This window comes from Actinopolyspora xinjiangensis (genome assembly GCF_900104475.1).
Classification (GTDB): Bacteria; Actinomycetota; Actinomycetes; order Mycobacteriales; family Pseudonocardiaceae; genus Actinopolyspora; species Actinopolyspora xinjiangensis.
This window is the reverse complement of record NZ_FNJR01000008.1, coordinates 170,969-227,731: the sequence shown is the minus strand read 5'-3', so window position 1 is coordinate 227,731 and position 56,763 is coordinate 170,969. Positions and strand designations below refer to the sequence as shown.

The 56,763-nt window shown below is 68.9% G+C and carries 53 protein-coding genes and 2 tRNA genes (2 of these 55 only partly in view); 23 read left to right on the top strand and 32 right to left on the bottom strand.

Annotation, left to right across the window (positions count from 1 at the left end; translation table 11 throughout):
- The 4 genes in view from BLQ75_RS13975 to pknB are tightly spaced (at most 3 nt apart) and all read left to right on the top strand, a layout consistent with a single transcriptional unit that may run on beyond the window.
- On the top strand, positions 1-404 hold the end of the coding sequence (locus BLQ75_RS13975) for an FtsW/RodA/SpoVE family cell cycle protein (RefSeq protein ID WP_092602375.1). 1,060 nt of this gene lie to the left of the window's left edge; the window shows 404 of its 1,464 coding nt (coding positions 1,061-1,464); its start codon lies off the left edge, out of view; it ends in the stop codon at positions 402-404.
- Positions 401-1,864, top strand: coding sequence for a peptidoglycan D,D-transpeptidase FtsI family protein (locus BLQ75_RS13970; protein ID WP_092602373.1), 1,464 nt, complete (start codon positions 401-403; stop codon positions 1,862-1,864). The genes BLQ75_RS13975 and BLQ75_RS13970 overlap by 4 nt, the downstream gene beginning before the upstream one ends.
- Positions 1,865-1,867: 3 nt before the next feature.
- Positions 1,868-3,613, top strand: a complete 1,746-nt coding sequence (locus BLQ75_RS24500) for a serine/threonine-protein kinase (protein ID WP_092602371.1) — start codon at positions 1,868-1,870, stop codon at positions 3,611-3,613.
- Positions 3,610-5,601, top strand: coding sequence for a Stk1 family PASTA domain-containing Ser/Thr kinase (gene pknB, locus BLQ75_RS13960; protein ID WP_092602369.1), 1,992 nt, complete (start codon positions 3,610-3,612; stop codon positions 5,599-5,601). The genes BLQ75_RS24500 and pknB overlap by 4 nt, the downstream gene beginning before the upstream one ends.
- A gap of 246 nt (positions 5,602-5,847) precedes the next feature.
- Here pknB and BLQ75_RS13955 read toward each other — a convergent pair whose 3' ends face one another.
- A complete protein-coding gene (locus BLQ75_RS13955) occupies positions 5,848-6,489 on the bottom strand; it encodes an aminodeoxychorismate/anthranilate synthase component II (protein WP_092602367.1) in 642 nt (213 codons plus the stop codon).
- A 320-nt stretch (positions 6,490-6,809) separates the two neighbouring features.
- Here BLQ75_RS13955 and BLQ75_RS13950 point away from each other — a divergent pair, with 320 nt between their 5' ends.
- Together BLQ75_RS13950 and BLQ75_RS13945 are read left to right on the top strand one after the other, a co-directional pair.
- Complete coding sequence (locus BLQ75_RS13950; RefSeq protein WP_092602481.1) at positions 6,810-8,114, top strand: TrkH family potassium uptake protein; 1,305 nt, start codon at positions 6,810-6,812, stop codon at positions 8,112-8,114.
- Positions 8,107-8,781, top strand: a complete 675-nt coding sequence (locus BLQ75_RS13945) for a potassium channel family protein (protein WP_170837486.1) — start codon at positions 8,107-8,109, stop codon at positions 8,779-8,781. Before BLQ75_RS13950 ends, BLQ75_RS13945 begins: the two co-directional genes overlap by 8 nt.
- 298 nt (positions 8,782-9,079) lie before the next feature.
- Here BLQ75_RS13945 and BLQ75_RS23490 read toward each other — a convergent pair whose 3' ends face one another.
- Positions 9,080-9,235 carry a hypothetical protein gene (locus tag BLQ75_RS23490; protein WP_092602365.1) on the bottom strand — a complete coding sequence of 52 codons (156 nt, stop codon included), beginning with the start codon at positions 9,233-9,235 and terminating at the stop codon, positions 9,080-9,082.
- 29 nt (positions 9,236-9,264) lie between these two features.
- Positions 9,265-10,089, bottom strand: coding sequence for a class E sortase (locus BLQ75_RS13935; RefSeq protein WP_244515527.1), 825 nt, complete (start codon positions 10,087-10,089; stop codon positions 9,265-9,267).
- A 264-nt stretch (positions 10,090-10,353) separates the two neighbouring features.
- On the opposite strand from BLQ75_RS13935, the gene crgA reads away from it, so the two are divergent.
- Complete coding sequence (gene crgA, locus BLQ75_RS13930; protein ID WP_043571091.1) at positions 10,354-10,620, top strand: cell division protein CrgA; 267 nt, start codon at positions 10,354-10,356, stop codon at positions 10,618-10,620.
- 87 nt (positions 10,621-10,707) lie between these two features.
- Positions 10,708-11,160, top strand: a complete 453-nt coding sequence (locus tag BLQ75_RS13925) for a PH domain-containing protein (RefSeq protein WP_170837485.1) — start codon at positions 10,708-10,710, stop codon at positions 11,158-11,160.
- A gap of 117 nt (positions 11,161-11,277) precedes the next feature.
- On the opposite strand, the gene BLQ75_RS13920 is transcribed toward BLQ75_RS13925, so the two are convergent.
- Entirely contained in the window at positions 11,278-12,060 is a 783-nt protein-coding gene (locus BLQ75_RS13920; RefSeq protein WP_342028303.1) for a rhomboid family intramembrane serine protease, read from the bottom strand.
- A gap of 201 nt (positions 12,061-12,261) precedes the next feature.
- Positions 12,262-12,822 carry a peptidylprolyl isomerase gene (locus BLQ75_RS13915; RefSeq protein WP_170837484.1) on the bottom strand — a complete coding sequence of 187 codons (561 nt, stop codon included), beginning with the start codon at positions 12,820-12,822 and terminating at the stop codon, positions 12,262-12,264.
- A gap of 209 nt (positions 12,823-13,031) precedes the next feature.
- Here BLQ75_RS13915 and BLQ75_RS13910 point away from each other — a divergent pair, with 209 nt between their 5' ends.
- The 4 genes from BLQ75_RS13910 (at position 13,032) to BLQ75_RS13895 (ending at position 15,601) form a co-directional block, all read left to right on the top strand.
- The gene (locus BLQ75_RS13910) at positions 13,032-13,592 is read left to right on the top strand and encodes a hypothetical protein (protein ID WP_092602357.1); all 561 of its coding nucleotides are present in this window, start codon (positions 13,032-13,034) and stop codon (positions 13,590-13,592) included.
- A 110-nt stretch (positions 13,593-13,702) separates the two neighbouring features.
- Entirely contained in the window at positions 13,703-14,212 is a 510-nt protein-coding gene (locus BLQ75_RS13905) for an SRPBCC family protein (protein WP_092602355.1), read from the top strand.
- A 206-nt stretch (positions 14,213-14,418) separates the two neighbouring features.
- On the top strand, positions 14,419-14,946 hold the full coding sequence (locus BLQ75_RS13900) for an SRPBCC family protein (RefSeq protein ID WP_092602353.1): 528 nt from the start codon (positions 14,419-14,421) through the stop codon (positions 14,944-14,946).
- A gap of 388 nt (positions 14,947-15,334) precedes the next feature.
- Positions 15,335-15,601 (top strand): hypothetical protein, encoded by a 267-nt coding sequence (locus BLQ75_RS13895; protein ID WP_092602351.1) that lies wholly within the window; start codon positions 15,335-15,337, stop codon positions 15,599-15,601.
- A 49-nt stretch (positions 15,602-15,650) separates the two neighbouring features.
- Here the strand turns inward: BLQ75_RS13895 and BLQ75_RS13890 are convergent, their stop codons facing one another.
- From BLQ75_RS13890 to BLQ75_RS13880, 3 genes are all read right to left on the bottom strand, one after another.
- Positions 15,651-16,616, bottom strand: coding sequence for a redoxin family protein (locus BLQ75_RS13890; RefSeq protein WP_092602349.1), 966 nt, complete (start codon positions 16,614-16,616; stop codon positions 15,651-15,653).
- Positions 16,617-16,722: 106 nt separating this feature from the next.
- The gene (locus tag BLQ75_RS13885; protein WP_092602477.1) at positions 16,723-17,352 is read right to left on the bottom strand and encodes a class I SAM-dependent methyltransferase; all 630 of its coding nucleotides are present in this window, start codon (positions 17,350-17,352) and stop codon (positions 16,723-16,725) included.
- A 162-nt stretch (positions 17,353-17,514) separates the two neighbouring features.
- Entirely contained in the window at positions 17,515-17,904 is a 390-nt protein-coding gene (locus BLQ75_RS13880; RefSeq protein WP_092602347.1) for a VOC family protein, read from the bottom strand.
- Positions 17,905-18,186: 282 nt separating this feature from the next.
- Here BLQ75_RS13880 and BLQ75_RS13875 point away from each other — a divergent pair, with 282 nt between their 5' ends.
- Positions 18,187-18,519 (top strand): hypothetical protein, encoded by a 333-nt coding sequence (locus BLQ75_RS13875; RefSeq protein WP_092602345.1) that lies wholly within the window; start codon positions 18,187-18,189, stop codon positions 18,517-18,519.
- Here BLQ75_RS13875 and BLQ75_RS13870 read toward each other — a convergent pair.
- The 3 genes from BLQ75_RS13870 to BLQ75_RS23895 all read right to left on the bottom strand — a co-directional run bounded on the left by BLQ75_RS13870 (position 18,491) and on the right by BLQ75_RS23895 (position 20,385).
- The gene (locus BLQ75_RS13870) at positions 18,491-19,354 is read right to left on the bottom strand and encodes a methyltransferase domain-containing protein (RefSeq protein WP_280137846.1); all 864 of its coding nucleotides are present in this window, start codon (positions 19,352-19,354) and stop codon (positions 18,491-18,493) included. The two genes, BLQ75_RS13875 and BLQ75_RS13870, sit on opposite strands and share 29 nt — an antisense overlap.
- A 421-nt stretch (positions 19,355-19,775) precedes the next feature.
- Positions 19,776-20,120: a hypothetical protein gene (locus tag BLQ75_RS13865; protein WP_211481364.1), complete on the bottom strand. Its 345-nt coding sequence runs from the start codon at positions 20,118-20,120 to the stop codon at positions 19,776-19,778.
- A 4-nt stretch (positions 20,121-20,124) separates the two neighbouring features.
- Positions 20,125-20,385 carry a hypothetical protein gene (locus BLQ75_RS23895; protein WP_211481363.1) on the bottom strand — a complete coding sequence of 87 codons (261 nt, stop codon included), beginning with the start codon at positions 20,383-20,385 and terminating at the stop codon, positions 20,125-20,127.
- 163 nt (positions 20,386-20,548) lie between these two features.
- Here BLQ75_RS23895 and BLQ75_RS13860 point away from each other — a divergent pair, with 163 nt between their 5' ends.
- Complete coding sequence (locus tag BLQ75_RS13860) at positions 20,549-21,667, top strand: helix-turn-helix domain-containing protein (protein ID WP_092602343.1); 1,119 nt, start codon at positions 20,549-20,551, stop codon at positions 21,665-21,667.
- A 575-nt stretch (positions 21,668-22,242) separates the two neighbouring features.
- Here the strand turns inward: BLQ75_RS13860 and BLQ75_RS13855 are convergent.
- The 11 genes from BLQ75_RS13855 to dnaA form a co-directional block, all read right to left on the bottom strand.
- Positions 22,243-22,318: transfer RNA gene (locus BLQ75_RS13855), tRNA-Ala, on the bottom strand.
- 97 nt (positions 22,319-22,415) lie between these two features.
- Positions 22,416-22,532, bottom strand: coding sequence for a DLW-39 family protein (locus tag BLQ75_RS23890; RefSeq protein WP_211481362.1), 117 nt, complete (start codon positions 22,530-22,532; stop codon positions 22,416-22,418).
- A gap of 66 nt (positions 22,533-22,598) precedes the next feature.
- Positions 22,599-22,672: transfer RNA gene (locus BLQ75_RS13850), tRNA-Ile, on the bottom strand.
- A gap of 134 nt (positions 22,673-22,806) precedes the next feature.
- A complete protein-coding gene (locus BLQ75_RS13845; protein WP_244515526.1) occupies positions 22,807-23,655 on the bottom strand; it encodes a DUF3566 domain-containing protein in 849 nt (282 codons plus the stop codon).
- A 50-nt stretch (positions 23,656-23,705) separates the two neighbouring features.
- Positions 23,706-27,461 carry an intein-containing DNA gyrase subunit A gene (gyrA, locus tag BLQ75_RS13840; protein ID WP_092602341.1) on the bottom strand — a complete coding sequence of 1,252 codons (3,756 nt, stop codon included), beginning with the start codon at positions 27,459-27,461 and terminating at the stop codon, positions 23,706-23,708.
- 109 nt (positions 27,462-27,570) lie between these two features.
- On the bottom strand, positions 27,571-29,544 hold the full coding sequence (gyrB, locus tag BLQ75_RS13835) for a DNA topoisomerase (ATP-hydrolyzing) subunit B (RefSeq protein WP_092602339.1): 1,974 nt from the start codon (positions 29,542-29,544) through the stop codon (positions 27,571-27,573).
- A 375-nt stretch (positions 29,545-29,919) separates the two neighbouring features.
- The gene (locus tag BLQ75_RS13830) at positions 29,920-30,507 is read right to left on the bottom strand and encodes a DciA family protein (protein WP_425286458.1); all 588 of its coding nucleotides are present in this window, start codon (positions 30,505-30,507) and stop codon (positions 29,920-29,922) included.
- 157 nt (positions 30,508-30,664) lie between these two features.
- Positions 30,665-31,840, bottom strand: coding sequence for a DNA replication/repair protein RecF (gene recF / locus BLQ75_RS13825; protein WP_092602335.1), 1,176 nt, complete (start codon positions 31,838-31,840; stop codon positions 30,665-30,667).
- A 76-nt stretch (positions 31,841-31,916) separates the two neighbouring features.
- Positions 31,917-32,774 (bottom strand): phosphogluconate dehydrogenase (NAD(+)-dependent, decarboxylating), encoded by an 858-nt coding sequence (gnd, locus tag BLQ75_RS13820; protein WP_425286457.1) that lies wholly within the window; start codon positions 32,772-32,774, stop codon positions 31,917-31,919.
- Between the two features lie 150 nt (positions 32,775-32,924).
- Positions 32,925-34,046: a DNA polymerase III subunit beta gene (dnaN, locus tag BLQ75_RS13815; RefSeq protein ID WP_043569617.1), complete on the bottom strand. Its 1,122-nt coding sequence runs from the start codon at positions 34,044-34,046 to the stop codon at positions 32,925-32,927.
- 1,153 nt (positions 34,047-35,199) lie between these two features.
- Entirely contained in the window at positions 35,200-37,080 is a 1,881-nt protein-coding gene (dnaA, locus tag BLQ75_RS13805) for a chromosomal replication initiator protein DnaA (protein WP_092602329.1), read from the bottom strand.
- 581 nt (positions 37,081-37,661) lie between these two features.
- Between dnaA and rpmH the strand changes: the two genes are divergently transcribed.
- From rpmH to BLQ75_RS13765, 8 genes are all read left to right on the top strand, one after another.
- On the top strand, positions 37,662-37,805 hold the full coding sequence (gene rpmH, locus BLQ75_RS13800) for a 50S ribosomal protein L34 (protein WP_043569620.1): 144 nt from the start codon (positions 37,662-37,664) through the stop codon (positions 37,803-37,805).
- Between the two features lie 12 nt (positions 37,806-37,817).
- Positions 37,818-38,315 (top strand): ribonuclease P protein component, encoded by a 498-nt coding sequence (rnpA, locus tag BLQ75_RS13795; RefSeq protein ID WP_092602327.1) that lies wholly within the window; start codon positions 37,818-37,820, stop codon positions 38,313-38,315.
- Positions 38,315-38,653 (top strand): membrane protein insertion efficiency factor YidD, encoded by a 339-nt coding sequence (yidD, locus tag BLQ75_RS13790; protein WP_092602325.1) that lies wholly within the window; start codon positions 38,315-38,317, stop codon positions 38,651-38,653. The genes rnpA and yidD overlap by 1 nt, the downstream gene beginning before the upstream one ends.
- A 6-nt stretch (positions 38,654-38,659) precedes the next feature.
- On the top strand, positions 38,660-39,610 hold the full coding sequence (gene yidC / locus BLQ75_RS13785) for a membrane protein insertase YidC (RefSeq protein WP_092602323.1): 951 nt from the start codon (positions 38,660-38,662) through the stop codon (positions 39,608-39,610).
- 32 nt (positions 39,611-39,642) lie between these two features.
- Positions 39,643-40,209, top strand: coding sequence for a Jag family protein (locus tag BLQ75_RS13780; RefSeq protein ID WP_092602321.1), 567 nt, complete (start codon positions 39,643-39,645; stop codon positions 40,207-40,209).
- A 447-nt stretch (positions 40,210-40,656) separates the two neighbouring features.
- Positions 40,657-41,361 (top strand): 16S rRNA (guanine(527)-N(7))-methyltransferase RsmG, encoded by a 705-nt coding sequence (rsmG, locus tag BLQ75_RS13775; protein ID WP_092602319.1) that lies wholly within the window; start codon positions 40,657-40,659, stop codon positions 41,359-41,361.
- Between the two features lie 68 nt (positions 41,362-41,429).
- Positions 41,430-42,365, top strand: a complete 936-nt coding sequence (locus BLQ75_RS13770; RefSeq protein WP_092602471.1) for an AAA family ATPase — start codon at positions 41,430-41,432, stop codon at positions 42,363-42,365.
- Positions 42,362-43,360, top strand: a complete 999-nt coding sequence (locus tag BLQ75_RS13765; RefSeq protein ID WP_092602317.1) for a ParB/RepB/Spo0J family partition protein — start codon at positions 42,362-42,364, stop codon at positions 43,358-43,360. The genes BLQ75_RS13770 and BLQ75_RS13765 overlap by 4 nt, the downstream gene beginning before the upstream one ends.
- A gap of 435 nt (positions 43,361-43,795) precedes the next feature.
- Here the strand turns inward: BLQ75_RS13765 and BLQ75_RS13760 are convergent, their stop codons facing one another.
- Complete coding sequence (locus BLQ75_RS13760; protein WP_092602315.1) at positions 43,796-44,746, bottom strand: D-alanine--D-alanine ligase family protein; 951 nt, start codon at positions 44,744-44,746, stop codon at positions 43,796-43,798.
- Positions 44,747-44,927: 181 nt separating this feature from the next.
- Complete coding sequence (locus tag BLQ75_RS13755) at positions 44,928-46,292, bottom strand: aminotransferase-like domain-containing protein (RefSeq protein WP_092602313.1); 1,365 nt, start codon at positions 46,290-46,292, stop codon at positions 44,928-44,930.
- A gap of 276 nt (positions 46,293-46,568) precedes the next feature.
- On the opposite strand from BLQ75_RS13755, the gene BLQ75_RS13750 reads away from it, so the two are divergent.
- Positions 46,569-47,183, top strand: a complete 615-nt coding sequence (locus BLQ75_RS13750) for a GNAT family N-acetyltransferase (RefSeq protein ID WP_092602311.1) — start codon at positions 46,569-46,571, stop codon at positions 47,181-47,183.
- A 135-nt stretch (positions 47,184-47,318) separates the two neighbouring features.
- On the opposite strand, the gene BLQ75_RS13745 is transcribed toward BLQ75_RS13750, so the two are convergent.
- The 8 genes from BLQ75_RS13745 to BLQ75_RS13710 form a co-directional block, all read right to left on the bottom strand.
- Positions 47,319-48,470, bottom strand: a complete 1,152-nt coding sequence (locus tag BLQ75_RS13745; protein WP_092602309.1) for an N-acetylmuramoyl-L-alanine amidase — start codon at positions 48,468-48,470, stop codon at positions 47,319-47,321.
- 286 nt (positions 48,471-48,756) lie between these two features.
- The gene (trxA, locus tag BLQ75_RS13740; protein ID WP_043569638.1) at positions 48,757-49,083 is read right to left on the bottom strand and encodes a thioredoxin; all 327 of its coding nucleotides are present in this window, start codon (positions 49,081-49,083) and stop codon (positions 48,757-48,759) included.
- A gap of 104 nt (positions 49,084-49,187) precedes the next feature.
- Complete coding sequence (trxB, locus tag BLQ75_RS13735; protein ID WP_092602307.1) at positions 49,188-50,201, bottom strand: thioredoxin-disulfide reductase; 1,014 nt, start codon at positions 50,199-50,201, stop codon at positions 49,188-49,190.
- Positions 50,202-50,471: 270 nt separating this feature from the next.
- Complete coding sequence (locus tag BLQ75_RS13730; protein WP_092602305.1) at positions 50,472-51,410, bottom strand: hypothetical protein; 939 nt, start codon at positions 51,408-51,410, stop codon at positions 50,472-50,474.
- The gene (sigM, locus tag BLQ75_RS13725) at positions 51,407-52,015 is read right to left on the bottom strand and encodes an RNA polymerase sigma factor SigM (protein ID WP_092602303.1); all 609 of its coding nucleotides are present in this window, start codon (positions 52,013-52,015) and stop codon (positions 51,407-51,409) included. Before sigM ends, BLQ75_RS13730 begins: the two co-directional genes overlap by 4 nt.
- A 140-nt stretch (positions 52,016-52,155) precedes the next feature.
- Positions 52,156-53,796 (bottom strand): protein kinase family protein, encoded by a 1,641-nt coding sequence (locus tag BLQ75_RS13720; protein ID WP_092602301.1) that lies wholly within the window; start codon positions 53,794-53,796, stop codon positions 52,156-52,158.
- 136 nt (positions 53,797-53,932) lie between these two features.
- Positions 53,933-55,864: a murein biosynthesis integral membrane protein MurJ gene (gene murJ, locus BLQ75_RS13715; protein WP_092602469.1), complete on the bottom strand. Its 1,932-nt coding sequence runs from the start codon at positions 55,862-55,864 to the stop codon at positions 53,933-53,935.
- 234 nt (positions 55,865-56,098) lie between these two features.
- Positions 56,099-56,763, bottom strand: partial view of a DUF6049 family protein gene (locus BLQ75_RS13710; protein ID WP_092602299.1) — the end only. 1,768 nt of this gene lie beyond the right edge of the window; 665 of the gene's 2,433 nt are visible here — the last part of the coding sequence; the start codon falls outside the window, past its right edge — the gene reads right to left on this strand; the stop codon is at positions 56,099-56,101.

Below are 56,763 nucleotides of genomic sequence, written 5' to 3'. Positions count from 1 at the left end.
ACGCCGAGAACGACTTCATCCTCGCCGCGGCGGCCGAGGAACTGGGGTTGCTCGGCCTCGCGGCGCTGCTGCTGGTGTACCTGCTGCTGACCGCACGGGGCCTGCGTGCGGCGCTGGCCGTGCGTGACTCCTTCGGCAAACTGCTCGCCGGCGGGTTGGCCTTCGCGATGTCACTGCAGGTCTTCGTCGTCGCGGGCGGTGTGACCGGCCTGATCCCGCTGACGGGGCTGACAACGCCGTTCCTCGCCGCGGGCGGCTCCTCACTGGTGGGCAACTACGTGCTGGTGGGGCTGCTGCTGCGAATATCGGACGCCTCCAGACGACCGCAGCAACCGAGCAAACCGCAACCGCGACAACCCCCGATCGCCGAAGCACATACCGAGCTGGTGGAGCGTCCACGATGAACAAGCCACTACGACGAGTGGCCGTAGCCATGATGGCGATGATCGTGCTGCTGCTGGCCAACGCGACGTATGTGCAGGTCATCAGGGCCGATGCGTTGCGCAACCACTCCGGCAACAGCCGGACGCTGTACCAGCAGTACTCCACCCCGCGCGGCCAGATCATCGCCGACGGCAAGCTGCTGGCCAGCTCCGAGCCCACCGGCAACGAACGGTTCAAGTACAAGCGCGAGTACGCCGACGGCCCGGCATTCGCACCGGCCACCGGTTACTTCTCGTTCGTCTACGGGACCGGCGGGGTCGAGAACGCCGAGAACGAGGTGCTCAGCGGCACCTCGGACTCGTTGGCGCTGAATCGCCTGCAGAGCATGCTCACCGGGCAGGAAAAGCAGGGCGGCAACGTGGAGCTGACCCTGAACCCGGCGATGCAGCAGGCCGCCTACGACCAGCTCGCGGGCAGCGGCGTGCGCGGTTCCGTGGTCGCGCTGAACCCGCAGGACGGTTCGATCCTGGCGATGGCCAACTCGCCGTCCTACGACCCCAACCGGTTGGCCGTGCTCTCCTCGGACGAACAGCAGCAGGCGTGGAACGAGCTCCGCGAAGCGCCCGACGACCCCCTGGTCAACCGGGCCACCTCGACGCTGTACCCGCCGGGCTCCACGTTCAAGCTGATCACCGCCGCCGCGGCGCTGGAGAGCGGCGAGTACGACTACGACAGCGAAGTGACCGCGAAGTCCTCCATCAAGCTGCCGAAGGTGGACACCCAGCTGCCGAACTACGGCGGTTCCACGTGCGGGACGCTGCCCACGGCTCCGCTGTGGGAGGCGATGGCGCGTTCCTGCAACACCGCTTTCGCGGAGATCGCCGGTGACGTCGGCGAGAAGAAGCTGCGGGAAACCGCGCGGAGCTTCGGATTCGGGCAGGAACTCGACGTCCCGATGCGCGTGACGCCCTCCTCGGTGGGCGACATCGAGAACCAGGCGCAGCTCTACCAGAGCGGAATCGGGCAGTTCAACGTCCGCATGACCCCGATGCAGAACGCCATGGTGGCCGCCGCGATCGCCAACGACGGCGAGGTGATGAAGCCGCACCTGGTGGACAAGACCCTGGCCCCCGACATGTCGGTGCTCGACAGCACCGACTCCGAGGAGCTGGGCAGGGCGGTCTCGCCCGAGATCGCGCACACCATCAGGGACATGATGGTCAAGGCCGAGCAGTACGCCGGTGACGAGGGCAAGATCAGCGGTGTGCAGATCGCCTCCAAGACCGGCACCGCCGAGCACGGCGAGGGCAAGAATCCGCACGGCTGGTACGTGGCGTTCGCACCCGCCGAGGACCCCCAGATCGCGGTCGCCGCCGTCGTGGAGGACGGCGGCAACGTGGGTGCCAGCGCGACCGGCAGTAAGATCGCCGCACCGGTGGCGCGGGCCGTGATCCGCGCCGGGCTTCAGGGGGGTGGCTGACGGGTGCCCAACTCCGGCCAAACGCTCGCCGAGCGCTACCGGCTCGCCACCCGCATAGCCGTCGGTGGCATGGGCGAGGTGTGGCAGGCCGTGGACGTGCGCCTGGACCGCACGGTCGCGGTCAAGATCCTCAAGCCCGAGCTGTGCGGCGACGCCGAGTTCCTGCACCGCTTCCGCACCGAGGCACGCACCACGGCCTCGTTGAACCACCCCGGAATCGCCGCGGTGCACGACTACGGCGAGACGGCCGCCGTCCCGGACGGGCCGGAGGACACCGCCTACCTGGTGATGGAGCACGTCGAGGGTGAACCCCTCGCCGCCATCCTCGCCAGGGAGGGGCGCATCACCGCCGAGCACACCCTGGAGATGCTCGAACAGGCGGGCAACGCGCTGCACGCCGCCCACGAGCGCGGCCTGGTGCACCGCGACGTCAAACCGGGCAACATCCTGGTCACGCCGAACGGCACCGTCAAGCTGACCGACTTCGGCATCGCCAAGGCGGCCGACGCGGCACCGGTGACCCGTTCGGGGATGGTGATGGGAACCGCGCACTACATCTCGCCCGAGCAGGCGCTGGGGGGCGAGGCCATCCCCGCCAGCGACGTCTACTCGCTGGCGGTGGTCGGGTACGAGTGCCTGCGTGGCCACCGCCCCTTCCTCTCCGACAACGCGGTGACCGTCGCCATGATGCACATCCGCGACATGGCCCAGCCGCTGCCGCCGGACGTTCCGCCGGGAGCGCGGGCACTGATCGAGGCGACGCTGGTGAAGGATCCGCGCAGGCGCTACTCCGACGGCGGGGAGTTCGCGAACGCGGTGGCCAGCGTGCGGGCGGGCAGACCTCTGCCGACCCCGGTGGCGCTGGCGGTGCCCCAGCAGCCACCACCGGGCGCCCCGTCCCACACCGTCACCCACGCTCCGGTGCGGGGACAGCATCCGGCTCCGGGAGCGCACCACACGGGACAGCAGCCCCCCGTCCCGCCGCAGCCGCAGTCACCGCCCCCGCAGCAGCCCCCGACCGGGAACCAGCATCCTCTCGCGGGGCAGCAACACGCCGCACCAGCGACATACTCCGGTGCCCAACCGCCCGGTCCCCCCACCGGTGTCCCGTTGGCCTCGGGCGCGCACCAGCGGGGCAACACCGTGCCGCCCGGTGTCATCCCGCCGCAGTCAGCACCACCCCCCGGCACTGTCGGCGGCGGGACCAACACGCCGGGCCACCCCGCGGCGCGACGCGTCACCGGGCGCTGGATCGCGCTGTGGGTGGTGCTCGGCGTCGTCGTGGTGCTGATACTGATCGCCAGTGGTTTCGCGCTGCTCCGGATGTACGACCTCGCGGCCCCCTCGGAGACGTACGCTCCGGCGACAGCGACCCCCCGGGAATTCACGAGAAGTGCCCGACCGGACACCAGCGGTCGTGTGAGATTGGCCGATTTCGCCTCTCCGGGGGCGTTCAACGACGATTCGGTGCGGCATCCTGAGGGACGGCTCTCATCGGTTCCGCACCCGGTAGCGGAGTCGGCGATCGGTTCACCGGGAACCGACACACCGCGACAGCGTGGGCTGTCGCCGCGAATCGAAGGCGCCGAAGCGATCCTGCCCGGTCCGGACGGACCCCGGGAGGCCGGCAAGCACGAAGTCGGGGGAACCGCGCACCGCGCCCGGAGCCGGTCGGCAACCGCCGTGGCTGAGCTCCGGGAGGACTTGATGGGACGCTCGTGGACACAGATCGGGACGACGCAGCGATGAGCTCACCGCGACTTCTCTCCAACCGCTACGAGATCGAGGACGCCCTCGGTTACGGGGGCATGTCCGAGGTGCACCGTGGCCGTGACGTCCGGCTCGGCCGGGACGTCGCAGTGAAGGTGCTGCGTGCGGACCTCGCGAGGGACCCCACTTTCCAGTTGCGGTTCCGCAGGGAGGCGCAGAACGCGGCGGCGCTGAACCACCCGGCGATCGTCGCCGTCTACGACACCGGTGAGACCGACTCGGAGAACGGGCCGCTGCCGTACATCGTCATGGAGTACGTCAACGGCCGCACGCTGCGCGACATCGTCAAGACCGAGGGACCACTGGCACCGCGCCGGGCGATGGAGGTCATGGCCGACGCCTCCGCCGCGTTGGACTTCAGCCACCGGCACGGCATCGTGCACCGCGACGTGAAACCGGCCAACATCATGATCACCGACTCCGGTGCGGTGAAGGTGATGGACTTCGGCATCGCGCGCGCGGTCGCGGACGGCCAGGCTGCCGTCACGCAGACCGCGGCGGTCATCGGTACGGCGCAGTACCTCTCCCCGGAACAGGCCAGGGGGGAGACGGTGGACGCGCGCAGCGACGTCTACGCGTCGGGCTGCGTGCTCTACGAGCTGTTGTGCGGTGAGCCACCGTTCACCGGCGACTCGCCGGTGGCCGTGGCCTACCAGCACGTCAGGGAACAGCCGAGCAAGCCCTCCGACACCAATCGGCAGGTACCGGCCGAGCTGGACGCGGTGATCCTCAAGGCACTGAGCAAGAACCCCGAGAACCGCTACGAGTCGGCCGCCGAGATGCGCACCGACCTCGTTCGGGTACTTTCCGGCCAGCGCCCCAAGGCCCCGCTGGTGATGTCCGAGGAGGAGCGCACCGAGCTGGCCGCGGGCGAGACCGAGACCACCCGGGTGAACACCGACCACGAGCCCCGCGTGGCCGCCGCCGTGCCGCCGGACTACGACGGCGACGACGAGGATCACGAGCGCAGACGGCGCAAACGGTGGACGATCGGACTGGTCACCGCGGCCTGCGTGGCGGTGTTCGCCGTGCTGGCCGGGTTGGCGGCGGTGATGTTCAACGGCGGTGGGAGTGAGCAACCGGAGCGGATCCAGCTGGAGAAGCTCACCGGCATGAAGGTCGAGAAGGCCAGAAAGAAGCTGGACGAGGCCGGGTTCACGGAATACAAGATCATCAACAAGGAGTCCGATTCCAGCCAAGAGGGCAGGATCACCTATCAGAACCCCGGTCCGGGGAAGTACCCGCCCGACGAGGCGATCGTCCTCCACAAAGGCACCGGCCCCGGCTCGGTGGAGGTCCCCGACCTCGTGGGGATGACGATCCAGGAGGCAAGCACCGCGCTGCGGGAGAAGGAACTGGAGATCGGTTCCCGGCAGCGCGAGGAAGTCAGCGATCCGAACGACGTCGGAAAGATCATCCGTCAGAGCGCCACCGGCGTGGTGTCGAAGGACAAGGTGATCAACGTCGTGATAGGCAAGGCCGTCCCGAAGCAGTCGGTACCCGACGTGACCGGTCTTCGGGCCGAGGGGGCGAAGCAGAACCTGACCTCGGTGGGTTTCCAGGTCTCGACTGAGGAGGTCCCCTCGACCGAACCCGAGGGAACCGTGGTGGGCCAGGACCCCTCCGGGGGGTCGAACGTGCGCGAGGGATCGGAGATCACGCTGTCGGTCTCGGACGGATCGCGCATGAAGATGCCCAGTGTGCTCGGGCTCGACAAGTCCGAGGCCAAGTCCGAACTGCGCGACGCGGGCTTCAAGGGCGACATCACCACCCGGAAGAAGGCGGTGTCGGAGTCGAGCAAGGAGGGCACGGTGGTGTCCACCTCGCCCTCGGCGAAGTCGGAACTGGACCGTGACGGCAAGGTGACGCTGCACATCGGTGTCGAAGAGAGCGATACCACCCCCTCCGGGGAACCAAGTTCTCAACCTGACGAGGACATAGGCGACAACCCCTTCGACGGATTCTGATCATCCGGCCCGCCCCGCCCGCCCCGGAAGCGCCGGGAGGGCGACTCGCTCCGGCGACCGCGCACGACTCGTGAGGCGGTTCACCGGGGCGGACTCTCCCGGCGCCACGTGCTCTCCACGTGCTCTGCCGGGGCCATGTGGCGATACCCGGCGCCGGCCCCGCAAGCCCGTCCGCGGGGCACGCCGCCGGTGAAGGGCGAATCCGGCGGCGCGCTCTGCAGCCTGGATCGGTACGGCGCCTCCGAGTCAGCGCAGCGCGTTCGCGGCGACCTCGCGCATGCCGCGTTCCAGCTCCTCGACGAGACCCCAGTCCGGGGCGTATCCGGCGAGATCCATCCAGTTGGCCAGCATCCGGTGACCGCCCTCGGTCAGCACCGACTCGGGATGGAACTGCACGCCCTCCAGCGGGAGCTCGCGGTGACGCATGCCCATCACCACCCCCTCCGCCGTGCGCGCGGTGACGTCGAGCTCCGGAGGGACGCTGTCCGGCCGCAGGGTCAGCGAGTGGTAGCGCGTCGCGACGAGCGGCCGGGGCAGTCCGTCGAACACACCGACGCCCCGGTGCTCGATCTCGCTGGTCTTGCCGTGCAGCAACTCCGGTGCCCGCTCGACGACGCCGCCCAGGGCCGCCCCCAGCGCCTGGTGCCCCAGGCACACCCCCAGCAACGGCTTCGCCCCGCGCGCGCAGTCCGAGACGAGGTCCAGGGAACAGCCGGCCTCCGCCGGTTTGCCCGGACCCGGGCTGAGCAGCACGCCGTCAGCCCACCGGACGTCCTCGTCGGTCACGACGTCGTTGCGGCGAACCACGCACTCCACCCCGAGCTGGGCGAGGTACTGCACGAGGTTGTAGACGAAGCTGTCGTAGTTGTCGACCACCAGAACCCGCACGCGGTCAGCCTACTTCGCCCGGTCCCCGCTCGACGAGCCCCGCGAGCGGTCCTGCCGGAACGTGTCACCCGAATCACCCGAACCGCTCGAACCTCGCGAATCTCGCCGCTGTACTGCGAATACCCGGCGGGGCGCGCGTACAGTGCGGCGACGATGCGATAGCGTGCGCGTCTCGTGGACACACCCAGCCCGTCGTCCGCGCCGAGAGCGGTGGTGGCGCCGTGACGAGCAGTACGAGACCGAGCCGAGTACCGAGCGCCGTGGTGCGGCACTCGGCGGGGCTGCTGCGCCGGTTCACGCGTGCCAACCACCCCGCCAGGATGGTGGTGGTCGGGTTCGCGTTGACCGTGCTCGTGGGGACCGTGCTGCTGATGCTGCCGGTCTCGGCGCAGCACGGCACCGCCACGAACTGGGTGACCGCGCTGTTCACCTCCACCTCGGCGGTGTGCGTGACCGGCCTGGTGGTGGTGGACACCGCCGGGCACTGGTCCACCTTCGGCGAGGTGGTCATCCTCGGCCTCATCCAGGTGGGCGGTCTCGGCATCATGACCCTGGCCTCGCTGCTGGGCATGCTGGTGGTGCGCAGGCTGGGGCTGCGGATGCGGCGCAGGGCCCAGGCCGAGACGAAGAGCATCGACCTGGGTGCCGTCCGATCGGTGATCGCGGGCGTGATCGCGCTGAGTCTCGTGATCGAGGCACTCACAGCCCTGGCCCTGACCCTCCGGTTCGTGCTCGGCTACGGGCAGTCCTGGGGGCACGGCGCCTACTTCGGGGTGTTCCACGCCGTGTCGGCGTTCAACAACGCCGGGTTCGCGCTCTACCCCGACAGCCTGCAGCGCTACGCCACCGATCCGCTGGTGTGCCTGCCCGTGGTGCTGGCCGTCATCGTGGGCGGCGTGGGCTTCCCGGTGCTGTTCGAGATCGGCCGCAGACTGCGCGGAAAGCGGCGGCACTGGTCGCTGCACGCGCGGGTGACGGTGGGCACCTACACCACCCTGCTGCTGGTCGGCGTGCTGGCGTTCGGCGCCTTCGAGTGGAACAACCCGGACACACTGGGGCCGCTGGGCACCGGGGGCAAACTGCTGGTCGGGCTGTTCCACGGCGTGACCCCGCGCACCGCGGGCTTCACCACCGTGGACATCGGTGGGATCGACCCGACCACGATGCTGGTAAACGACGTGCTCATGTTCGTGGGTGGCGGCAGCGCGGGCACGGCGGGCGGTATCAAGGTCACCACCTTCGCGCTGCTGGCGTTCGTGATACTCGCCGAAGTGCGCGGCGAGTCGCAGGTGCACGTGCTGGGACGCAAACTGCCGGTGGGGGTACAGCGCCAGGCGCTGACCGTGGTGCTGGTGGGCGTGGGCATGGTGTTCACCGCGACGCTGCTGCTGCTCGTGCTCACCCCCTTCAAACTGGACGCGGCCCTGTTCGAGTCGATCTCGGCCTTCGGCACCGTCGGCCTCTCCACCGGCATCACCGAGCAGCTACCGCGTCTGGGTGAGCTGGTGCTGGTGGTGCTGATGTTCACCGGCAGGCTGGGCCCGATCACCATGGCCTCCGCTCTGGCGCTGCGGGAGCGTGGCCGCCGTTACGACTTGCCCGAGGAGAGACCGATCGTTGGCTAGGCAGACCCACAGCTCACGCCCGTCCCGCGTAGTGGTGATCGGACTGGGCCGCTTCGGCGGTTCACTCGCGGTGGAGCTCGTCGAACGCGGCTCCGAGGTGCTGGCGCTGGACAACCGGCCACACCTGGTCCAGCAGTTCTCGGACGCGGTGACCCACGCGGCGGTGGCCGACACCACCGATCCCGAGGTACTGCGGCAGCTCGACGTACCCGACTTCCGGCGCGCCGTGGTGGCGATCGGCGACGACCTGGAGGCCAGCATCCTGACCACCTCCCTGCTCGTCGACTTCGAGATCCCCCACATCTGGGCCAAGGCGGTGAGCAGGCAGCACGGGCGCATCCTCGAACGCGTCGGCGCGCACCGGGTGGTGCTGCCCGAGCACGACATGGGCGAGCGCGTGGCGCACCTGGTGACCGGCCGGATGCTGGACTACATCCAGTTCGAGGACGACTACGCGATCGTCAAGACCCGAGCTCCCGCCGCGGCGGTGGAGCGGCCACTGAGCGAGACCAAGGTGCGCAGCAAGTACGGTGTGACCGTGGTGGGCATCAAGCGCCCCGGCGAGGGGTTCACCTACGCCACCCAGGAAACCGTGCTGCACCACGGCGACATCCTGATCGTGTCCGGCCGGTCCAGGGACGTCGAGCGGTTCGCCGACCTCACTTAGGGTGTTCGCGACAGGGCTTGCCCACGTGGCCGGTAACCGGCACATGAGTCCGCGCCTCGCGGCGTTGGGCCGGCTGGTGAGTAGCGACCTACGCGGCGAGCGGCCCGGCCTCGCGATGCATCCGACTCACGCACCGGGGATAACCGCGCTGCGACCCGCATGGTCCCGTTTCGGCAGCGGTCCCGAAAGTGGCGATTTCGCGAGAAATCGACAGCGGTTCGGGAGTGGTACGGGAGTGAATTCGGCACCGGGAACGCGGGACGGAACGGGTGGCGGGGCCACTGATTCCCGCGAGGGTTCATTCCAGGGTGGGGTCGTCGAACGGCAGCATCGGCTCGACGGCCGGGAAGATCACGAACAGCAGCAGCGCCACCACCACCGCCACCAGCACCAGGGCGGTGACCGCCTTCACCGCCACCGGCCCGGGTAGGTGCCGCCAGATCCACGCGTACATGCCGCGCCCCCGCTCTCGTCCCTCGGTTCTCAACCGCCCAACTCGGGTGGCCGGAGGTCCGGTCGCTCGGCCACCTTCGGATAGCGCTTGGTCAGCACCCCGTGCACGATCATCCGCTTCTCGGCCGAGAAGCGCGGATGGCAGGTGGTCAGCGTGATCAGCCTGCTGCGCCACTGCTCGGGAACGGTGCCGCGCGGCACCCCCGGCACGGGATCGATGACCTCGCGACGTTCGGGCTCGACTATCGTCCTGCCGAAGACGTCGCGGTAGGGGCCACCGATCGGGGCGACTCCGGCGCAGCGCTCCGGGGCCGTTTCCGGGTCCCAGTCGGCCGCCTCGCCCCGCAGCGGGAGCACGCGGTAGACGTACCAGTCGGTGGCCGTTTCGACGACCACCGCGTCGCAGGAGCCGAGCCGGTCGAGGTCGCCGAACGGGGCCATGCGTCCCGAGCGGTGCCCCGCCAGGGCGAAGTTCCCCCGCTGCCCGGGCAGGGCCGTCCCGCCGTAGTGCCCGGGCCCCGCAGCCAGCGTGTCCTGGTCCGTTCCCTCCAGCACGGTGAACGGGAAGTCCGGGCCGAGGCTCGGGATGTGGAGCCGGGCGAACCCGCGCCCCGGCACGGGGGGCGGTGCCTGCTCGTCCGGGGAGACCTCCCGCCACTGCCCCCGCAGCCGCTCGGTGGCATCGGCCTGTTGGCGCGCCGAGAACCAACTGGTCACCTGGACCTCGTAGAACACGAAGAGCAGGACGACCAGCCCCAGGGTGATGAGGGCCTCACCGAGTCCGCGCAGCAGCGGGCGCCAGCGCCCGGACCGCCCACGCGGCGGTGGGGCCTGCGGCGACGTGTCTACACTCACCATGACGCCCTCCTCGAACTCGATCGAGGGATATCGACAGCAGCATACGGGTTGTTCGGAAAATCGGGACATTGCGTTAACGTGTGGGTGGAAACGGGTCGCCGTGGGGCGGTTCGTTCGTCGGTGGGTGGCACGGCGGTGCCGTCGGGCCGCCGCGGACGTGCGGAACACCTCGCTGCGCGACGTGTGAAACGTGTCGAGGAAGGTCCGTCCCACCGAGCGAGCGGCGCGGTCGGGGCGGCCGAACCACCTGGCGAGGACACCATGCCCAAGTCAAAGGTCCGCAAGAAGACCTCATCCCCCCCGCCAGTCGATCGCCGTACACCGGTGAAGGCGAAGTCGGCCGGACCGTCGCACCCGATCTATGTCGGCGTGATGCTCGGCATGATGCTGCTGGGGCTGCTGTGGCTGGTGGTCAACTACCTGGCGGGTCCCAAGATCCCGTTCATGGCCGATCTCGGGCCGTGGAACTTCGCCGTCGGCTTCGGATTCATGATCATCGGGTTGCTGATGACCATGAAATGGCGGTGACGGACGCCCGGGTCGAACGGCGAATAACACGAATGTAAGTCATCCCCATGTGGACAACTCCTGTGGACAACTTCATTCGGATGCCCATTGACCTGCGATGACGACTCGGGCGAACCCGCCCCGGAACAGGCTCACGCCTGGTCCACCCCCGTGGGGCTGCTCGTGCTCTGCTGGGTGGTGGCGACGGGCCTGGTACCCGTCGTGCCGCTCACCGAGGGCAGCGTCGACCGCGCCTTCTCGGGCGCGGCCCTGCTGGTGGCCGTGACGGCGGCGGGAGCGCTGAGCTACCTGCGCCCGAGGCTGCGCGCCGATCCGGAGGGGATCGCGGTGCGCACCCTCGGCGGAAGGCACCACTGGCGGTGGGAGCTGGTGTCCTGGCGAGTCACCACCAGCCACCGGTTCGGCCGCACCGTGCCGGTGCTGGAGATCGAGGTCCCCGAGCGGGACCTGGCGGGCGGGCTGCTCCTGTTGGGCAGGTTCGACCTCGGCGCGGAGCCCCAGGAAGTCGCCGAGCGCCTGGAAGCACTACGAGCCCGCTGAGCGTTGACGGAAACCACGTGGTGCTGCCGGAAGCCCTCCACCGAGCCACGCAACAGCCCCACGGGCACGTCCGAAGGCGAGGGAGACTCCGGAGCGCTTCTGCTCCGCCGCCGGCGCTCAACCGGTCGGGAAGCAGATCCGCTGCCCCTCGGGGGTGGTACCGCACATGATGTCCCCGATCATGGCGTCACGGGTGAGCAGCACGGCCACGATCACCAGGAACAACCCCACCAGCGCACCGGCCTGCCAGCGGTTCCGGTGCGCCGCGGGCGCGTAGAGCAGCGCGGCGGTGGACAGCGCACCGAGCACCAGTCCACCGAGATGCCCGAACAGCGAGATCCCGGGGATGCTCAGCGTGAGCACCACGTTGATCCCGATCACGAGCAGGATGGGGCGCATGTTCAGCTTCAGCCGCCAAGCGGCCACGGCCACCCCGCCGAACAGGCCGTACAGCGCGGTGGAGGCACCCGCCGCCTGGCTCAACGTCGGGTTGAACAGGAACACGAGCATGCTCCCGCCCAACAGCGAGAGCAGGTAGACGGCGGCGAAGCGGACCCTGCCGAGCAGCAGCTCCATCTCGCGGCCGACGACCCACAGCGCGATCATGTTGATCAGGATGTGGACCAGGCCGAAGTGCAGGAAGGCGGAGGTGAACACGCGCCACCACTCCCCCGCCGCCACCTGGGGAGGTATCAGCGACCACATCCGGAACAGCGGGGCGTCGTAGTTGCGCGACACCGAACCGGCCTGCACGACGGTCAGCACGTAGAGCAGCACGTTCACCGCGATCAGCGCCGGAACGAGCACGGGCTTGTTGCCCAGCCGGGCACCGGCCACGGTCACCGGTCGGCGAACATCGCGCTGCGCCTGCTTGACGCAGTCCACGCAGTGCTGCCCCACCGAGGCGTCCCGCAGACACTCGGGGCAAGCCGGGCGGCCACAACGCGTACAGCTCAGGCCGGTGGGCCGATCCGGGTGGCGCGGGCACGTCGGCATGCCCTGCGGCTGCCCTGGTGCACCGGCCTGTTCGGGCGGAACGTTCACCTCGATCCCCGCTCCACGTACGAGCCGCGCGGCCGGGACCGACCGCGTCGTCGCGGCTCAGGCTTCGGCGGTCTCGCCACGCTCGATGGTCACCTTCTCGATGACGATGTCGTTGACAGGACGATCGCCCTGCCCCGTGGCGGTGTGGGCGATCTCGTCCACCACGTTACGCGACTCCTGGTCGGCGACCTCACCGAAGATCGTGTGCTTGTAGTTCAGCCACGTGGTCGGAGCCACCGAGATGAAGAACTGCGAACCGTTGGTGTTCGGCCCCGCGTTGGCCATCGCCAACAGGTACGGCCGGTTGAACTGCAGCTCGGGGTGGAACTCGTCGGGGAACGAGTACCCCGGACCACCCCGGCCGGTGCCGGTCGGATCCCCGGTCTGGATCATGAATCCGTCGATGACCCGGTGAAAGATCACGCCGTCGTAGAACGGACCGGACCGTTCACCCCGCGCGTTGGGCTCCGTGTAGTTCGCCGTCCCCTCTGCGAGCCCGACGAAGTTGGACACGGTCTTGGGAGCCTGGTTCGGGAACAGCTCGACCCGGATGTTGCCCTGCGTGGTGTGCAGGGTCGCGGTCACGTTCGTCCCCACAAGCGATCCGTTTTCTGCCACCGTCTCATTCTCCCATCGACGAGCGTACGAACGGGCACAGGGTGCAGTATGGGGTTTGATCGTCGAGGAGTGCGCGGTACCCGGAGGACGCGACGCGGGTACCGGGACCACCGCCCGCTGATCGCGGCGGTATCCCCGCGAGAGCCGGACGATCAGCGGTGCCAACCGGACGAGAGGTCCGGCAGGGCCCACGATTAGGAGGCAACAGCATGGACGAGGTCAAAGCGATGTCCCGCGCGGGAGAGAACGTGGGCAGGGCCGTCGGCACCGGAGTGAAGGGCGCCCGGCACGGCGCGGTCAAGGCCCGCACCGTGGGGTCGAAGGTGTCCAGGCAGGCCGCCGCGCTGGCGGAGCAGGAGCTCGCGGCGCGCGGCATCTCCACGGACGACCTGCAGGAGCGCATCGCCCAGCGTGCCACCGGCATGTCCCGCAAGGAACTCGCCAAGCGCGGCAAGAAGGCCCGCAAGGCGTGGGACAAGCGGACCGCCAAGCAGCGCAAGCAGCTCGCCAAGAGCGCGGAGGCCGCCCGCAAGGAGCTGGCGGGGCGGATCGATCCCGGCAAGCCCAAGCGACGCAAGTGGCCTTGGGCGCTGTTGGTCCTCACCGGACTGGCCGCGGCGGCGGCAGCCGCCCTCTCACGCCGTCCCGAGGAGCTGCCGCTCGACGACGGCCAGTTCTCCGGGAGCGAGCCGCAGGACCACAGCCCCACCTCGACCGAGAACGGACAGGTCTCCGACAAGCAGCCGCACCAGGGGTCGCAGAACCACTGACGAACCGTACGGCCGCCCGCGGGGCCCGGCGGGGCCCCGGACCCCGCGGGCGGCCCGCGGACGGCTCCCGCCGTTCTCCCGGAACGGTCGTGTTGGCAGGCTGTGTGCCCATGACCGAATCCGACACGCACACCGGCTTCGAGCTGCACGCCGCCGTGCACGTCCACGCCGATCCCCACACCGTCTACGACACCGTCAGCGACATCACCCGCATGGGCGAGTGGAGCCCCGAGAACACCGGCGGGGAATGGCTCACCGGCACCCCCGGCCGACCCGGCTCCCGCTTCCACGGCCACAACCGCATGGAGGAACTCACCTGGACCACCGAGTGCGAAATCGTCGAGGCCGAGCCGGGGAGTCGTTTCTCCTGGGCGGTGCTGACCGGCGCGCCGGACGTGACCGCCTCGGTCTGGTCGTTCGAGATGAGCCCCGGTGAGGACGGCGGGACCGAACTGGTGCAGCGCTACCGGTTGAACACGCTGCCGACGGGGTTCCGGCAGGCCCTGGAACGGCTGCCCGACGAGGAGGCGGCCGAGCTGATGCGGCAGCGGCGGGAACAGCTGCGGGACGCGCTGCACCGCACCGTGCGGGGGATCAAGGAAACCCTGGAGAACTCCTGAACCAGCCCTCTTCCGGCCGCCGACGACGGCGCCGGACGTTCCGGGCCGAGCCCCGGTGGGAGCCGCCCCGGCACGACCTCGCACGGAAGTGGTACCGACGGCGCGTGGCGGGAGCCACACGTCACCTCGCGGGCCGGTGCTGTCTCCCGGGGCGAAGCCCGGAAAATCCGGGGCGAATTGTCGGGGTCGGTTGGCAGAGTGTACGCATGGTCGAGCCCGAGATCGACACGCGCTTCGAGCTGCACGCCGCCGTGCACGTCCACGCCGATCCCCACACCGTCTACGACACCGTCAGCGACATCACCCGCATGGGCGAGTGGAGCCCCGAGAACACCGGCGGGGAATGGCTCACCGGCACCCCCGGCCGACCCGGCTCCCGCTTCCTGGGGCACAACAGGGGCGAGCGAAACGACTGGACGACCGAGTGCGAAATCGTCGAGGCCGAACGTCCCGGGCTCTTCTCGTGGAAGGTGCACAGCAGTGTGGACGCGGCCGACACCTCGGTCTGGTCGTTCGAGATCACCCCTGAGGAGAACGGCTGCCTGCTGACGCAGCGGTACGTGATGAGCGAACTTCGCCACGGGCTGCGGGTTCAGCTGGACGAACTCTCCGAACGGCAGGCGAGCCTGTTCCTGGCCCGCCGCAGGGCACGACTGGAAGGTGGGATGCGCCACACCGTCCACGCGGTGAAGCGAACCGTCGAACACGAGCGCGCAGCGGCAGGGGGCCGGTGAGCGACTCCGGCACACCCCGGCCCAGTGGCACGGGACCAGTGGCGCCTCCCGGCGTCTTCCGACCACGCGGTGCCTTCCGAAGACTCCCGGGCGAGGCCGCGCGGGAAGCTCCGAACCCCATAACGAGCGTGTAGCGGATCGAAATCGGACCGGTCTAATCGCGTCATGGCACGGCGGCCCGTGCGTCCCACGGGCGACGGACGACAACGGGGGAGCCCCGGCACCGGGGGCGAGCGTCCGGAAGCACCGGCCCGGTCACCGGTGCGCACGGGGGAGGGGCCGGGCCGGTGTACGGGGCCCGAACCGGGGAAGTTCGGGCCCCCACCACGACCCACCACGGCAGAAACCGAACGCCGAACGAACCGGTTGGAGAGTAGGAGAGGAAACGATGTCCGACAACCTCACGAACGAGACGATGAACCCGATCTTCGCCGAGCTGGCCCGCGAACTCTCCGCGCCGCTCGGCTCCGAGATCGCCGTGTCCGAACCACCCGAGTTCGCGGACCTGCTGGTGGATTCCGCCCTCAGCGGCAGGCACCGCGACAGCGAGGACTCCCAGGGGGAAGTCACGGCACTCGCGGACGAGTCGGCCCAGGGGAACGGCCCGGAAGCCCCGGAACAGCGGACGGGCGGGCGGCACGCCCAACCGACGTGACCGAGCTCGGCGGGGCACGGCGCCACGGAACGACGGGGCCGGGGTCCGGTCACGAAGCCGGCACGGGGTTGTCCCGCAGCCATGCCAGCACCTGTTCCGCGTGCTCTTCCGGCGGGAACACCGGATAGAAGACGTGCTCGACGACACCGCCGCGAACGACCAGGGTCAGCCGCCGGTACAGCGTCAGCCCGCCTGCCTCGAATGTGGGAAGCCCGAGCGCTCGCGCCAGACTCCACGTGGGGTCGGACAGCACCGGGAACGGCAGGCGGAGCCGCTCCACGAGCTCACGCTGGTAGTCCGTTTCCTGGCTCGACAGACCGAAGACGCCGACCGCGCCCGCCGCGAGCAGATCCCGGTGGTGGTCACGGAAGTCACACGCCTCGGAGGTGCAGCCGTGGGCTCCGGGAATCGAATCCCACCCCTCGGGCAGGTCGAGACCGGGACGACCGGTGAGCGGGTAGACGTAGATCACCGTCCTGCCGGACCCGAGCGCGTCGAGGCGGGTGGTCCTGCCCCCGGTACCGCGCAGCTCCAGGCGCGGCATCACCGCCCCGGGCAGCCGGTCCGCCGCGCCGTCGTCCTCGGGAACCGGCAGGCCGGCCGGAGGTTCCGGGAACTCGGTCATCGTTCCCTCCTCCGGAACTTCCGGCGTAACGTGGCCGCCGCGATGGGCGGCCTCCTCCAGCCGCGTCGTCAGCGCCTCCCTCCGGGCGGCGAGCCCTTCGATGCGCCGCGTGAGATCGTCGATCGCGTCCCGGTAGGCGGCGAGCGAAGCGGGGCAGTCGTCGGCGTGCCGATGACCCACCGCCAGGCAGTCCAGGAAAGGACGGGTACGTCTCGCCGGGATCCCGAGAGCTCCCAGGGCCCTGACCTCCCGGGTCAGTCGCAGCTCGTGCTCGCCGTAGTCCCGGTAGCCGTTGGCCAGCCGCCCGGGAGCGAGCAGTCCCAGTGACTCGTAGTAGCGCACCGCTTTCGTCGTCACGCCCGCCCGGCGGGCCAGCTCGCTGATCCGCATGCCGTCATCACCCCGGAAGAACGCTAAACCTCTCCCCGCGGGGCAGAGTCAAGCCAAGCTGAGCCTCCCCGGCGACCGAGGCACCCGGCGGGCTGACCGCTGTGCGTCATCGCGCGGGTTTCCGGGCTACCACGCGCTCCACCAGGCCGAGCTTGAACCGCTCGTGCCGCTGAAGCTCGAACCCGGCCGCACGGACCAGTTCGACCGGACGACGCCGGAAGTGCTCCCCGGCGAGCGGGACCGTGACCAGCTCCAGCAGTCGCTGCGCCACCCGCACCGGCCGGGATGTGCTGACCACGTGGTCGGCCAACAGCAGCAGCCCTCCCGGTTTGAGCACCCGGTCCAGCTCGGAGAACGCGGCACCGACGTCGGGGACCGCGCACAGCGAGAAGGTACACACGACCGTGTCGAACGAGGCGTCCGGAAAGGCCAACCGCTGCGCGTCACCGACACTGAGATCCACCGCACGCCCCGAGTCATCGGCGCGGCGCCGCGCCTGGTCGAGCATCCCCCGGCTGAGATCGACCCCGGTCAGCCGGATTCCGGCCGGATAGTGGTCGAGGTTGAGCCCGGTGCCGATGGCCACCTCCAGCACGTCGCCCTCGGCGCACCGGCAGAGCCACCGCCTGGTGTCGCCGAAGAACCGGCGCTCGATGCGCCCCATCTGCCGGTCGTAGCTTCGGGCGTGCCGGTCCCAGTGCCGCCGTGAACGTTCCAGTCTCGTCGCAGTCCGCATGGAGGACACCCCCGCTTTCCCGCTCGGAACCCGTCGGCCGAATACGACGTTCAAGCTACTCCCGCACGGGGGCCACGCGCCGTCCCTCGGGTGATGCGCGTCCAACCGGGCTAGGCCCGCCAGGACCGGCGTCCCTACCGGCCGACCGGGGACGCGGAGGCGTCAGAGGGGATCGAGGCGGGCCTTGAGCAGGCAGAACTCGTTGCCCTCGGGATCGGTGAGGACGTTCCACGGTTCCTCGCCCGTCTGGCCGATGTCGGCCGGACGCGCCCCGAGCTCCAGGAGGCGTTCGAGCTCGGCGTCCGGATCGCGGTCGGTGGGGTTGAGATCGAGGTGCAGCCGGGATTTCCCCCGCCTCGACTCGTCCCCGCTTCTGAGGACGATCGTCGCCTGCGGCCCGCCGAACCCCTCGCGCGGCCCGATCTCGATGGCGTAGTCCTCCCCGGCGTATTCGCGACCGAGCTCCACGAAGTCCAGGACCTCGCACCAGAACCGCGCCAGCACCTCGGGATCGCGGCAGTCGAGCACGAGCTCACCGATACGACACGCCATTGACGAGACCCGCGACGAGAACGACGGCGGGAGCCTACCGAGCGAGACGAACGAGCGCGAAGGATTTTCAAAGGCTCACCCACCCGGCCACGCCGAGGCCGAGGCCGCATGGTGGTCCGCCGAGGCCGCCCGGTTGGACGGCAAGCTGCGGGACCTGCTGGACGACCCCGCCGACGACCAGGAGTGTTGAAACCGTTTCAACACCAGGGCTGGTAACGGCGCTGCCCGCTGCCGCGACCTGCGGGGGACCTAACCAGAATCCCGGAGCGACCAGGTGAGCCCATGTCCGAAGGGCTTCACTTCCTGCCCGCGCCCGGCCTCCGCGCGGTGTGCCTCACCCTGAGCGTCCGTGCCGTGAACCTCGGCGGCGAACTGCTCACCTGCCCCGGGATGCTGATCATCCGCGCCGTGGACGGCCACCCGGTTGCCGAGGAGTGGCTACCCGTGGGCGACGACCCGACCGAAGCCGAGGACGAACACGCGACACAACGGCTTCGCGCGGCCCTGCGCCGGAAACACGGCACCGCCCAACGCGACGCGCCCTGGAGAATCCGCCCTGAGCGGAACCGGGGCGCGCAGGCCGTTCTCAGCGGCCGGAATCAGGCGGCAGGGTGACGCTCTGCCGGTCCGGGGTGATGGTCCACTCCCACGCCGACAACGGCGGTTCACCGCGCTCCTGCCACCACCGGTAGGCCGCCTCAGCGGCATCCCACAACCGGCGCGGCCCGAACTGGCGGACCACGTACCGGCCCTTGCTCTCCGGGACGACGGTAGCCCACGACCCGGACAGCGGATCACGCAGCCACGCCACCCCGGGCCGGTCCTCGGTGCGCTCCCACACGTTGATCCGGCAGGACGGCACCGCGACCGCGATCGGCCAGCGATGATCATCGGCCAGCAACGGCACCCACGGCGCGAGATCGGTATAGGTGATCTCAGCCGCCGGATCGTCAAACCGTTGTCCCCCAACAGGATCAGAGGCAACCCGGTGCGAGCGTAGCTCCATGAACCCGACCTGCATGGCCGCGGCGCACCCGCTCGCGGTACCGTCGTCGCCGACGACGAACCGCACCAGCGGACCGGACGCCAGATCGGCCCGCATCGGCGCGAGGATCAGCCCGCCCGGCCGAGTGTGAGCCACCCACGGATACGGCAACTGCCCCATATGGACACCCGCCGTGGCGATCACGTGATCCACCATGTCCGGCAGAACATCGGCCACGCCATCGGCCAGCCGGACGTCCACCTCGGTGAAACCGGCCACCTCCAGCCGCTTCCGCGCGTCCGCCGCCAACACCGGGTCAATCTCCACCGTGGTGACTTTCCCCTGCGCACCAACGATATGAGCGAGCAGAGCAGCGCTCCACCCGGTACCCGTGCCCACCTCGAACACCACATGCCCCGGCCGCGCGTCCAGCTCGGCCAACATGCCAACCACCACCGACGGCATCGACGCCGAACACGTCGGCCGGTCGCCGACCTCCGGCCACTCGGTCGCCCCGTCATCGAACTGCGTCACGATGACGCGATTCGAGTACACCGCCCGAGCCCACCGAGCAGGTTCCTCGGCCCGGTCCACCGGCTGATACGGCTCGTCCTCGGTCTCCTGCACCCACATCCGAGCCGGGATGAACCACTCGCGCGGTACCGCCTCCAGCGCTGAACGGCACTCGGCCGGGAGATCCCCGGCCGAGTGCAATTCCTCGATCAGCGCGCGAACGCCGTCATCACTGGCAGCGACGGTCACTTGTCGTCCTCGAACTTGTCCGGGTCCAAGTCCTTGCCGGTCTTGCCGGTCTGCTTGTCGTCCTCCACCGAGTGATCGTTCTTGTCCTTGCCCACTGTCGTGACCTCCTTCGATCTCACTCACCCTAGAAACCCGCGCCACTCGCGCGGAACCGTGCTCGCTCGCCCGGACCAACGGTCCCGGCGAGCGCAGTCGGCCGGATACTGACCGGCCGCCGTCTCTCCATCGGAATCCCGCAGCCGGGAACCGACCGCAGTACCGCTGTCGGGGCGTCCGGATGTCCCGGCGGGTCGATCGTGAGCACCGCCCGCAACGTCCACGCCGCCGAGGCGTGGTAGTGCCACGAGACCAACTCCGGGACGAACACGTCCGTATCCGGGAAGGTCGGCACCCGGTAGGCGCTCACGTCGCGCTCGCCGCGCAGGATCACCACATCCGCGCGGGTGTCCCACTGGAACACGTGCGCCACTACCTCAGGCGCGTCCTTCGGACCGAACACGAACAGCCCCCCGGGGGCGAAGCTCGGCCAGCAACTCGTCAGCCTCGGAACAACGCACGCTCGGCCGCCTTCCGCGCCAGTCATCCGACCCACCCGCGTCCCGTGGCTCCGCCGCGATCCGGGCGGCCCGCTCACGTCGCTCCCGCCACTCGGCAGCGACCAGGGCGATCCCGCTCACCATCGCCGAACCGGCGACACAGCACGCCATCACCGTCAACGCCGTCGTGAACGACATCCGGTTCACCCCTTTCGTCTGTTCAGGCCGCCCCGGCCGGGGTCTGGGGAATCCGGGGAAGTCGATCAACGACCGGGGCGACCCCGCCCTGTAGCCTCGTCATCACAGTGGGGTGATGTGAATGGGTTTGGCGTCTACCGGCGTCTACAGGTGGTGAGCGGTAGTGACTGATCTCGGCGCGAACCTGCGGGCGGCCCGCGAGGCCACCGGAGTGAGCCTGTCCGCGATGGCAGCCCGCACGCACTACAGCAAGCCGCTTCTCGGCTTGCTGGAGACCGGGAGACGGGCGATCAAGCCCGAACACGTCACCGCATACGCCCACGCGCTGAATGTCTCCCTGGACACACTGTACGGTCCACCGGACGACCCGCTCCGGGTCGCTCACGAATGGCTGGTGGCCGACACCCCGGCCGAGGCCCACTCGGCCGCCGGGCGGCGAGTCGGAGCGACGCTGGCGGCCAAGCTGGAAGGCCGTGTGATCGAACTGCGCCACTTGGACGACGTGATCGGCGGCCGAGACCTCTTTCCGTTGGTACGTAAGGAACTCACGAGCGCTCAGAACGTCGTCAACGAAGCGAGCTACACCGAGCGGACCGGCCGACGGCTGCTGACCGTGGTGGGCGAACTGGCCCAACTCGCCGGGTGGGTCGCCAGCGACGCCGGACACTACACCGAGGCGCAGCGCGTCTACCTCTCCGGGGTGTCGGCCGCCAGCGACGCGGGCGATCCCGGACTAGCCGGACAACTCCTCTCCAGTCTGAGCTATCAGATTGCCAACGTCGGCAACCCAGCGGACGCGGCACTCCTGGCCCGCTCGGCCGTCAAGGGCACCGCGAGCCACACCACCCCCGTTGTCCGGGCGCTGCTACTGGAACGGGTGGCCTGGGCCAACGCACGCGCTCGGCAACGCGAGGCCACTCAGCGGGCGCTGGACGCAGTGGACGACGCCTACGAGCAGCGGTCCACCAGCGTCGAAGAACCGGAGTGGGTCTACTGGCTGAACCGCAAGGAAATCGACGTGATGGCGGGACGCTGTCTGATCGAGTTGGGCGACCCACTCACCGCTGAGCCACTGCTGTCCGGTGCCATCGCGGCCTACTCCCCCGAGCACGCCCGAGAAGTGGCCCTCTACCAAACATGGCTTGCCGAGTCGTACGCCCGGGCCGGGGTGTTCGACGCCGCGCGGACGACGATCGACCGCGCCCGCAAGGCCGCCCGGGGAGTGAACTCGACCCGGCTAGACCTCCGCATCGGCACAGTGGAGAACCTGCTACCCGCCTAGCCAACCGCTGGACCGAACGGGTGGTCTTTTTCCAGCCGGTTCCCGTTTCCTCAGGTCACGCCCCGGCCGACTTGTGATGTCACACGTGGAGCATTGCCCTCGGGATCGCGGCAGTCGAGCACGAGCTCACCGATACGACACGCCATTGACGAGACCTGCTTTCAACGAGGGAACCAGGACAACGGCCACGCGTGGCCGTTCGGGCTCCCGCGACGAGAACGACGGCGGGAGCCTACCGAGCGAGACGAACGAGCGCGAAGGATTTTCAAAGGCTCACCCACCCGGCCACACACGTGCTAGCGACGTTGCAGCGGCCCCGGCTGGTGGAACGGATCCCCCCGGTCGTGCGTCGGCGGCCCCCGGAGGGGGCGATCCGGCCTCCCGGGAGAGTCGCCGTCGTCGAGTCCGCGGCCGAGATCAGCGGCCGACCGTGCCGCTCCCCGGTTCCCGGTCGCGCTGAGCTCGCCGAACATCCGCCGGAGCGGCGGAGCGCCCCGGCTCGGCGGAATGTGCCCCGAATACGCCCCGAGACCGGGAGCGTAAAAAGGACCAGGCCACATGACCTGGTCCTTCGTTGGTGGAGACGAGGGGAATCGAACCCCTAACCCCCGCCTTGCAAAAGCGGTGCTCTGCCGATTGAGCTACGTCCCCTCGCAGCGCCGAAGCACTGCCCTGCGGCCCGCGGACAACGTCGCCCGATCGGTGGCTCCTCGCGGGGCTGCCCGAAGTACGGCCGAACCGCGGTTGCTCAGGCCTCCGCGGTAGCTTCACGCCACAGGTCGGCCTCCGCCTTGGCCGCAGTCTTACGACGCACGACAAAGAGGACGGCACCGGCAACAGCAGCGAGAATGAGCAGCTTCTTCACTTCGGACGCCTCCTACTACGAACTTATGCCGCCGCCGCGAGAACCGCAGCGGCGGCACGTGCCACGTGGGCCTAGGAGGACTTGAACCTCCGACCTCTTCGTTATCAGCAAAGCGCTCTAACCAACTGAGCTATAGGCCCTGCGTGCGGTTATAGATACTACACACCCACGCGATCGTCTTCCAAAGGGGGTCCCCCTCACCGTCCCGGGCGACGCCCGAAGCCGGGACGGAGTCCCGGAACCCCAGGTCGTTCGGGGCTCCGGGATCCGGTGGTCACTCCCGCTCGGAAAGGGTCACCTCGACCCCGCCGACGAAGTCCGCCGCCACGTTGTAGATGAACCCGGCGACCGTGGCCAGGGCGGTGAACAGCACGATGTTGACCGCGCCGATGAGCGAGGCCACGCCGAACACCCGCATCGGGCTGATCAGCGGCTCGGTCAGCGAGTTCTCGGGCTGGGTCAGCTCGCTGAACGTCCCGTTGAGCTGCTCCCAGACCCCCATGCCGCCGAGCACGCCGTACAGCACCGCCACGGCGATCATCCAGACGAAGAACAACGTGACGCTGAGCATGAGGGCCAGCTTGAGCACCGACCACGGGTCCACCCGCCGGATCTGCAGGCTCGCCCGCCTGGGGCCGCGACTCGGCCGGCGCGGCGAACCCTGGCCAGCCGCACCGCCACGAGCACCGACACCGCCCCCCAGCGGGAGCCCGGAGCGGGGCGACTCCGCGCTGGAGCCGTCCCCGGCGGACCGGGACTCCGAACCGGCCGGGTGGGGAATCCGGTGGGTTTCCTCCTCCTCGTACCCCGCTTCCGGTTCGGCGGTCCCCCCGCCACGTCCGTCCGGGCCCTCCGAGGTGGCCGAAGCGCCCGACGAAGCGGTGGAGGTGCCCACGGCACCGCTAACCCGCTGCCAGGGAGGGGTGGAACCGTCGTCCTCCCCTCGGGACTCCTGCGCACCACCGGCCGAACCGCGCGCACTCCCACCGCTGTCGGCAGCGTCCGTGGACATCCCCTCGGAAACCGAGGTGGCGGTCGCCTCCGTCTTCGTAGTGGTCGAGGTCGTTTCCTGCTCGCCGGTTGAACGAGACTCCGGTTCCTGCGGCTTGTCCGAAGATGTCACGAGCGATCCTTCACTGATCGTCGGCTGCCTGCACGCGGGGTGCCCCGCGCCTACTTCCGTTGCTCCGGCCCGGCTGCGTCCGGATCGGCGGCTTCGTCCGCGTTGCGCGCGATGGCCACCAGCGAGTTCCCCTCACCCAGGTCCATCAGGCGCACCCCCTTCGTCTGCCTGCCGGCCTTGCGCACCTCCTTGGCGGTGGTGCGAATGACCCCGCCCGTGGAGGTGATCGCGTAGAGCTCATCCTCGAGTTCGGCGATGAGCGCTGCCACAAGCCTGCCACGTTTCCGGTCGTGCTGAATGGTCAACACGCCCTTGCCGCCGCGCCCCTGCACGGGGTACTCGTCGATGGGAGTGCGCTTGGCGTAACCACCCTGGGTCGCGACCAGCACGTAACGGTCCTCGCGGACCACGCCCATCGCCAGCAGCTCGTCACCGGAGTTGAACCGCATCCCCAGCACCCCGGAGGTGGCACGCCCCATCGGGCGCAGCACCTCGTCGCTGGCGTTGAAGCGGATGGACTGCCCCTCGGCCGACACCAGCAGCAGGTCGTCCTCCGGCGAACACAGCACCGCGCCGACCAGCTCGTCGCCGTCCTTGAGGTTGACGCCGATCAGACCACCCGAGCGGTTGGAGTCGAAGTCGGTCAGCTTGGACTTCTTGACCAACCCCTTCTTGGTGGCCAGCACCAGGTAGGGCGCCACGGTGTAGTCCTTGATCTGCATCACCTGGGCGATGTGCTCGTCCGGCTGGAAGGCGAGCAGGTTCGCCACGTGCTGACCACGTGCGGTGCGGTTGGCCTCGGGCAGCTCGTAGGCCTTGGCCCGGTAGACCCGCCCCTTGTTCGTGAAGAACAGTATCCAGTCGTGCGTGGAGCACACGAAGAAGTGCGAGACGATGTCGTCCTGCTTCAGCGCCGCGCCCTGCACGCCCTTGCCACCGCGCTTCTGGGCCCGGTAGAGGTCGGTCCTGGTCCGCTTGGCGTAGCCGGTCCGGGTGATGGTGACCACCACGTCCTCGTCCGCGATGAGGTCCTCCATCGAGACCTCGCCCTCGTACGGGACGATCCGGGTGCGCCGCTCCTCGCCGTGCTTGTTAACGATCTCCATCAGCTCGTCGCGCACGATCCGGCGCTGCCGCTCCGGCTTGGCCAGGATGTCGTTGAGATCGGCGATCTGCGCCTCGATCTCGGCCAGCTCGTCGAGCAGCTTCTGCCGTTCCAGCGCGGCCAGCTTGCGCAGCTGCATGTCCAGGATCGCCGTGGCCTGGGCCTCGTCGATCCCCAGCAGTTCGATCAGCCCGCTACGGGCGTCGTCCACGGTCGGCGAGCTGCGGATGAGGTTGACGACCGCGTCCAGCTGGTCCAGCGCCAGCGTCAGTCCGCGCAGGATGTGGGCACGCTGCTCGGCCCTGCGGAGCCGGTACTTGGTGCGCCGCACGATCACGTCGATCTGGTGCCGCACGTAGTAGCGGACCACCTGATCCAGCCGCAGGGTGCGAGGCACGCCATCGACCAGCGCCAGCATGTTGACGCCGAATGTGGTCTGCAGCTGGGTCTGCTTGTAGAGATTGTTGAGCACGACCTTCGGGATCGCGTCCCGCTTGAGCGTGATCACGATGCGCATGCCGCGGCGGCTGTTGGACTCGTCGGCGATGTCGCTGATGCCCGAGATCTTGCCCTCGCGGTGCATCGTGGCGATGTTCTCGATCAGGTTGTCCGGGTTGACCTGGTAGGGCAACTCGGTGACCACCAGCGAGGTGCGCCCCTTCGCGTCCTCCTCCACGTCGACCACCGCGCGCATCCGGATCGAACCGCGGCCCGTGCGGTAGGCCTCGGCGATCGCGTTGGTGCCCATGATCAGGGCGTGGGTCGGGAAATCCGGCCCCTTGATGCGCTCGATCAGCGCTTCGAGCAGTTCGTCGTCGGTGGCCTCGGGGTTATCCAGCGCCCAGACCACGCCGTCGGCGACCTCGCGCAGGTTGTGCGGCGGGATGTTGGTCGCCATCCCCACCGCGATACCGCCACCGCCGTTCACCAGCAGGTTCGGGATACGCGACGGCAGGACGTCCGGCTCCTGGGTCCGGCCGTCGTAGTTGTCCGAGAACTCGACGGTGTCCTCGTCGATCTCGGCCAGCATGCTCATCGCCAGCGGCGCCAGCCGGGACTCGGTGTTGTGGCTGACGAACCCGTTGGTGACGAAGGAGTGGTCGTCACTGTCCACGCGGAGGCTGTAGACCGGCTGTGTCCCGGCTTCGGTGACCGATTCGACCTCGGCGTAGTAGAACCTGCCGTCCGCGAGGGGTTCGACCACGTCGAGGACCTCGGGATTCGTGATCCGGCTCGTGATCTCGCCACGGTCCTGTTCCCAGCGCTCGACGCGGTCGACGTTGTGCCGCCGCAGCCAGTCGCGCTCGGTCCAGCGCTCGGCGCCGTGCTCCCTGACGTAGTCAGCCACGAACGGAACGTGGTCGTGGCTCAGGGCCGTGCTGCGTGCGGGGATGCCTTCGAGGATGCCGGTCAGCTTCCGCTGCTTGGCGTCGTGGAACCCGACGCGGGAGGCGAACAGCCGAGCATCACGGCGATTGGTGACGACGACCTTGTATTCGCCCCCGGCGTACTCGGAGATCCTGGAGACGACCCCGAGCTCGAGCAGCAGCTGTTGGACCTCCCCAGCCAGCCGACGGCTGTAGGTGGAGTAGGAGACCTGCACCGAATCGCGGGGCAGCGCCGAGCAGGAACCGTCCCCGGTGAACAGCCCGACGAGAAAGGCCCGCTTGGCCTCGGTGCCCGCCTGCCACACGAACTCGGGAACCGTCTTGTCCGCGCTTCGCTGCCCGACGAGGTCCGCGAGGGCACTCTCCCGGAACCTCGACATGTCCTGGACGTCGAGCTCGTGGAGCGTGTTGCCGGAAGCGATCTTCCGGGAGGAGACGTATCTCGGCCCGCCGACCACCGCGTCGTACAACTCGACGACGTAGCGGAAGAAGTCCTCGTCCAGATTGTTGAAACCGGCACGGCCCGGTGAGACGAACCCCTCGCTGACGAAGGCCCCCGCCAGCAGTGCCCGTTCCCGTTCCCCGGACAGCGGCTCGGTCGGCGAGGGCTCACTCCGCTGCATGACGACGTGGTCGCCGGGGCCGATCTCCTCCAGCAGTTTCCACAGCAGGGTCGGCACGCCGAGCACCTTCGTCAGGCACAGCACCGGGTGGTTGTGCGTCCCGGTCAGCTCGTAGCCACCCTTGGTCCGCAACCGGAGCGTCGGGTGCTCGCCCGAGTGGAAGAGCTTCTCGGCACGAACCGGATCGCCGGAGCGCCCGAGAACCTTGAGATCGATGTCGTTGTCGCTGTTCGGCCGTGCGTCCGGCACGATGTCGCCTATACGCACCGATGAACCGTCGGCCAGCTTCACCCGGGCATCACCGGTGACGCAGTAACGCATCGCGGCGGCCGGATCGTTGCCGGGCGAGCCGAAGTTGCCCTGGCCGTCGATGAGCACGTTGCGCATGGACCACGGCTGGGCCAGCCGCACCAGGGTGTCGTAGATCGCGGAGTCGCCGTGGGGGTGGTAGTTACCCATCACGTCACCGACCACGCGCGAGCACTTCACGTAGGAGCGGTCGGGGCGGTGTCCGGAGTCGTACATGGAGTACAGCACCCTGCGGTGCACCGGTTTGAGCCCGTCGCGCACATCGGGCAGCGCCCGCGCCACGATGACACTCATGGCGTAGTCGATGTAGGAGTTCTGCATCTCCTGCTGGAGATCGACCGGCTCGACTCGGCCGCCCTCCGGGGGCAAGGTCTCGGTCATACCGTCCTTCTCTTCGCTGTTCTGGCGGTCGCGGTTCGCCCGGTGGCCGGGTCACGGGTCCGGCGCGGCGGGCGATCACGCGGGGTCGTGGGTTCGGCGGGGACGCCGGTCAGACGTCGAGCAGTCGGACGCCCTTGGCGTTCCGGGTGATGAAGGAACGGCGTGCTTCCACGTCCTCGCCCATCAGCACGCTGAACAGCTCGTCGGCCGTGGCCGCGTCGTCCAGGCTCACCTGCATCAGCACCCGGTTCGCGGGATCCATGGTGGTCTCCCAGAGCTCCGGGGCGTTCATCTCGCCGAGGCCCTTGTACCGCTGGATGCCCTCCTCCTTGGGCAGCTTGCGGCCCTGCTCGGCACCCTGCTGCAGCGCGGCGTCCCGCTCCCGGTCGCTGTAGACGTACTGCGGTTCCGAGCGCGGCCACTTGATCTTGTAGAGCGGCGGGCTGGCCAGGTAGACGTGCCCGTTCTCGATCAGCGGCCGCATGAATCGGAACAGCAGGGTGAGCAGCAGCGTGCGGATGTGCTGCCCGTCCACGTCGGCGTCGGCCATCAGCACGATCTTGTTGTAGCGCAGCTTCGACAGGTCGAACTCGTCGTGGATGCCGGTGCCCAGCGCGGTGATGATCGACTGTACCTCGTTGTTCTTGAGGACCTTGTCGATCCGCGACTTCTCCACATTGATGATCTTGCCCCGGATGGGCAGGATCGCCTGGTAGCGGGACTCCCGGCCCTCCTTGGCCGAGCCGCCCGCCGAGTCGCCCTCGACGATGTAGAGCTCGCACTCGTCGGGGTTGTTGGACTGGCAGTCCTTGAGCTTGCCGGGCAGCCCGCCGATGTCCATGGCCGACTTGCGCCGCACCAGGTCCTTGGCCTTGCGGGCGGCGACCCTGGCCTGCGCCGAGGAGACGGCCTTGTTGATGATGGTCTTGGCGTCGGCCGGGTTACGCTCGAACCAGTCGTTGAGCCACTCGAAGGCGGTGGTCTGCACGAAGGACTTGACCTCGGTGTTGCCCAGCTTGGTCTTGGTCTGCCCCTCGAACTGCGGTTCGGAGACCTTGACCGAGATGATCGCCGCGAGCCCTTCGCGGACGTCGTCGCCGGTCAGGCTGCCGTCCTTGTCCTTGAGGAGCTTCTTCTCCTTGGCGTAGGAGTTGACGACCCTGGTCAGCGCCGCGCGGAAGCCCTCCTCGTGGGTGCCGCCCTCGTGGGTGTTGATCGTGTTGGCGAAGGTGTAGACCGACTGGTTGAAGCCGTCGTTCCACTGCATCGCGATCTCGACCTCGTGCCCCTCGCCGGAGGCGCTGAAGCTCACGATCTTCTTGTGGATCGGGTCCTTGGTGTGGTTGATGTGCGCGACGAAGTCCTCCAGGCCACCCGGGTAGTGGAAGACCCGTTCGGACGACCGGGCGGCCTCGCCGGAGGCGTCCTCGCCCGAGGAGTCCTCGGCGGCGGCGCGCTCGTCGCGCAGCACGATGCGCAGCCCCTTGTTGAGGAAGGCCATCTCCTGCAGCCGTCTGGCGACGGTCTCGGCGTCGTAGCGGGTGGTCTCGAAGATCTCCGGGTCGGCCCAGAAGGTGATCGTGGTTCCGGTCTCGCGGGTGGGTTCACCGCGTTCCGGTGGGGCCACCGGTTTGGAGTCCTCGTAGCGCTGCCGCCACACGTACCCCTCGTTGTGGACCTCGGCCTCCAGCACCGTGGACAGCGCGTTGACCACGGAAACGCCGACGCCGTGCAACCCGCCGGATACCGCGTAGCTGTCGCCGCCGAACTTGCCGCCCGCGTGCAGCATCGTCAGCACGACTTCCAACGTGGGTTTCTTCTCGACCGGGTGCTCGTCCACCGGGATACCGCGGCCGTCGTCGGTGACCCGGACGCCGCCGTCGGCGAGCAGGGTGACGGTGACCTCGCTGGCATGGCCTGCCATCGCCTCGTCCACCGAGTTGTCCACAACCTCCCACACCAGGTGGTGCAGGCCGCGCTCACCGGTCGAACCGATGTACATGCCGGGACGCTTGCGGACTGCCTCAAGGCCCTCGAGAACGGTGATGGATGAAGCGTTGTATTCGTTCTTCTTCGCTGTCACGGGCCTCGGAGTCTCCTAGAGCCGAATTGGTTGAGTCTGCCTCCCGCACGGCGGGATCGGCGAAGCCGCCCCGCGGGCCGGGGCCTGGCGGCCCCACCAACGCCCGGTACGCGAACGCCACGACACCGACGAACGAACCGGACCCATAGTCATTCTACTGGTCCGCCACGTCAGAAAGCCGCCAAGGACACCCCTGACTTGCTCACAGAGCGACCGAAACGGATCAGGACACCTTTGAGGGGCGGCGAACCTGACAGGAAGATTCTGACTTGTAGCCTGCCGCCCGGTGCGCGCCGGGGGCCGCGACCGCACGAACCTCACCCGAAAGCGGGACGCATTCGATCGCTCACGACTCGAGGCGCGTTCGGGCACCACTCACCCGTAGGTGTCGCGCGGCCCTCTTCCCGAAATGTGCCGGGGTCCGTGGCGCCAACTGGGGGCGGCCGGGCCGAGGACCTTGATGCGCCGCACCACCCGCTCCCCGAGACCGTCCGAGATCCGTCGCAAGAGCTGCCGCTGCAACAGCCGCAGCTCGGTAGCCCACGCGGTGGACTCCGCACGCAGCGTGAGCACCCCCTCGGCCAACTCCACCGGTTCGCTGTGCGCGGCGATCTCCTCACCGACGAGTTCGCCCCAACGCCCGAACACCTGGCCGCCGGTCAGCCGGTCCGACCACCCCCTGGCGTGCACCATCCGGTGGACCAGCCGCCCGAACTCCTGCGGATCGCGGTCGTCGGCGTCCGGCCCGGACCAGCCCCGGCCGCGCCGGGCACGTCCAGGTTGGCGCCGGTTCCGTTCCCGGGGGCGTCCCCCGGACTTCTCCCGGGCGGCCCGCAACGCCGCGCGAGCCAGGTCCGAACCCCGCGAGTGCTCACCGGCCACCCCAACCGATTCGGGGGTCACCTCCCGGGCATCAGCAGATGTGGTGTCACCCCGGGGCGCCCCGCCCCACGAGTTGTCCACAGCGTCCACAGGTCGCTCCCCAACCGAGGAGGTCTCTCCCCTCTCGGCTCCGGCACCCCCTCCGGGGTGCTCTCCCCGCGGCCGCCGGCCCCGCCGGGAGGAGAGGAACGACTCGTCCTGCCATCCCCCGGACCGGGGACGGGGCTGTCGTCCGAACTCATCCGGCACGCCGCACCTCCCCCTCGCGCACGTCGAACCGGGCCCCCGACAGCTCGGCGGGCACGTCCTCGGCGACGGCGGCGGTGACCAGCACCTGTTCCGCCCCCGCGACCGAGCGGGCCAACCGGGCACGGCGCCGCGCGTCCAGTTCCGCGAAAACGTCGTCCAGGATCAGCACGGGTTCGGCACCATCCTCGGACAGTAAGTGATACGAGGCCAGGCGCAACGCGAGCGCGAACGACCAGGACTCGCCGTGACTGGCGTAGCCCTTGGCCGGGGCCTGCCCCAGCACCAGCTCCAGGTCGTCGCGGTGGGGACCGACCAGCGAGACACCGCGCTCCAGCTCCTGCTGCCTGATCTCGGCCAACCGTGACAGCAGGGTGGACTCGATCGTGACGGGATCGGCTCGCTGCCCGCCCGGCCTGCCGTAGTCTTCCGGGAGCCCCGTCACACTGCCCCGGTACTCCAGTTCGGCCACGCGGCCCGCCGGCCCGTCCACCTCGGAGGTGTCGCCCGCGGCGACCTCGGCGTAGCGGCGGGTGACGTGCGGAACCAGATCGGCGACCAGGTCCAGCCTGCCCGCCAGCAGCTCGGCCCCGTACTTGGCGAGATGGCCGTCCCAGACCTCCAGAGTGCGCAGGTCGGCGGAATCACTCCTCTTCGCCGCGCCCGCCGACTTCAGCAACGCGCTGCGCTGCTTGAGCACCTTCTCGTAGTCGGAGCGCACCCCCGCGTAGCGCGGGGCCCGCGCCACCAGCAGCTCGTCCAGGAAGTCCCGCCGCTGCCCCGGATCACCCCGCACCAGCGCCAGATCCTCCGGCGCGAACAGCACGGTGCGCAGGATGCCGAGGACATCCCGGGGCCTGGTGGCGGAGCCGCGATTGACGCGCGCCCGATTGGCCCGTCCCGGAGCGATCTCCAGTTCGACCAACAGCTCCCTGTCCTCGTTGACCACGGCGGCACGTACCACCGCGCGCTGGGCGCCGTGCCTGATCAGGGGGGCGTCGCCGGCCACCCGGTGCGAGCCGAGGGTCGCCACGTAACCCAGGGCCTCCACGAGGTTCGTCTTGCCCTGACCGTTGGCACCGACCAGCGCCGTCGGCCCGGCTTCCAGCGGAAGATCCACGTGCTGCCAGGACCGGAAATCGGTGAGTTGCAGGTGGCGTACGTACACGACGGTCCTAGGGTGGGAGGAGACAGGAACCGGTCGGTCGGGTGGCGCGCCCCTCCGGGCGTGCCACCCGGACGACTCACTCGTCGCTGGAGCGCACCGCGTGTCCGCCGAACTGGTTGCGCAGCGCGGCCACCGCCTTCATGGCGGGAGAGTCGTCCTGCCTGGAGGCGAACCGGGCGAACAGCGCTGCCGTGATCGCCGGGGTGGGCACGGCGTTGTTGATGGACTCCTCGACGGTCCAGCGCCCCTCGCCGGAATCGGTGACGTAGCCCTCCAGCTGCTCCAGGCCGGGGTCCTGTTCCATGGCGCGGACCAGCAGGTCCAGCAGCCAGGAGCGCACCACGGTGCCGTGGCTCCAGGCCCTGATCGTACCGGGAACGTCGGTGACCAGCTCGGATGCGGCGAGCAGCTCGAATCCCTCGGCGTAGGCCTGCATCAGGCCGTACTCGATGCCGTTGTGCACCATCTTGGCGTAGTGGCCCGCGCCGACCGGGCCCGCGTGCACGAATCCCTTGGAACGCTCACCGGCGGGGCGCAGCGTGTCGAAGATCGGCATGGCCCGCTCCACGTCGGCGGCCTCACCGCCCGCCATCAGGCCGTAGCCGTTCTCGGCACCCCACACCCCGCCGGAGACCCCGACGTCGACGTAGGAGATCCCCGACCCGGCCAGCAACTCCGCGTTCTCCCGGTCGTCGGTGTAGCGCGAGTTGCCCCCCTCGATCACGAGATCGCCCGCTTCCAACAGCCCGGCGAGTTCCCGGATCGTGCTGGCGGTGGGTTCACCGTGGGGAACCATGACCCACACGGTGCGCGGCGCGGTGAGTTCGGCCACCATGGCGGAGATCGAGGACACGTCGGCGACCTGCTGGTCACGGTCGTATCCCACGACCTCGTGGCCGTCGGCGCGCAGCCGTTGGCGCATGTTGTAGCCCATCTTGCCGAGACCGACCAGACCCAGTTGCACCGAAACTCCCTTTCGCACTCCGCTACCCCCGACCGGTGGTGTCCCCACCGCTCGGGATGACAGCAACGCCGTCGCAGCCGACGTCCCACCGCGTTGGGTCGCGCGAACGCCCTGCGCTTTTCAGCCCGGCATCCGAACCGGCATGAGCAGGTACAGATAACCGGGAAGCACCTCGCCGTCCTCACCGGCCGGCTTGATCACGGCAGGGCGGCTGGAAGTCGTGAACAGCATGCGGGCCCGGTCCGCCTTCAACGCGGACAGCCCGTCCTGCAGGTAGCTGGGGTTGAACGCGATCGTGAGCGGTTCGCCCTCGAACTCGACCGGCAGTTCCTCCTCGGCACTGCCCTCGTCGTCGCCGCCCGCCGTCAGCCGCAGCGCGTTCTCGGAGAACTCCAGGCGCACCTGGGTGCCGCGCTCGGCGACCAGGGAGACGCGCTTGATGGCGTCGGTGAGGGTACCGACGTCGACCACGGCGGAGGTGGAGTACTCGTCGGGCAACAGCTTGCGGTAGGGCGGGAACTCGGCGTCGAGCAGCCTCGTCGTGCTCCGGCGCGTGGTGCCGGAGAGGCCGAGCAGCCCGTCGGAGGAGGCCAGCGAGAGTTCCACGGTGGTCCCGGCTCCGCCCAACGTCTTGGCAGACTCGGCCAGGGTCCGGGCCGGGACCAGGACCTCGGTGTCCTCGACCGACTCCGCGGGTTGCCAGGTGAGCTCACGCATGGCGAGCCGGAACCGATCGGTGGCCACCAGGGTGAGCTGGTCGTTGTTGATCTCGATCCGCACCCCGGTGAGCATGGGCAACGTCTCGTCCTTGCCCGCGGCGACGGCCACCTGGGCCACCGCCGCGCTGAACGCGTCCCCCTGCACGGATCCGGCGAGCTCGGGCATCCGGGGCAGCTGGGGATAGTCCTCGACAGGCATCGTGGGCAGGCTGAACCGGGAGCTGCCGCAGGTGATGCTCACCCGGGAACCGTCGACGGTGATCTCGACCGGCCGCTGTGGCAGCGCCTTGGTGATGTCGGCGAGCAACCTGCCGGAGACCAGCGTCCTGCCACCGGTTTCGACCTCGGCGTCCACCCCCACCTGCGCCGAGACCTCGTAGTCGAAGCCGGAGACGGTCAGCTTGCCGTCCTCGGCGTCCAACAGCATCCCGCCCAGCACCGGCACCGGGGGTCGCGAGGGCAGGCTACGAGCGACCCAGGCAACAGCATCGGCGAGACCGTCACGTTCCAGACGGATCTTCATGAGTGTCCTTTCGGTTCCGGTTCCACGGTGCTTCCGCCGTGGAGAGCCAGGTCGAACGGGATGCGGATGTGTGCTGTGTGCACCGCGAACCGAAGCGGGTACGGCGAATCGTGCTGAGAACCCCCACCCAGCGCGGCCATCCCGCGTCGGCTCTCGAGCCCGATGGGTCTCCCACGGTAGAGCGTGCGCTGTGCGCCCATGACGTGGGTCCTGGGTTCGTCGGCCCGACGGATCGGCACTCGCCGAAAAGTTGATCTTCGTTCGGCGCGCTCCTTCTCTTCCTTCCCTTATCTAGAGAAAAACCAATAAGAGAAGCCGTAGTAGGGGCTGTGGATGTTGGGGACAACCCGGATTTTCGCTGCTGAGTGCCCCTCTTCTGCTGTGGATCATCCTGTGGGCAACTTGGGGATGAAAAAGCTTCACTGTGGATCGATTTGTCCACAAGGCGAGTTGTCCACAGTTGGGGAGGTGTTGATCCACAGACGATCCCCAAGATTTTCGCTGGTTGTCCCCAGTCCTTGTGGATACCTTGTGATCGCTCGATCAGGTTGTGGATAAATCTGTGGATGTCCTGTGGGTAACCTGGGGAGCGGCTGTGGGCAAGTCCCGAGGTGTTGTGTACAGCCTGTGGGCGAGTTGGCCGCTGCCCCAGCTCATCCTTGGGGAGGCTCGAAGCTGTGTACAACCCCACTTTCAGGTGACTTTCGTTCGTGGTCGGATGTGGAAATTCACATTTGTGTGATCTTTGTGCACCCCGCTCACGAAACGTGATCAAGGTTGTGTGCGGATCCGTTTGATCAGCTTTGTCCGATTGTTCGGAATGAGGGGTCGGGGAGGTCGAGCCGCTCGGCACGGTGGAGAGAGGTTGAGCCTCCGAGTGGGGCTCCGGTACGTGAGGTCCCGTCGGCCGAGGTGGATGTCGATTTCTCGTGGAACCGCCGTGCCCGCGGCGCCGACGAGTGCCGAGCTCCGGCCATGCCCGCGGGCCGAACCCCGACCACCTCCGCAAGCGGCACCGCCGCGGGTTCTCGCGTGCGGTTCTCGCGAGGACTGCCGGAGACGTCCCGTAGGTCGCCCCGATGTCTCCGGCACCCGCGGTGGGATTCCGCGAGAGGTTCCGCCACGAAACCACCCACGGCAAGAGGGCGAACGGTTAGAGGAACGAGGCCTGCTGCTTGATCCTCGCGGTGAGCTCCTGCACGTGGTCGTAGACCCGGCGCCGCTCTGCCATGGCCTTGCGGATCTTCTTGTCGGCGTGCATCACCGTCGTGTGGTCCCTGCCGCCGAAACTCTGGCCGATCTTGGGCAGTGAGGAGTCGGTGAGCTCCCGGCACAGGTACATGGCGATCTGCCTCGCCTGGGCCAGCGCCTTGGTCTTGCCGGGTCCGCACAGATCGTCCACGGTGACTCCGAAGAACTCGGCGGTCATGGACATGATGGTCTGGGTGCTGATCTCCGGCGGTTGGGCGTCGTCCGGGATCAGGTCGCGCAGCACGATCTCGGCGAGCTGGACGTCCACCGGCTGCTGGTTCAGCGAGGCGAACGCGGTCACCCTGATCAGCGCCCCCTCCAGCTCCCTGATGTTGCGCTCGATGCGTGCCGCGATGAACTCCAGAACCTCGGCGGGGGCGGCCAGCCGGTCCTGCGCCGCCTTCTTGCGCAGGATCGCGATGCGGGTTTCGAGCTCCGGAGGCTGGATGTCGGTGATCAGCCCCCACTCGAACCGCGTCCGCAGCCGGTCCTCCAGCGTGTGCAGGCTCTTCGGCGGGCGATCGGAGGAGACCACGATCTGCTTGTTCGAGTTGTGCAGCGTGTTGAACGTGTGAAAGAACTCCTCCTGCGTCCCCTCCTTGCCCTCGAGGAACTGCACGTCGTCCACGAGCAGCACGTCCACGTCCCGGTAGCGCCGCTGGAAGGCGACCTGGCGGTCGTCGCGCAGCGAGTTGATGAAGTCGTTCGTGAACTCCTCGGTGGAGACGTAACGCACCCGCATTCCGGGGAAGAGCCGCTGGGTGTAGTGCCCGACCGCGTGCAGCAGGTGGGTCTTGCCCAGCCCGGACTCCCCCCAGATGAACAAGGGGTTGTAGGCGCGGGCGGGAGCCTCGGCCCCGGCGACCGCCGCCGCGTGCGCGAACCGGTTGGAGGAGCCGATGACGAAGGTGTCGAAGGTGTACTTGGCGTTCAACCTGGTCTGCGAGGTGGGTGGACCGTTCTTCGGCGCGGTGTAGGGCTGCCCCTGCTGCTGCTCCGGTTTGTTCTCCCCGCCGAAGGTCGGCCAGATCTCGTTGGCCGCCCGCAGGGCCTCCCCTTCCTCGTCCTCTTCGGTTTCGGACTCGCTCTCGACGTCGGCGTGCTGCTCCCCGGCCCGGTACTGCGGGCCGAACGGCAGTGGGGTCATGCCCTGCCACGAGTAGTCCGAACCGCTGCTCACCGGGCGGTGCTGGTCCGGAGGGGCGGCGGGCAGCGCGCCGCCGACCGAACCCGTGTGGGCGGTGTTGCCGAAGTCCTCGGTCTCGTGGGGGGAGCGGGGGCGCTGCCTGCTCTCGCTCGGCCTGCCGTGCCACCCCTCCGCCTCGGATGTGGGGATGTAGCCGCCCGGCCCGTTCGACTGTGGGGCGCCGTACCCGATCTCGTAGGGAAGCTCCGCCTGGCCGGATCGCCCCCGGTCCTCCTCCGCGGGGTCGGGATCGGGCTCCGGTTCGGCCGAGCCGGGGAGTTCCTCGCCGTCCTCCTCCGCCGGTTGTGGTGTGACCGGCCGGGTCGGGGCGGGAACCGCGGTGTCCACCTTCACGGCCAGCGAGATCTCCCTGCCGAGCCTGCGCGACAGCGCGTCGGTTATAGGATCCCGCAGGGCTCGTTCGATGGCCTCTTTCGCGAAGTCGCTGGGGGCCGCGAGCAGTGCGGTCCCGTCCAGGAGCCCGATCGGGCGGGTCACGCGCATCCACGCGCGCTGCTGGGGTGAGAGCGTTCCCGAGGACAGCTCGTGCACCACCTCGTCCCAGACCCTACCGAGATCGGCTTGGTGGTCGGACACCGCTGAGCTCCCCCTCCCCTCGTTCGCCGTGAGACCCCGGAACCCCCGGCGGTTGGTTCTCGCGCTCCGCGTGGCCGGTTCCGAGTCGAATGACCTGTGCACGCCAAGGCGGAACCGAAGTATCCACAGAGTTGTCCACAGCTCTGCCGAAGGTACGACAGAGCCGGACGGGGGTGGTTCTCGGGGGCACTCGATTCACCCGGTCGGCCGATTCACCCGGTCGGCGCCCCGAGGACGGCCTCGATCGAAGAGGTGACCCCGCGCGCTACCCTGAGACGAGGCTCGCTTCACGGCTGAGCGGCACCCCGGCTGCGCGCTCCGCCGCGCCGGTAAGTACCCTCGTTGGGTCTCCCGCTGTAACGCGGGCGTTCGACGGTTGTGTCGTCAGCACTCCGACGCGGCACTCAACCTGGTTCGTCCGCACGGGATCGTGCGCGCACACCGGCGCGTGCGTCTGTCGCGGACGGATCGTTCCTCCGCTGCTTCCGTTTTCCAGTGCGGGGACACTTGACCGAGCCACAGCGGCCATCTTGTGCCTTGTAAGGCGCATGGTTGGCCTGTAGTAACCGGGAGAGCCGACCGTGAGCAAGGGCAAGCGCACCTACCAGCCGAACAACCGCAAGCGGGCCAGGACCCACGGTTTCCGGCAGCGGATGCACACCAGGGCCGGCCGTGCCATCGTGGCCGCTCGGCGCCGCAGGGGCCGTAAGCGTCTGACCGTCTGATCGGGTCGGGCCGTGCTTCCAGCGGCAGCGCGGCTCAGGCGCAGCCAGGACTTCACCCGGGTCGTACGTCGTGGACGTCGGGCCGGCAGGCCACGTCTGGTGCTACACGCACTGACTCCCGAGGGGGAAACCTCCGGGACGGCCATGAGGTCGTCGGCTGCCATCAGTGCCGTCGCGGAACCGGACGACCAGAACACGCGCGGGAAATCCGACAGCTCGCCCACCCTGGATGCGCGGGAGCGGACCAGGGTGGGTTTCGTCGTGAGCAAGGCCGTGGGCAACGCGGTGGTCCGGCACCGGGTGGCACGGCAGTTGCGACACCTGATGCGCGACCGCCTCCCGGCGCTGCCCCCTGGCACAATGGTGGTGATACGAGCGTTGCCGCCCGCCGCGGCGGCCACCAGTGCCGAACTCGGCCGGGACATCGACAAGGCGGCCCGGAAGCTGCGTCTGCCGGTCCCGGGTGACCTCGCCGGTGGTGGCGACCACTCCCCCACGGATCCCGCGTGATGGCAGAGCAAGACTCCGGTTCGCCCGAGGACTCGGCAGCGGTTCCCACGACCCGCCCGGGGCCGGTCGCCTGGCTGCTGTCGCTGCCCGTTCACGCCTACCGCAGGGTCATCTCCCCGCTGCTTCCGCCCACCTGCCGGTTCTATCCGAGTTGCAGCGCCTACGCCGTGGAGGCGCTGCGGGTCCACGGGGCGATCAGGGGTGGCTGGCTGGCCGTGTGGCGGTTGTTGCGTTGTGGTCCCTGGCACCCGGGTGGGATCGATCCGGTGCCGCCCCGGAAGGCCCCGAAACAGCGTGATGCACGTCGCGCCGCAGAGCGTTCCACCGGCGAGGAGTAGCCCCAAGTGCTGGACTTCATCAACTACCCGGTCTCGGCCATCCTGCTGTTCTGGCACACCGTCTTCGGCGCGCTGCTCGAACCGGACAGTGGTTACGCCTGGGCGCTCTCCGTGGTCTTCCTGGTGTTCACGCTGCGGGCGCTGCTGTTCAAGCCCTTCGTGCACCAGGTGCGCTCCATGCGCAAGATGCAGGAAGTGGCGCCCCACATCCAGCGGTTGCAGCGGGAGTACTCCGACGATCCGCAGCGCCTGACCGCCGAGATGCGCAAGCTGCAGTCCGAGCAGGGGTTCAACCCGCTCGGCGGCTGCCTGCCCGTTCTCGTGCAGGTTCCGGTGTTCATCGGGCTGTTCCGCGTGCTCAACGGTTTCCAGCCGGGTGAGACGAGCAACTACTTCTTCGGCGAGGAGGGGGTGCGTTCCTTCCTCGACGCTCATCTGTTCGGGGCCAGCCTGTCCGGTACGATCACCGCTCCGGCCGAGGAGCTGGCCTCGTTCGGGACCGACCGGAGCTCCATGCTCCTGGTCGGGGTGCCGCTGATGCTCGTCGCGGCGGTAGCGACGCACTTCACCACGCGCCACTCGATAGCCCGGCAGCGCGGTGAGGGGAACTCCTCGGTGGGGTCGCCGAACCAGCAGGCGATGATGAACCGGATCATGTTGTGGATACTGCCGATGTTCGCGGTGATCGCCGGGCCCTTCCTGCCGCTGGCGATCCTGCTGTACTGGTTGGCGAACAACTTCTGGACCCTGGGACAGCAGCGTATCGTGTTTCGACGCATCGACCTGGAGGAAGCACAGCGGCAGCAGACGCGTGAAGCGGCGCCCGCGGTGGTCGACTCCTCGACAGTCGAGCGGGAGGACGTCCCCGATCGGCCGAAAGGCGACGAGCGAGCCGAATCGCCCGGAATACCGGAAGACCGTTCCAGCGAAGCGGACGGGCCGGACGAGCGCCGGTGAGTCCGTACGCACCTCCAGAGAGGAGACACGCAGTGTCCGATACCGTGCAGGAGGCCGGCCAGGACGAGCAGTCCGTGGCAGCGGGTGGTGCCGAGCAGGCCGCTGATCAGGACAGCGGCTCGATGGCCAGGAGCGAAGCCGATCTGGTGCGTGAAGGCGATATCGCCGGTGACTACCTGGAACGGCTGTTGGACCTGCTCGACTACGACGGTGACATCGATCTGGATGTGGAGTCGGGCCGGGCCGTGGTGAGCGTGGACGGTGGCAAGGATCTCGAGAAGCTCGTCGGTTCGCAGGGCGAGGTCCTCGAAGCGGTGCAGGAGCTCACCCGGCTGGCCGTGCAGCAGGAGACCGGGGTGCGCAGCAGGCTGATGCTGGACATCGCGGGCTGGCGCGCGAACCGGCGCAACGAGCTCAGCGACCTCGGGCGCCGGACGGCGGAGAAGGTCGCCAGTACCGGCAAGACCCAGCGGCTGCGCCCGATGAGTCCCTTCGAGCGCAAGGTGGTCCACGACGCGGTCGCGACCGTCTCGGGAGTCACCAGTGAAGGCGAGGGGGAACCGCCGAGCAGGCGTGTGATCGTTTACCGGGTCGGGTGAGTGTTCGGCGTGTAGCTCTTCCGCTCCGCTCGGTCGTTGCGATGCTGCCCCTGTGATCTCGCGTCACAGGGGCAGTGTTGTGTCCGGGGAGGTTCGGTCGTGCTTCGGTCGAGAGGTGCGCCGCCGGGGTGGATCGCGCGCTGGAACCGGCGGGGTGTTTCACGTGAAACCGCCCTGTGGGCGGGAGCCACGGTGCGCTGTTCACTCCGGTTCGATGGGTGAGGGGTGCCACGCGGCGACTGCCGAGACAGTAAATGAATATTATTCATTTTTGGTGGCCGGTTGGGTTCGTGTTCGCCTTCGAGCCGTGTTTCACGTGAAACGACACTATGATGAACGGGATCGCAACCGGGGTGTCGAAGAGGCGGACTGTTGGATGATGAGAGACCGGTCGGGCCCTTCCCGGCCGACGACGATACGGGTGAAGCCGCACAAGGGGCGGAGTGGATGTCACCGGAGCGGATGATTTTCGGTGATCGGGCGTCACTGGTGAGGGAGTTCGCGGAACGCCTCTTGACGGATGGCGTGCGACGTGGCTTGATCGGTCCTCGGGAGGGAGACCGGCTCTGGGAGCGCCACATTTACAACTCGGCCGTGCTGCACGAGTTGCTGCCACGAGAGGCCACGGTGGTGGATGTCGGCTCCGGAGCGGGGCTGCCCGGTATACCGCTCGCGATCGCTCGTCCGGATCTGGCCGTCACACTGCTGGAACCGATGGCGCGTCGGGTCGCGTGGCTGGAGGAACTGACGGATGATCTGGAACTGTCCGTGACGGTGGTGCGGGGACGAGCGGAGGACAAGGCCGTCCGCACCCGGCTGCACGATCAGGATTTCGTCGTGGCTCGGGCGGTGAGTTCGTTGGAGCGGCTCGCCGAATGGTGTCTACCGCTGCTACGTCCCGGTGGATGGCTGCTCGCGCAGAAAGGAGCCAGTGCGGTCGAGGAGCTGGAGCGCGATCGTGCCGCGATCGTTCGTCGTGGTGGTGACTCGGCCGAGGTACGTGATTGTGGAGCGGATGTGCTGGAGACTCCGGCCAACGTCGTCGTGGTGCGGCGTTCGGCGTCCACCTCGCGTTCCGTCGGCTCCGGGAAGCGAGCTCGCGGGGGGCGGACACGTCGGCCGGACAACCGGCGGAGCAGAAAGGAACGGTGACGGTGAGCCCGGAATCGAACCAGACCGATGATGTTTCACGTGAAACCAGGAGTCGTTCCGTGGGTGGGATGCGCTTCCCTGCTGTGGCGGGAGACGGCGCACAGGCCGAGGAAGCCGGTTCCGAACGGATCGGCTGGACTCCCCTGCCGGAGGAGGCCAAGCGGTCCACCACGACCTCACCGGCGGGGGTGGCTCGGCTGCCCCGCCCCGACCAACGCAGGATCATGACCGTCGCCAACCAGAAGGGCGGCGTGGGCAAGACGACCAGCACGGTGAACCTCGCCACCGCGCTGGCGGTACAGGGACTGCGGGTGCTGGTCATCGATCTCGACCCGCAGGGCAACGCCAGTACCGCGCTCGGGGTCGATCACCAGTCGGGTGTGCCTTCGGTCTACCAGCTCCTGCTCGGTGAGATCGGGGTCGCGGAGGCCGCGGCCACCAGTACGCAGTCGGAGAACCTGAGCTGCGTGCCCGCCACGGTCGACCTGGCGGGCGCCGAGGTCGAGCTCGTCAGCATGGTCGCCCGCGAGGCGCGGCTGCGTGAGGCGCTGCGCCCGGCCGTGCTCGACGAGCTGGACTACGACTACGTGTTCATCGACTGCCCTCCCTCGCTCGGGTTGCTCACGGTGAACGCGCTCGTCGGGGCGCACGAGGTGGTGATCCCGATCCAGTGCGAGTACTACGCGCTGGAAGGCCTGAGCCAACTGATCAACAACATCGAACTGGTGCAGTCCTACCTCAACCCCGGGCTCAACGTCTCCACCGTGCTGTTGACCATGTACGACGGCCGAACCAAGCTCGCCGAACAGGTCGCCCAGGAAGTGCGCGGCTACTTCGGTGAGCGGGCGTTGCGCACCGTCATCCCCAGAAGCGTCAAGATTTCCGAGGCTCCCGGCTTCGGGCAGACCGTGCTGAGTTACGACCCCGGCTCGCGGGGTTCCATGAGTTACCTGGACGCTGCTCGTGAGATCGCCGAGCGCGGTGCGGAGAGGAAGACGTCATGACCGAGCGTCGTGGTGGTTTGGGCCGGGGTCTGGCCGCACTCATCCCCAGTGCCCCGGAGGACGAGCCGGCGGCGCGGAGTATGAGTGATTCCGACACGGTGACGATTTCTGAAGGGACGGACACGGACACCGCTCCCCCGGTCGCCGTCGCCGCTACGGAGCCGGCGGTTTCACGTGAAACGAGCGAGGGAGTCGCCGGTGCCGTCTACCGCGAGGTCGACATCTCGGCGATAACGCCCAACCCGCGGCAGCCGCGCCAGGTGTTCGATGAGGACGCGCTCGCCGAGTTGGAACACTCCATCAAGGAGTTCGGCTTGATGCAGCCCATCGTGGTGCGTCAGCTCGAGGACGGTCGGCACTACGAGCTCATCATGGGTGAGCGGCGCTGGCGAGCGGCGCAACAGGCCGGCCTCGCCACGCTGCCCGCCATCGTCCGGCAGACCAAGGACGACGCGCTGCTGCGGGACGCACTGCTGGAGAATATCCACCGGGTGCAGCTCAACCCGTTGGAAGAGGCTTCGGCCTACCAGCAGTTGTTGGAGGAGTTCGAAGTCACCCACGACGAGCTCGCCGATCGGATCGGGCGCAGCAGGCCGGTCATCACCAACACGATTCGTCTGCTCCGGTTGCCGTTGCCCGTGCAACGTCGGGTGGCGGCGGGAGTGCTCGCTGCCGGGCACGCGCGGGCACTGCTCAGCCTGGACGACGCGCAGGCGCAGGAGGAGGTCGCCACCCGTATCGTCGCCGAAGGGCTCTCCGTGCGAGCGGCTGAGGAGCAGGTAACGCTCAAGAAGCGGGAAGCACCGGAAAAGCCCAAACCCAAGCAGCGTTCCAAGATGGAGCTCCCCGGTGCGGAGGAACTTCAGGAGCGTCTCTCGGACTGGCTGGACACCAAGGTCAAGATCGAGTCCGGCCAGCGGAAGGGACGCATAGTCGTGGAGTTCGGCTCCTCGGACGATCTACGACGACTCACCGAACTTCTGTTGGGGGATTGATTGTCGGCGGCTCGGTTTGCTTGGCGGTGTGGGTGGCGGAACCTCTCGCACGGCTCTCGCTGCGGGTCCGGCGACATCGGGTAGCGACCTACACAACGTCTCCGGCGTCCTCGCGGGAGCCGCACGAGAGAACCCGCGACGGCGCCGACTGCGAGGATGCCGGAGCGGCGATTTCGTGAGAAATCGACGCTGCCCGAGGCGCATGGTGACGACTGTGATTCGCCGTGGCGGTTTCGGCTCGCTGGTCGAAGGCGTCGCACAGCGGGGCAGTGCGACCACTGCCCCGGCACGCTCCAGCGGTGAGTTGAATCAAAGGCCGTTGGGTGCGGTATTATTCCGTCACGGTGACGTTCTGTTCCGGATGGTGTTTTCCGGAGGAGTGCCAGCTCGAGCCTCGCGCCGCGTTTCACGTGAAACGCGGCGAAGTCGATACCATTAGCTTCGCCGTTCGATCGCACGTTCGACCAGCCCGTCGAAGACCTCTCCGAGTCCCCGCCCGTCCGCTTCGATCGCCATCGGCAACAGCGACGTCGCGGTCAGTCCCGGTGAGACGTTCACCTCCAGGAAGTGAACCTCGCCGGAGGCGTCCACGATCGCGTCCGTGCGGGAGATGTCCCGCAATCCCAGCAGCCGGTGCGCGGAGATCGCCAGCTCCGAGGCCCGCCGGGCCACGTCCTCGGGGAGTTCGGCGGGGGCCTGGTAGCTCGTCAGCCCCGCCGTGTAACGCGCCGTGTAGTCGAAGATCCCCCGCGAGGGCTCGATCCGTACCGCCGGCAGCGCGTGCGGGCCGTCGGAATCCTCCAACACGCCGATCGCTATCTCGGTCCCCTCCACCAGCTTCTCGACCTGGACGGTGTCCCCATAGGAGAACGCCCCCATCATCGCGGAGGGCAGTTCCGAGGGGTCCCGGACCACGCGCGCCCCCAGAGCGGAACCGCCCTGGACCGGCTTGAGCATCAGCGGGAGGCCGAGCTTGTCCACCAGAGAGTCCAGCACCGGGTGGGCACCGAGCTCGCGGAAGGTGGACTGCGGCAGCACCATCCATTCCGGAGTCGTCAACCCGGCCCGGGCGAGCTCGGCCTTGGCTGTCGGCTTGTCCCACGCTCGGCGGCAGGCCCTCGGGTCGGTGCCCACGTAGGGGATGTCGAGCAATTCCAAAATGGACTGAATCGCTCCGTTCTCCCCCTCACCGCCGTGTAACGCGACCAGCACGGCCTCCGGACGCTCGACGTTCAGCCGGTGGAGCAGTTCGTGGTCGGCGTCCAGCTCGGTCACGGTGAGCCCGGCGGAGCGCAGCGCCGCGGAAAGTCTGCGGCCGGAGCGCAGCGAGACGTCGCGCTCGTGCGACAGTCCTCCGGAAAGTACGGCAACCCAGCGATCGCTCAAGTGGACTCCTGCATGACGAAGTCCGTCACACCGAGCAGCGTGTGACGGACTTACCGAACCAGTACGAAAAAACCTACCCGTGCGGCCCCGCACGCTCCGAAGGCAGGGCGGAGCGCCGGCCCGGACGGTCCCGGCGAGTTCTCTTCCACCCGCCGAAGCGGGCCCCGGCCCGCGCGGCCGCTCAGGCGGTGTCCGGCGAGGGGGTCTGCGGTCCGGACAGCTCGCGGCCGCCCCTCGACCCGAAGGTGCGCAGCAGGTCCAGTTCCTCGTTGAGCGTGTTGGCCAGCCTGCGCACGCCCTCGTGGATGCGTTCCGGCGTCGGGTAGCAGAAGGAGAGCCGCATCTGCCTGGTGCCCAGCCCGTCCCGGTAGAAACCGGTTCCGGAGGCGTAGGCCACCCGTTGGGTGACCGCGCGCGGCAGCATCGCCTTGGTGTCCACCCCTTCGGGGGCGGTGAACCACACGAAGAAGCCGCCCTCGGGCCGGGTCCAGTCGCACCCGGCGGGCATGTGTTGCTCCAGGGCGCTGAGCATCGCGTCCCTGCGTTCCCGGTACTGTTCGCGGAAGCTCTTGATCTGCCCGAGCCAGTCGTGCGTGCTCAGGTAGCGCGAGACGATCATCTGGTTCAGCGTCGGCGGGCACAGCGTCGCCGACTCGGCCGCGAGCACGAGCTTCTCGCGGACGGCGTGCGGTGCCAACACCCAGCCGACCCGCAGCCCGGAGGCGAAGGTCTTGGAGAACGACCCCAGGTACACCACGTTGTCGGGGTCCAGCGAGCGCAGCGAGGAATAGGTCCGGCCCTCGAAGCCGAGCAGTCCGTAGGGGTTGTCCTCCAGTACCAGGATGCCGTGCCGAGCGCAGATCTCCAGGATCTCCGGGCGGCGCTCCTCGGACAGCGTGACACCGGCCGGGTTGTGGAAGTTCGGGATCGTGTAGAGGAACTTGATGGTCCGGCCCTGCCCGTGCACCTCCTCGATCGCGCCGCGCAGCGCGTCGGGGTGCAGGCCGTGCTCGTCCATGGCCACGTGCACCACGTCGGCCTGGTAGGTGGAGAACGCGCCCATGGCCCCCACGTAGGAGGGTCCCTCGGCCAGCACCACGTCACCGGGGTCGGTGAAGATCCTGGTGACCAGGTCCAGGGCCATCTGCGACCCCACGGTGACCATCACGTCGTCCGGGTGGGCCGAGATGCCCTCCAGCGCCATGATCTCGCAGATCTGCTCGCGAAGCTCCGGCACGCCGTGCGCCGAACCGTACTGCAGCGCCGTCTGCCCCTGCTCGGTGACCAGCCGGGCCACTTCCTCGGACAACGACTCCAGCGGAAGCGCGGCCAGGTTGGGCATTCCGCCCGCCAGCGAAACCACTTCCGGCCTGCTGGCCACCGCGAAGAGCGCTCTGATCTCCGAAGCCGTCATCCCCGCTGTGCGCTCGGCATACCGTGCGGAGTGAGTGTCGAGGTTGCCCATCGCCGCCCCTGTGGCCGGAACCGGCGTGCCGGTCTTCTCCGGATCGGGGCTCTCGTTCGGCTGGTTCGAGTGATCGGACATTGCGCGCTCCAGGGTCGGTGGTGCGCCGTGTGATCGGCACCGGTCGCGCCGGGACTTCGGACCGGATTTGATCCGGCGATTCTAACCGGTACATCGTGTGAGGTTCTCGGTTGTGTAACGTCCGCCTCGTACAATCGTCGCCGACAGTGAGCGAAATCACTACTCGTGTCGAGTGGTGTGACCCCGCCCCGCTTTTCGCGTATCGGTGCGCGGTCGATGCGGAGTTCGGCCCGGTTTCGGCGGTGGGGCGGGGCCGACGGTGTGGTGGGAGGTCGTGTGACACGGCGGGTGATCGGCCTGGAGCTCGACGAGCTGCCGGTTCTTCCCTCGGCCTGTCGTGGCTGTGTTTTCTGGGAGCTCACGCCCGAGGCCGGGCGGCAGGCCGCGGAGTTCGGCCAGACCGAACTCGAGAAGGAGGCCTGGATATCCGCCGTGCTGCTGGAGTGGGGGCGTTGCGGGCACGTCGCCTACGTCGACGATGAGCCCGCCGGATACGTGCTCTACGCGCCGCCGGGGTCCGTACCCGCCGTTCGGTCCTTCCCGAGTGGGCCGGTCGGCAGCGACGCCGTGCTGCTGACCGCGTTGCGGGTCGAGAAGTCCCATGTGGGCAACGGCCTGGGCCGCCTGCTGGTCCGGGAGGCGGCCCGGGACCTGGCCGGGCGCGGTGTGCGGGCGGTCGAGGCCTTCGGCGCCGAGCGGGCCGCCGCACCCTGCGTGCTGCCCGCGGCCTTCCTGCGCGGTGTCGGCTTCGAGACGGTTCGCCCGCACCCCGAATGGCCCCGGCTCCGGCTGGAGCTCGACGACGCGATCTCCTGGAAAGAGGAGGTGGAAGCGGCGTTGCGGCGCCTGTCCACCGGCTTCTGGGCCTTTCCGACTCTCCAGCGGGGGTGAGACCCGGCCGAGGTCTTCTCACCGCCCGGTTCGGCCGGATGGCCGGCGTTGTCCCGGACACCGCTTCTGACGCCCGGGGCCGTGGCTTCTCAGTGGTGTTTCGGCAGCACGGAGAGCCGCTCGTTCGTTCGCCGCTCAGGCGCCCTCGGCTCGGCTGAGCTCGTAGCGCAGCAGGTCGTCGAAGGTGAACGTGCCGGTCGGCTGGTCGTCCTTGCCCAGCAGGTAGAGTCGTTTGACCGCCACCAGCACCGCCTCCGCGACCACGTCGCGGAAACCGGGATCCAGCAGCCGGGCCCGGTCCTGCGGATTGCTCAGGTAGCCCGCCTCGATGCGCACGGCGGGCATTTTCGTCCAGCGCAGGACCTCCCAGCTCTTCGGGTGGGTGCGGCAGTCCAGCATGGCGGTGCGGGCCACGACCTCGCGTTGCAGGAAGCCCGCCAGCGCCTCCCCCACGTTCGAGGTGGTCCCGTTGCCGGTGCCGAAGTGGAAGGTGGCCACCCCCTGCGCCTGCTGCGAACGGTTGGCGTCCACGTGCAGTGACAGGAACAGGTCCGCACCGGCCTCGTTGGCGAACGCCGCCCGGTCGGCGTCGGCCGGGCAGGAGTTCGGTCCCCGGGAGATCAGCGCCTCCATGCCGGTGGCCACCATGCGGCCCTCCAGCCTGCGGGCGAAGTCCCAGGCCAGATCGGCCTCGGCCACGCCGTTGACCACCGCGCCCCGGTCGTTTCCCCCGTGGCCGGGGTCGATCACGATGCGTTTGCCGCGCAGCCTCGGCCCCGCACGGCGCACCTTCTCCTGCTCCCGCAGGTAGACCGGGCGCCCGCCGCGCACCTTCGGAGCCAGTTGTCGCAGGGAGCGCAGCGTGGCCGGTCCGCAGATGCCGTCGGAGTTCAACGCGTACTCGCGCTGGAAGTTCCGCAGCGCGTGCTCGGTCTGCCTGCCGAATATCCCGTCCGGCCGACCGGCGTCGTAGCCCAGTTCGAGCAGCCTCTCCTGCAGGGCGAACACATCGTCGCCGCTGATGGGGCGGGACACGAAGTAGGCGAGCGAGCGGTCGCCCAGTCGCCATTTGGCGTCCGTGAGCGCTCGGTACGTGGCGGGACCGACGACACCGTCGGTTATCAGTCCCCGCTGCTGTTGAAAGGTGCGTACCGCGTGTTCCACCGACTCGTCGTAGGTGGCAGGCCCCACGTGGCCGTTCGGTGGTGGTAAAAGACCCAGTGTGGCGAGAACGTTGCGAATCTCGGATACGGCCGGGCCGACGTCACCGCGGTGGAGCAGCTGCATGCACTCCTCGCTCGATTCAGGCACCGGCCTCGACCGGTGCTAACGACGTGTCATTACCCCCAAGTATCAGTTTATTCGGATGCGGTCCGCTACGAAGCATTGTGCCTTGTCGCCGTCGGCGTGGCGCCACGGGCCGCAGTGTCGCCGTTCCGGCACGTTCCGCTAGCCTGGTCGGCTCCGCTCCCCGCCCGTACGCACGAGATCCCACCACCCCGTCGGGACGGTGGGATCTCGTGCGGGACCGCTCGTGTGCCGCGGTCGGGGGTGAAACGCCCCGCGAGGCGTTTCACAGGTAGTCGGAGATGTCCGAGAGCAGCTGGTCCTTCGGCTTGGCGCCCACGATCTGCTTGACCGGTTCCCCGTTGGAGAACAGCAGCATCGTGGGAACCGACATCACCTGGTAGTCGCGTGCGACGCCGGGGTTCTGGTCGATGTCCAGCTTGGCGATGGTGATCTTGTCCTCGTGCTCGGAGGCGATCTCCTCCAGGACGGGGGCAACCATCTTGCAGGGGCCGCACCAGGTGGCCCAGAAGTCCACCAGGACGGGCTTGTCGCTGTTGAGGACCTCGCTCTTGAACGACTCGGAATCAACGGTAACCGGCTTGGCTGCCATGTTCGCTCCTTACTCGGTGCTCGGGTCGTTACGGGGGTGATCGCCGCCCCGCCCGTGCGCGGGTGCTCACGCGGGGCGCGGTCGGATCAGCGTTCCCGCGGCCTTCAGTGGGCTGCCGCGGTGTCGGCCTCGGCGGCGGCGCCGTATCCGCCACCGACGAGTTCCGGCGCGACCTCGGCCTCCTCGGAGGCCTCGTGTTCGGCCAGCCAACGCTCCGCGTCGATGGCCGCCGAGCAGCCCGAACCGGCAGCCGTGACAGCCTGCCGGTACGTCTTGTCCACCAGATCACCCGCGGCGAAGACGCCGGGGATGTTGGTCGCGGTGGAGGGGTGCTTGACCCGCACATAGCCCTCTTCGTCCACCTCGACCTGGTCGGCGACGAGCTTGCTGCGCGGGTCGTGCCCGATCGCGACGAACATGCCCGTCACCGGCAGCTGCGACTCCTCCCCCGTGACGGTGTCCCGCACGGTCAGCCCGGAGACGGTTCCCTCGCCGTTGACCTCGGTGACGACGGTGTTCGTGCGCCAGTGGATCTTCTCGTTCGAACGCGCGCGTTCGAGCATGATCTTGGAAGCGCGGAACTCCTCGCGGCGGTGCAGGATGGTCACCGAGTTCGCGAACCGGGTGAGGAAGGTGGCCTCCTCCATGGCGGAGTCGCCGCCGCCGACCACGGCGATGTCCTGGTCGCGGAAGAAGAACCCGTCGCAGGTGGCGCACGCGGACACGCCGCGTCCCAGCAACCGGTCCTCGCCGGGGACACCGACGTAGCGCGCCGCCGCGCCCATCGCCAGGATCACGGCCTTGGCGCGGTACTCCGCGCCACCGGCCCTGACGGTCTTGACCGGGCCGCCGAGATCGATCTCCTCGACGTCGGTGGTCTTGAGCTCCGCTCCGAAGCGTTGCGCCTGCGAGCGGAACTGTTCCATGAGCTCAGGGCCCATGATCCCGTCGGAGAAACCGGGATAGTTCTCCACATCGGTAGTGGTCATGAGTTCACCGCCGTATTGGGTGCCCTCGAAGACCAGCGGTCGCAGCTCCGCCCTTGCCGCGTACACCGCAGCGGTGTAGCCGGCAGGGCCGGAGCCAACGATGATCAGGTTCCGGACGTCGCCAGTCACCGCGCCCCTTCCCTCGGTCACGTCGTTCGCGCGTGGTCGGTGTCCGCGCGCATCATCGTCAACGTGATACTAGGTGTCGGTTGTTCCCGCACCGCTCGGGTGAGTGCCCGCGCCCACATGCTGGACCGGTGGTGCCGCGGAGCGGGTCGGATCGGCGGTACCACCGAGCCAGACTCCTCCGTCGTCGGGCGGCCGTTTCGGTGCCCTCGTGAGGGCGGGCGCGCGGCGTCGCGCTCGCGAGCGGGTTGGGAGCGGTTCGTGCTACTCCGCTCACCCCCCGATCAGGGTGTCCGACATGGTGGCCGGGTTGCCCGGACCGCAGTCGGTACCGACCGTCAATAACCGGAACTGGCCGACCTTTCCGGTCGACAGCACCATCAACTGAGCCGGTTCGCCGTTGAAGGTGATCCGCTGGGCTCCCATGGGGTCGCTGTCCGAGACTCCGTTGGCCTGTAAACACCGCAGCAGCCGGCGCGGGTCTTCCAGCGGAGCCGCGTACTGCTCGGAGGAGGACAGCACGGCCCGCAGCTGTCGCCCGTTCAGGGTCGCCCGCTCCCCCGTCAGTGCCAGCGGTGGATCGGAGGGGTCGGAGGCAGCCGGTGGTCCGGCCCCGGTGTCGTCGGCCCGGTCCTCGCCCGGCTGTTCGCCCGGCGACGTCACCAGCACCACGGCCAGCACGGCAGCGGCGGCCGCCACCAGGCCCGATCCCCAGGTGAACCGTCGGCGGCGCCGCCCACCACGGCGCCCCGAAGCGCGTCCGATGCCGATCACTTCAGCCGGTTCCGCCTCCGCCGGTTCCCGGTCGGCGTCGGTGTCCTCGGCAGTCCGGTTCCCGGCGGAGGTGTGCGTTCCTCCCGCCGCCGGAGCCACGTCGTCGTGCTCCTGGTCGGGCCACCGGGACTCGGCAGCGTGCCGCGCCCGCTGTTCGCCCGCGCCGTCCGCGGCCACCGGGAGGGGTTCGGCGGCCAGCGATCGTTCGATGCGGGCCGCCACCTCCTCCGGGATCTCGACGGCGACCTGCTCCGCCAGCTGGGTCCGCGTCGTCTCCAGCGCGGTCAGGACCGCCGCGGCCGCCGGATCAGCGCTTGTCGCGGGCCGCAGCCTCGCCGCGGTCTCCTCGTCGAGCGCTCCCGCGTGCAGTTCGGCGAGCATCTCCGGGGACCACTCCGGTCCGCCCAGCTCACCGGCACGCCGATCCTCGCCACTCATCGTCCCTCCCGTCGACGCGTGGCCATGCCTTCGTCTGAGACGTGCGTATCCGTGTTCGGGTTCCGCAGATGCCCGAGAAGTTGTGCCAACTTGATCCGGCCTCGGGCGCAGCGGCTTTTCACGGTTCCTTCGGCCACGCCGAGCATCCGTGCCGCTTCCGAGACCGGATATCCCTCGACGTCCACGAGCACGATAGCCGCTCGTTGATCCTCCGGCAGCTCGCCGAGCGCGTCCGATACGACCATTCGGGTGTCGTGCTCGGCGATTCTGTCGTGCGGGTGTGCTGGTTCGCCCGGCCCGTTGTCCGGCAGTGGGACGGTGGCCCGGGTCCGACGTCTGCGTATTCGATCCAGGCAGGCGTTGACCACGATCCGGTGCAGCCAGGTGGTGACCCTGGACTCGGAGCGGAACGAGCCCGCGTTGCGGAACGCGGAGATCATCGCGTCCTGCAGCGCGTCGGCGGCTTCGTCCGGGTCGCGCATCGTCCGAAGGGCCACCGACCACAGCCGGTCACGGTGCCGCCGGAAGAGCTCGGAGAACGCCTGCCGGTCCCCGGAGAGGTGAGCCGCTATGAGATCGGCATCCGAACTGGCGGTTTCTGACACGCCACGAACCCTACTGATCGTGCGCTGTTACACATCCACCAGATTGGTCAGAGCACCTCTCACGTCCCTGCCAGCGGAAGCGAACACGGTTCAGGACTGTCTCGGAGGGGCTCCTTCGCGGATGGCACTCCCCGTCCCGGTCACGCCTGTCCGCCGATGCCGTGCACCTCGATCTCGTCGATCTGGGAGCTGTACCGGTCCCCCGGGGACAGTCCGGTTATCCAGACGAGCACGTGCGAAGTGGTCTCGTCGGTCTCGACCGGGATGCTGGTGGTCTCCTCGCGGATCTCCCCCTCGCCGATGACAGGCGCGTCCGACAGCCGGGGGGAATCGTCCGAGGCGGCCCGGACCTCCAGCTCCGTCCCCGAACTGGGAGAGGTCACGTCCACTTCGGTGAGTTTCACGGGGTGGTCCAGGGTGAGCACGATCCCGATACCGCTCTTGAAACCCGTTCCGAGCTGGTCGTTGTAGCCGTCGGTCTGCCAGCTGGTGGCCGGGTCATCGTCGTGCACCAGGTCGATCTCGTCCCGGTTGTCCCGGTCCTGCTCGGTGACGAACACGTCCGAGTCGGTCACGGCCACCGGTTTCGGCTCGGGGGCCGAGCTCTCCTCGGACCGGGACGGCTGCCGCTGGGAGCTGTCGTCCTGCTCGTTGCCCACCACCTCCGACGGACCGGAGGGCTCGGTGGGGCCCACGAACATGCCGATCAGCATGGAGGCCAGCCAGCTGACGACGAAGAGCGTCACCAGCCCCACCGCCCCGACGCCGTAGATCAGCTTGCGTCTTCTGCCCGGATCGGGCTTGGGATCCTCGCGCTGCCAGATCTCGTTGCCGCGTGCCTCCACCCCGGCGGGGGCCGAGTGCATCACCGCCTCGCCGACCTCCTGCTGCGCGTACTGCTCCAGTACGCGCAGCACGGCCGCTCCGGTGCGCACTCCTCCCGTGGTCCCGTTCGACTCCGGACTGCCCAGGGCGCGTACCGCCACCGTGGACAGTTCCAGCGGGATGGCAGGGCGCAGCGTGCGGGGTGAGACGACGGTGCCGTCCGGGCCGGCGGGAGCGGAGGAGACCCCTTCCGGGCTGCCGGACAGTGCCCAGCGGCCGGTCAGCAGCAGGTACAGCACGGCGCCCAGCCCGCGGACGTCCTCCCCCGAGCCCGCGTCCGGCATCGGGCCCGGAAACGCCATCCTGATCTCGCCGTCACCGGTCACCCGTACCCGCTGCGGGTGGTCGATGCCCAGTACCAGTCCCGCGTGGTGCGCGGCCTCGACGGCCGCGGCCAGCGGTTGCAGCAGTCTGGCCGCGGTGCCGGGCGCCAGGGGACCGTCCGAGATCAGCTCGGTCAGGTCGCTGCCGTGGGTCCACTCGGCGATCACGATGCCCAGCACGCCGTCCGGATCACCCGGTGCGCTGCTGACCACGTCGAGCACCCTGGCCACGCCCGCGTGGTTGAACGTGCTCGCGTGCATCGCGCGTTCCAGCGTGCGGCGCGCGTCCGAGGTCTGCGTGGTGTCGGAACTGTCACCGACGATGATGGTCAGGGCCACGTCGCGTCCGAGCACGCCGTCCTTGGCCCGCCAGAGCTGAGCGTTGCAACGACTGTCCGAACCGACCTTGGCGAGCAGCCGATATCGACCGTGATCGAGTACCGCGCCCGGCGCGAGTCGCGGCTCCGATGCGCGTGCCGTACTCGCGGTGTCCTGCCGACGTACTGTTCGGTCGTCGTGGATCGTGTCCTCGTGCTGTCCGGCACCCGGCTGCTCGGTCGGTTTTCCGCTCACCTGCCGTCTCCCGATTCTTCCCGTCGGCAAGGGTCGCCGAACGCGGACCCCGCTCTGCCAAGGGCGGCCGTGGCCCACGATGATCCCGTCCGCCCCGCCGTAGAGACTCCCCGTTCGAGAGTACGTGACGCCGCCGTCAGCGGCGACGCAGCAGACCCGTGATTCGGTTGAACGCGGGCCGCAGTTCCTCGACCCGCAGCAGCCACATCACACCGAATGTGGCGGCCAGCCCGATAGTGCCGCCGAACACCACCTGCAGCCAGCCGATCACGGCGCCTGCCGCGGGAATCGCGGTGTCGATGCCCACGCTCACCAGCCAGGCGAACGCGCCACCGGCGACGGAAGCCGCCAGCGTTCTGGCCAGAGTGCTCAGAAACCTGCGGCTGCCGAGCGGTCCGAGCCTGCTGCGCAGCCAGAGCTCACCGACGAACGAACCTATGACGAAGGTGAACGAGTTCGTGAACGTGATCCCCAGCACCACGCTCTCCGCGGGCAGCGTGTTCGCCACCGCCATCGCGAGTAACACCTTGGCAACGGTCATCACGACCATGATCAGTGTGGGGGTTCGCGCGTCCTTGAGCGAGTAGAAGGCGCGCATCTGCATCATGGTGATCGCGAAGGGCAGCACGCCGAACGAGGAGATCGCCAGCGCCACCCCGAGCTGTTCGACCGAACCTATGCCGTCCTTGATCGAGAACAGCGCCATGGCGATCGGCACGCCGAGCGCGGTCATGACCGCGCTGATCGGCAGCAGCGAGACGGTGGAGAGCCGGTTGCCCAGCGACAGGTCGCCGATCATCCGCTCGTGGTCCCCGTCCGCCGCCGCGGCGCTCATGCGCGGCAGGATCGCGGTCATCACCGAGAACCCGATGACCCCGTAGGGCAGCTGCAGCAGCATCCACACGTAGTTGTAGATGGACCACGCCCCGGGGTCGGCGGCGGTCGCCACGCGCGACAGCGCCAGCAACCCGATCTGGCTGACCCCTACGTAGCCGAGCATCCACAGCGTCATCCCGCCGAACTCGGACAACCGGGAGTCCCAGCCCAACCTGGGAAGGAAACTCAGACCGGTCCTACGCAGCGCCGGAATCTGCACGCACGCCTGTGCCAGCACGCCGCAACTGACCCCGATGCCCAGCGTGAGCAGGTGCGCGTCGGTCATCCGCACCGGGTTCACGGTCAGTTCTCCCGGTAGGAGGGTGTAGACGCCGAGAGTGGCGAGGATGACCACGTTGTTCATCACGGGAGCCCACGCGGGAGGGCCGAAGATCTGCTTGGACTGCAGCAGCGCCCCGAACAGCGCGCTGGCTCCGTAGCACAGGATCTGCGGCAGCAGCAGGTAGGCGAAGGCGGTGGCCAGTTCCGGATTGGCCTTGTCGGAGTCGCCCATGTAAAGCCACACCAGCCCCGGTGCGGCGAGCAGCGACAGCAGCGTGCCCAGTGCCAGCACCAGCCCCGAGGCGGCGAGCAGCTTCCGCACGTAGGCCTGGCCACCGTCGGGATCGGACTTCTGGGCGCGCACCAGCACCGGAACGATCACGCTGGTGAGCACTCCGCCGATGAGCAGCTCGAAGATGCTGGTCGGCAGCGTGTTGGCCACGGTGAACGAGTCGTTGGCCACGCTGAACCCGATGGTGTAGGCCAGCACGAGCTTCCAGCCGAACCCGGTGATCCGGCTGATCAGCGTGGCGACGGCCATCGAACCGCTGGCTTTGAGCAGCGACTTCCCGCCGCCGCTTTGTCGGGGTTCGGAGGTTCCGTCCCGCTCGGGCGGATCGGCCTGCCCGGGGAGTTCGGATCGGGAGTCGAGAGTCACGTGCTCGGCTCTGTCGTCGACGCTGGGGATGACCTCGGTGTGCTGCTCCGCACGAACGTTGCCGGGGCCCTGGCCGACGGTCGGAATCGGTTGGGTCAGTTCCGCGACGTCGCCGGGCGGGCCCGTGCCCGGTGCCGCAGCGGGGGGTGTCGGAGAGCCCGTCACCCGCGGGATCGGTTCCGTGGGGTGGGCGTCCTCCCCACCGGGCCTTCCCCCGGAACCGGGGTATCCGGCGCGGTCGTCTCCGTGCACCAACTCATTCCTTCGATCGGCCTGCTCACCCGTACGTGTGCAACCCGCCCAGCCTAGCCGAGGCTTCGGCACGTGAGGGCTCGGCTTTTCGGGTGGGAAGGGGTGAGGAGTCACTCCGCCACGCTCGTCGTGCGGCCCACCACCCCTGTGGGACGTGCCACTCCGCGCCCCGACGCGAGCCGGTTCGACCGGAGACGGGCGGTGAGTTCGCCGGACGGGCCCGCGCACAGGGTCTCAGCTCTGTTGTGGATCATTCTCGGTGGTCGGGTGCTCCGGGCCGCCCTCGTGCTCGTCGCCGTTCCGCTGGGGGACGGCCCCCGTTCCGCCGGTCTCGTCCGCGAGTTCCGGAACCGGTTGATCCCCGGCGCCGTCGGCTCGTTTCGGCTCCGCCCCGGTCGTCGCACCGTCGGTGGTCCCGCTCGTTCGGCCACGGGACCTGATCCGTCGGACGACGCGTCTGCCGGACAGCAGCACGAGCAGCGCCGCGCCGCTGATCGTGATGATCAGTGAGACCGCGCCGTAGGCGTTCGAGTCCACCCGCAGCCGCTGGGTCCTGCCCAGCTTCGTGCCGCCCTCGGTGCGCAGGGTCACATCCACCGTGAACTTGCCCGCGCGCTCGGCGTGCAGTTTCGGCAGGAACTGGCGTTTGCCGTTGGCGGGGACCTTCAGCCGCCCGAGGTCGTCCACCCGAACCCCGCGCGGGCTGTCCACGTGCAGTTCGAACCAGATGGTCACCGGCAGGTCGTTGACCACGGTCACGGGCAGCTTGCCGTTGCTGGAGGTCAGCGAGATCGGTGTGGGGTTGCCCAGCCGGACGCCGTTCAGGACTCCCTGCAGGGTGCGCTCCGCCGTCCCCACCCACTTCCGGGCGGTCCGGCTCTCACCGCGCCACGCACTGG

What these genes read in the sequence shown, in the direction of transcription:
- BLQ75_RS13890 (WP_092602349.1), bottom strand. Translation starts at nt 16,616, where the DNA reads ATGCGGATCAGCGAGCTGGCCCGCCGGGCGGGCGTGACGACGAAAGCG.
- crgA (WP_043571091.1), top strand. Translation starts at nt 10,354, where the DNA reads ATGCCCAAGTCAAAGGTCCGCAAGAAGACCTCATCCCCCCCGCCAGTC.
- BLQ75_RS13870 (WP_280137846.1), bottom strand. Translation starts at nt 19,354, where the DNA reads ATGCCGTCGGTGGTGGTTGGCATGTTGGCCGAGCTGGACGCGCGGCCG.
- gnd (WP_425286457.1), bottom strand. Translation starts at nt 32,774, where the DNA reads ATGGGCTACAACATGCGCCAACGGCTGCGCGCCGACGGCCACGAGGTC.
- BLQ75_RS13910 (WP_092602357.1), top strand. Translation starts at nt 13,032, where the DNA reads ATGGACGAGGTCAAAGCGATGTCCCGCGCGGGAGAGAACGTGGGCAGG.
- pknB (WP_092602369.1), top strand. Translation starts at nt 3,610, where the DNA reads ATGAGCTCACCGCGACTTCTCTCCAACCGCTACGAGATCGAGGACGCC.
- BLQ75_RS13765 (WP_092602317.1), top strand. Translation starts at nt 42,362, where the DNA reads ATGACCGAGCGTCGTGGTGGTTTGGGCCGGGGTCTGGCCGCACTCATC.
- BLQ75_RS23490 (WP_092602365.1), bottom strand. Translation starts at nt 9,235, where the DNA reads ATGTACGCGTGGATCTGGCGGCACCTACCCGGGCCGGTGGCGGTGAAG.
- BLQ75_RS23895 (WP_211481363.1), bottom strand. Translation starts at nt 20,385, where the DNA reads ATGTCGTTCACGACGGCGTTGACGGTGATGGCGTGCTGTGTCGCCGGT.
- BLQ75_RS13755 (WP_092602313.1), bottom strand. Translation starts at nt 46,292, where the DNA reads ATGTCCGATCACTCGAACCAGCCGAACGAGAGCCCCGATCCGGAGAAG.
- BLQ75_RS13970 (WP_092602373.1), top strand. Translation starts at nt 401, where the DNA reads ATGAACAAGCCACTACGACGAGTGGCCGTAGCCATGATGGCGATGATC.
- BLQ75_RS13880 (WP_092602347.1), bottom strand. Translation starts at nt 17,904, where the DNA reads ATGGCGTGTCGTATCGGTGAGCTCGTGCTCGACTGCCGCGATCCCGAG.
- BLQ75_RS13885 (WP_092602477.1), bottom strand. Translation starts at nt 17,352, where the DNA reads ATGCGGACTGCGACGAGACTGGAACGTTCACGGCGGCACTGGGACCGG.
- rsmG (WP_092602319.1), top strand. Translation starts at nt 40,657, where the DNA reads ATGTCACCGGAGCGGATGATTTTCGGTGATCGGGCGTCACTGGTGAGG.
- yidD (WP_092602325.1), top strand. Translation starts at nt 38,315, where the DNA reads ATGGCAGAGCAAGACTCCGGTTCGCCCGAGGACTCGGCAGCGGTTCCC.
- BLQ75_RS13730 (WP_092602305.1), bottom strand. Translation starts at nt 51,410, where the DNA reads ATGAGTGGCGAGGATCGGCGTGCCGGTGAGCTGGGCGGACCGGAGTGG.
- BLQ75_RS13895 (WP_092602351.1), top strand. Translation starts at nt 15,335, where the DNA reads ATGTCCGACAACCTCACGAACGAGACGATGAACCCGATCTTCGCCGAG.
- BLQ75_RS13950 (WP_092602481.1), top strand. Translation starts at nt 6,810, where the DNA reads ATGGTGGTGGTCGGGTTCGCGTTGACCGTGCTCGTGGGGACCGTGCTG.
- dnaN (WP_043569617.1), bottom strand. Translation starts at nt 34,046, where the DNA reads ATGAAGATCCGTCTGGAACGTGACGGTCTCGCCGATGCTGTTGCCTGG.
- BLQ75_RS13770 (WP_092602471.1), top strand. Translation starts at nt 41,430, where the DNA reads ATGCGCTTCCCTGCTGTGGCGGGAGACGGCGCACAGGCCGAGGAAGCC.
- BLQ75_RS13905 (WP_092602355.1), top strand. Translation starts at nt 13,703, where the DNA reads ATGACCGAATCCGACACGCACACCGGCTTCGAGCTGCACGCCGCCGTG.
- BLQ75_RS13875 (WP_092602345.1), top strand. Translation starts at nt 18,187, where the DNA reads ATGTCCGAAGGGCTTCACTTCCTGCCCGCGCCCGGCCTCCGCGCGGTG.
- BLQ75_RS13745 (WP_092602309.1), bottom strand. Translation starts at nt 48,470, where the DNA reads ATGCAGCTGCTCCACCGCGGTGACGTCGGCCCGGCCGTATCCGAGATT.
- BLQ75_RS13900 (WP_092602353.1), top strand. Translation starts at nt 14,419, where the DNA reads ATGGTCGAGCCCGAGATCGACACGCGCTTCGAGCTGCACGCCGCCGTG.
- trxA (WP_043569638.1), bottom strand. Translation starts at nt 49,083, where the DNA reads ATGGCAGCCAAGCCGGTTACCGTTGATTCCGAGTCGTTCAAGAGCGAG.
- gyrA (WP_092602341.1), bottom strand. Translation starts at nt 27,461, where the DNA reads ATGACCGAGACCTTGCCCCCGGAGGGCGGCCGAGTCGAGCCGGTCGAT.